Source organism: Profundibacter sp. (assembly GCF_965277155.1).
GTDB lineage: Bacteria > Pseudomonadota > Alphaproteobacteria > Rhodobacterales > Rhodobacteraceae > Profundibacter.
In genome coordinates, this window is record NZ_CBDIBV010000013.1 from 807,551 (window position 1) to 865,221 (window position 57,671).

Genomic DNA, 57,671 nt, shown 5'->3' on the forward strand with positions numbered 1-57,671 from the left:
TGCCTCTCCCCTTGAGATTGACGACCCGTTGGGTTTCCATGATGCCTTGCCAATCCTGCGCAAGCTCGGGCCTTGGCTGTCGGAGCGCGAAAAACTGAGTGGCCGGATCAAGGCCATGAAAAAAGATGCCGGCGACTTCGGCAAAGCTTTACGTGATCTGAACACGCGACTGGGTGGCGACCTGCATGACGAAGACTTTGTTCTGGCACAACAATTAATAAACAGAATGAAATCAGCCGAACAAGCCAGCCATGATTTGCAAACCCTGAAATCACAGATTCAGGAGCAAGAAGATATGCGGGTCAGCGTTAGAAAGGAAATCAATAGTATTGCGGCAGCAGTTGAGGAAATGGCAACGGCATTTCCCGAATCCTCCGAGATCAAAACCACCGAAGATTTGCGAAATGCTGTCTCAAATGCCGAAAAATCTGATGGGCTGCGCGAGGAGATTGCGGATTTGCAGGGCCGCATCGTGCTTCGCTTGGGGCAGGATAATTTCGGCGCTGCACTAGAAATCCTTGAAAGTGCGGACATTCCCACAGCCACTGCGAGCCTGCAGGCCGTAGAAGCCGACCTCGTGGAGGCGGAGAACACGCTGGAAGGTGCCATCGGAGATTTACGCGCGGCCCGCGATGAGCTTGCTGCGGTTGGTGGCGATGATGCTGTCGCCAGATTGCAGGAAAAGCGGCAGGTTCTCTTGCTGGACATGGCCGAACAAGCCAGGAAGAGTCTGCGTTTGCGACTGGGCGTTCTATTGGCCGAGCAGGCACTGTCGCGCTATCGTGACACCCATCGCAGCGGTATGCTGGCCGCCACGGAAAAGGCTTTCACCAGACTGACCGCCGGACGATATACCAAGCTGGCGACACAACCCGACGGGCAAAACGAAGTCCTGCTCGCCGTGCGGGATGAGGATAACCGTTCAATTTCTGCCGCCAAAATGTCCAAGGGCACGCGCTTTCAGCTATATTTGGCATTGCGACTTGCGGGATATGGTCAGTTCGTCGCCGATGGCACGATCCTCCCGTTCATAGCCGATGACATCCTGGAGACATTCGACAACACGCGGACGTCGGCGGCACTGGATTTGCTCGGGGAAATCTCTCAGAGCGGGCAGGCCCTGTATTTTACGCATCATGAACATGTCGTTGATCTGGCGAGAGAAAGACTGGGAGGCGGCTGCCAAATTCATGATCTATCAGTGGAATAAAACAAGGGGTTTCCGTAAATTCCATGCCCGACCAGTTGCCGCACTATCATACTGACCCCCTCATGCGGTCAGGGAAAACAGAAATGGACGTAGTGGGGCGAAAATTCGCGTATCTGAATATTCGTCGGCAGCCAAGGGTTGTGTCTCGAAAGTGGTGGAAATTGATTTCAGGCACCTCCGAGCGGGTTGAGTTATGCGCCGGTCAGGCGGCTTGGTCAAGGGTTGCGTCGGCGACGGGCTGAGCGAGCGTTTCCCAGCCATCGACCTTTCGCATGACGATCTGCCCCGAGGCCATCAGAGCCCAAAGCAGCATCGGCACGGTCTCGGCGCATGGCAGCACGGTCTGGGTCTTGATGCGGCGGCGGAATTCCTCGTTCAGGCGTTCGATCGCATTTGTCGTTCTGGCCGATTTCCACTGGCCTTGTGGCAGACGCGTGAAGGTGAAAAGCTTATCTCCTGCTTCTTCCAAGCTGTCAGCGACGGCCTTGCATTTCAGCCGCCATTTTCGCAGAAATGCCTTGCGGCGGGTGGCGATTTCCTCGGGTGTTTTGGCGTAGATCATGTCGCGGTAATCTTCTGTCAACTCATCATGCATACGCTTGGGTGCCTTGGCCAGAAGGTTGCGGTGCTTGTGCACCGTGCACCTCTGGATCGGCAGATCTTCACCCCAGAGGGCAATGAGAGCGACCTCAAGTCCCGGTGCCCCGTCCACGATGACAAATTCGGGCCGTTTCAACCCGCGCGCATCCAGATCGTTGATGAACTGACGCCAGGCGGAGGTGCTTTCGCCGCCCATGTTCATCAGTGATAACAAGACCTTCTGCCCATCCCGGCGCACGCCAATCGCGGCCAGAACCGAGATATTGGTGGCTTTCCTGTCAATCCGCGTTTTGATCACGGTGCCGTCCAGGATCAGCCGCACGATGTCTTCATCCGCAAGGCTGCGGGCGCACCACGCCTGCCAGTCCACCTTCACCTTGCGCCAGGCGCGGCTCACCACATCCTTGCTGACCGCCCCCTGAAACAGGCCGAACAGGGCGCGTTTTACCCGCCGTGTGTTGGTGCCCGAAAGGTAGACAGCAGCGATCAGCGCCTCGGCCTTCTTCGTCAGCCGCTGGTAGCGGGGCAATGCCTTCGAGCGCCATTCTCTGGCCTTGCCGGCCTCGCCTGTGATCCGCGCACGCGGCACGCGCACCGTTTCGGTTCCAAATGTTCCGACCAGTTGCCGCTCGCGATGCCCGTGGCGGTATCCGGCCTTTGCCCCGCCGCTGCGGCCATACCGGCAACGGCCCAGAAACTGCTCCAGCTCCTCTTCGAAAACCGCCTCGATCGTCGCGCGGATGTTCTGGCGCAGCCGGTCTTCAATCGGGTCATAGCCTGCTTCATTGGCCAGTAGCGCGGATGTCGATGTTGCTGTATTCTTTGTCATGGCGTGATCTCCTTGGCGGTTCCAGCCGCCGGTTGGGTGGCTTCGATGCACCCGGAGATTACGCCGTCCTCGAATTTCCACCAAACTCGCGACACTACCAATGGTCAGATCGGCTACGCATTCTTTCAGGGCCATAGATTCCGAACGCAACTCTTTGACTTCTGGTGATGTCGCCTGACGAGCAGTGTCGCCAGAAAGTCGCCGCTTGCCTGCTTCGAGGAATTCTTTGGACCAGCTATAATACAGGCTTTCCGCAATGCCCTCACGACGGCACAGCGCGGATATGCTTTCCTCTCCTCGAAGGCCCGCTAAGACAATGCGGATCTTCTCCTCGGCAGAATAGGTTTGTCTGGTTTTGCGGCGGATATTCTTTACCAGCTTATCTGCCGCTGCTTTACTCGTTCCGGATTTCTTGTTCATCTTCACTCCTTGACGGTTACGATGAACCAGAAATCCTCCGTTAGCTAAACCTTAAATCTGTCCCACGAGTGCTGACGTCAGACACCGCCGGGTGCGTTTGCGAACCCCGTCTGGCATGATTTTGGCGACAAGGCATCTGTCATTGTCATAAAGAATGGACTGCGGAACCGCCCCGAAGAATGCGAATGCATGAACATGCCCGTCCAACCAGGCCTCGGTATTGGCCGCCGGATAGGCCCTGATATAGCAGGCATCGCTATGCGGTAGGTCAAAGGCAAAGAAATAAGCCTTTTGCTCAATGCCACCGATCACAACCAGCGCTTCGCCAAAGTCAGCCTGCGCATGGCCTGCCGGATGGGACAGCGGCACAAACATCTCTTTGCTTCCACGCTTCTTGCTGCGGACATAATCCTTCACAATCGTATAGCCGCCTGTGAACCCGCATTCGCCCCGCAGCCGGTCAAATATCCGCTTGGCCGTATGGCGCTGCTTGCGCGGTCGCCCCTTGTCCTCCCCCAGCCAGATATCAATCTGGTGCGTAAAACCATCCAGCTTGGGCCGCTTGACCGGGGCATTCCGGCGATATCCGGGAGGTTCCGAATAGGCCAGCATCTTGGCCACACTATCCCGACTGATCCCGAAATCCCGCGCTATCGCCCTACCGCTCAGCCCATCATGAAAATGGGCACGGCGCACCTTCAAATACATCTCCACAGTATAAATCTCCAAGCCCTCCGGTAGTGTCGCGAGTTTGGTGGAAATTCGAGGACGGCGTAATCTCCGGGTGCATCGAAGCCACCCAACCGGCGGCTGGAACCGCCAAGGAGATCACGCCATGACAAAGAATACAGCAACATCGACATCCGCGCTACTGGCCAATGAAGCAGGCTATGACCCGATTGAAGACCGGCTGCGCCAGAACATCCGCGCGACGATCGAGGCGGTTTTCGAAGAGGAGCTGGAGCCGGCGTGGACTGTGGCAGAAGATTTTCGCGGAGTTGGTCGGACAGGCGGAAATCCCACACGAACTGAGTATCGATTCCACTGCCGTTCGGGCGCATCGCTCGGCGCATGGCGGAAAAGGGGGGCGAAGATTCACTGCATCGGGCGCTCGCGTGGCGGGCCCACGACGAAAATACACGCGTTGACAGATGGTTACGGGCGCATTGCCGCGTTCAGTCTGACCCCCGGAAACATTGCCGACATCTCGGCTGCCCCTGCTCTGCTGGCAACCATGCCCGCACCACGCCGCCTGCTCGGCGACCGGGGCTATGATGCAAACAGCCTGCGCGCAACTCTTGCGCGGGCCGGAACAGAGGCCGTCATCCCCTCCACCCGATCCCGAAAACGCCCCATCCCCCATGATGTGCAGGCTTATCGCGCTCGCAACCTGATCGAACGCGCCTTCTGCCGCCTCAAGGATTTCCGCCGCATTGCCACCCGCTATGACAAACTGGCTCAAAACTTCCTGTCAGCCGTCGCTATCGCTGCCTTTATCCTGTGGTGGACTTGATTGAGTCTCGACCCTAGTGGGGCCGGGATCGGCACCGGGCACGGGCTGGAAATTCTGGCGCTGACGGCGGCCGTGGTTGGCGGCAATTCATTGGGGGGCGGGCGCGGTTCGATTGTCAAAGGCCTGATGGGGGCGATTATTGTGCTGGTCATGACCAATGGTCTGATCCGGCTTGGCTATGGCACCGGCACGAACCAGATGGTGCTGGGCATCCTGCTGGCTGCTGCCGTAACCATCGACATCCGCTGGCTAAAGAACTGCCACAAGGTGCTGAATGAAATGTATGTGGCGCCGGTTTACCTTAAGGGAACCTCTGTAAATTCCCGTTTTCGCCTTCTTCGCGGCGGGGTGGACGGTTTTTCGCCTGTCCCGCCTGATTGCTTCGGATCATAAACCCATTTTCACCGGTTTCAAGCCGGTTTTGGGTATTTCAGGCACACCTCACCCCATGAACCCTTATCCCGGCGCCGCCAGGCCGCATTCGAACTGGACGAAGCGCTTCATGTTGTAGACCAGGTTCATCATCCCGATGCGAAATCGCGCCCGCTTCAGGCCGATGGAGCGGATCAGCTTGCCGCCCATGGAGCGCTCCTGAAAAGCGAATACATGCTCGACCCGGACCCGCACTTTCGAGCGCCTCCGGTTGGCCTTTTGCTGGCGCTCGCCAAGCGGCTTGCCGCGCCTGCCCTTGTGATGGATATGGCTGTGAAGCCCCCGCTCTTCCAGCTCGCTTTCGATCTTTTGCGAGCGATAGGCGCTGTCGGCCCACAGGTCCGATGAGGTGTTGCTCGCATCAATCAGACCGGCAAGCGCCTGGCTGTCATGCACGGCGGCATCGGTGACATCATAAGCGCGGATGAATTTGTGCCGCCGGTCGACATTGATGTGGTTCTTGTAGCCGTAATAGCTCTTGCCGTGCTTCTTCGTCCAGCGCGCATCCACGTCCTTCTGGCGCTTCTTGTGGGGTTTTTCCTCCCACTCTTCAGGCGTTTCGCCCGCCTTGATTTTCTCGTTCTCGTCCCTTTTGTTGTGCTGGCGCGGCGCCGGAACGATGCTCGCATCAACAATCTGCCCGCCCATCGCCAGATAGCCCTTTTCGCGCAGAAAGGCATCGAACTTGTCAAACAGCTCCTTCATCTTCCCGGCCCCGGCCAGCCTTTCACGGTAGGCCCAGATGGTCTTGGCGTCAGGTACGCTGTCTTCAATGCCAAGGCCGAGAAACCGCATGAACGACAGGCGGTCGCGGATCTGATACTCGATCTGATCGTCAGAGAGGTTGTAGAGCTGCTGCAAAACCATCGTCTTGAATATCAGCACCTCATCCCAAGGCGGGCGGCCAGCGTTGGATTTGCGCTGTTCGGGCGGCGTGCGCCATATGGCCTTCAGCTCGTCCCGGTAATCCTCGAACGGCACCATGTCGTTGAGCAACACCAGCGGATCACCAGATTTGTCCAGTCCCGCGTATCGGCTGGAAAGATCAAAAAATCCCATCTGACCCATGACAAAACCCCGTCGGTCGAATCATTTTCATCCTGATGACGATTCTACCCCGTCAGGCCGGATTTTGGGGGATTTTTAGAGGTTCCCTTAAAATGGTCGATGCCCCATCCGCCGAGGCCGGTTCAGGCACCAAATACGAACTAAACAGCAAACTGTCGCAGGCGCGCTCGATCGGGCTGGGCGAGGTAGAAGGCCCTGAAGATGTTATACTGGACCGCAACGACAACCTCTATTGTGGCACCCGTCACGGCGAGGTGGTGCGCTTTTTCGCGCCCAATTACACCGAATGGGAAGTCTTTGCCCATGTCGGGGGCTTTCCACTGGGGCTGGCGTTTGACAAGGACGAAAACCTGATCAGCTGTGTCGGGGCGATGGGCCTTTATTCGATTTCACCGGATCGCAAGGTCACCCGCCTGACCGCTGAAACCCGCCGGTCGCTGACCTCGATTGTCGATGATGCGGTGTTGCGGGATCCGAATGATCTGGATATTGCGCCAGATGGCAAGATCTATTTCACCGATTCAACCAAACGCTATGACGCGCATGACTGGACGCTGGATTCGATTGAAAACCGCGGCACCGGCCGGTTGCTGGTTTACAATCCCGAAGACGGCAGCACCAAAACGCTGCTGGATGGCTATCATTACACCAATGGCGTCACCATGGTAGTGTCGCGAGTTTGGTGGAAATTCGAGGACGGCGTAATCTCCGGGTGCATCGAAGCCACCCAACCGGCGGCTGGAACCGCCAAGGAGATCACGCCATGACAAAGAATACAGCAACATCGACATCCGCGCTACTGGCCAATGAAGCAGGCTATGACCCGATTGAAGACCGGCTGCGCCAGAACATCCGCGCGACGATCGAGGCGGTTTTCGAAGAGGAGCTGGAGCAGTTTCTGGGCCGTTGCCGGTATGGCCGCAGCGGCGGGGCAAAGGCCGGATACCGCCACGGGCATCGCGAGCGGCAACTGGTCGGAACATTTGGAACCGAAACGGTGCGCGTGCCGCGTGCGCGGATCACAGGCGAGGCCGGCAAGGCCAGAGAATGGCGCTCGAAGGCATTGCCCCGCTACCAGCGGCTGACGAAGAAGGCCGAGGCGCTGATCGCTGCTGTCTACCTTTCGGGCACCAACACACGGCGGGTAAAACGCGCCCTGTTCGGCCTGTTTCAGGGGGCGGTCAGCAAGGATGTGGTGAGCCGCGCCTGGCGCAAGGTGAAGGTGGACTGGCAGGCGTGGTGCGCCCGCAGCCTTGCGGATGAAGACATCGTGCGGCTGATCCTGGACGGCACCGTGATCAAAACGCGGATTGACAGGAAGGCCACCAATATCTCGGTTCTGGCCGCGATTGGCGTGCGCCGGGATGGGCAGAAGGTCTTGTTATCACTGATGAACATGGGCGGCGAAAGCACCTCCGCCTGGCGTCAGTTCATCAACGATCTGGATGCGCGCGGGTTGAAACGGCCCGAATTTGTCATCGTGGACGGGGCACCGGGACTTGAGGTCGCTCTCATTGCCCTCTGGGGTGAAGATCTGCCGATCCAGAGGTGCACGGTGCACAAGCACCGCAACCTTCTGGCCAAGGCACCCAAGCGTATGCATGATGAGTTGACAGAAGATTACCGCGACATGATCTACGCCAAAACACCCGAGGAAATCGCCACCCGCCGCAAGGCATTTCTGCGAAAATGGCGGCTGAAATGCAAGGCCGTCGCTGACAGCTTGGAAGAAGCAGGAGATAAGCTTTTCACCTTCACGCGTCTGCCACAAGGCCAGTGGAAATCGGCCAGAACGACAAATGCGATCGAACGCCTGAACGAGGAATTCCGCCGCCGCATCAAGACCCAGACCGTGCTGCCATGCGCCGAGACCGTGCCGATGCTGCTTTGGGCTCTGATGGCCTCGGGGCAGATCGTCATGCGAAAGGTCGATGGCTGGGAAACGCTCGCTCAGCCCGTCGCCGACGCAACCCTTGACCAAGCCGCCTGACCGGCGCATAACTCAACCCGCTCGGAGGTGCCTGAAATCAATTTCCACCACTTTCGAGACACAACCGTCACCATCGCCCATGACAACAAATCGCTGTTGTTTTGCGAAACATGGACCTGCCGTATCCATCGCTATTGGCTGGAAGGTCCCAAGAAAGGCAAAGCCGAGATCCTGATCGACGATCTGCCCGGCTATCCCGACAATATCAACCGCGCCTCGGATGGCACTTACTGGATGGCCTGGCTGGGCATGCGCACGCCCAGTTTCGATCTGTCCCTGCGCCACCCCGATTTTCGCAAACGCATGACCCGCCGGCTGCCGCAGGACGAATGGTTGTTTGCCAATGTCAACAATGGCGGGGTGATCAAGTTTGATGACAGCGGCAAAATCCTGATGACGCTGGGCGACATTGGAGGCACGTCACATCCTTCGGTGACATCGATGCGCGAACACAAAGGGCAATTGTTTATCGGAGGCATCCTGAACAACCGGATCGGGGTGTTCGATATTGAAGGGGCGGACAAAACCTGGACCGCACCGGTTGATTACTGGGGGGGAAAGTAATGTTCCTTGATCCGATACTGGATATTTTCCGCGGCAAGACCATCACCATCCCGCCGCTTGATGGGGCCTATCGCGCCAATACTGCTCTGGATGACGCCCCGTTGTTCAGTGATCTGGCGCAGGCCGACAATCTGGCCATTCTGGATGGCAGGGTGATTGCCAGCAGTGGCAATCAGCTTTGCACATTTGACGGGAAAGGCACACCGGAAACGCTTGCCGAATACGCAGCACCCGTCACCGCAGTTGCGGTTTCCCCGTCGGGGGAACTGGCTGTGGCACTGGATGATGGCGCGCTGATGATCGGGGATAACCCCTGCGAAAAACCTGACGAACTGATCTGCATCACGGCGCTTGCCTTTGGGCCGGATGGCACCCTGTGGCTGGCCAATGGATCGGCCACGAATCTGGCCTCGGATTGGGTGGTCGATCTGATGCAGAAAAATGCTTCGGGTTCTGTCTGGAAGCAGGAAGCGGGGAAATTCGTAAGAGTTGCAGGGGAGCTGGCCTATCCCTATGGTCTGCTGCCCGATGATAAAGGCAATGTGGTGGTCAGTGAAAGCTGGCGGCACCGGCTAATCCGGCTGGACGGGGCCAGCGGCAAAATTACTCCGGTAATCACCCATATTCCGGGGTATCCGGCCCGCCTGTCCCCGCGCGCGGATGGTGGCGCGTTGATGTCTGTCTTTGCCCCGCGCAACCGGCTGATCGAACTGGTCCTGCTGGAAAAACATTATCGCACCGACATGATGGCACAGGTGCCGCGCCGGTTCTGGATTGCGCCGGCATTGGCCACAGGGGCTAGTTTTATGGAACCGCTGCAAATCGGTGGGATGAAGATCATGGGGGTTCACAAACCCTGGTCGCCCAGCCGGTCCTGGGGCATGGTGGTCCGGTTGAATGCCGATATGCATCCGGTCGACAGCTTTCATAGCCGTGCCAATGGCAAACGCCACGGCACATGCGCCGCGATCGAGTATGAGAACCGGATTATCGTCGCTTCCAAGGGTGGCAATGCCATCCTGAAGCTGAACGTGACATAGGGGGGCAGGGGCCATGGAACCGATTATCAAGATGGAAAACGTCTCGAAGTTCTATCGCAAGGTGCCGGCGATCAGGAATGTGGATTTTGACCTGCGCAAGGGTGAAATCCATGCCCTGCTAGGGGAAAACGGGGCCGGGAAATCCACCCTGACCAAGATTATGGCCGGTGTTGTCGAGGCAACCGATGGCCAGATGCTCTACAAAGGCAAGCCCACCAGCTTTGCCACACCGAACGAAGCCCTGCACGCCGGTATTGCGATGGTTTTTCAGGAAACCAGCCTTGTGCCGTCGATGACAGTTGCGCAAAACCTGTATCTGGGGTCCGAGAATTTTCTGAACCGGCTGCGCGGTATCTACATTTCCGCCCAGCAGTTCCTGCAATCGCTGAATTTTCAGGTTGACCCGCGGGCACTGGTGGCCACCCTTGGTGCCGCCAGCCAGCAGATGATTGAAATCGCCCGCGCGGTGCATCACAACGCCGAAGTCATAATCTTTGACGAACCGACAGCCACCCTGACACCCGAGGAAAAGCGACATTTCTTTGCCCTGTTGCGAAGGCTGAAAGAAAGCGGTGTTTCCATTATTTTCATTTCACATGCGCTGGAAGAAGCGTTGGAAATTTCAGACCGGATAACCATTCTGCGGGATGGCGAGCTGGTGGAAACTGGCGACACCAAGGATTACGACCGTGACCGGATTATCGCTGCTATGGTCGGACGCACCCTGACCGAAAAAATCTATGGCGAGCATAAGGAACGTGAAACCCGCAAGGCCGGGAAACGGATTTTGGCCGTGCATGACATTTCAATGGGAACGATCGTGCGCAACACCTCTTTTTCCGTATTTAAAGGTCAGATAACCGGGGTTTTCGGCCTGATCGGCTCGGGCCGCACCGAAACCTTCAAGGTTGTTTCCGGTGTTTACAAACGCAATTTCAAACGCGGTGGCAGTATCGAGTTGGAAGACCGCCGCGTGCGCTATTTGACACCGGCCGAGGCAGTGGCCGACGGGATTATCTATGTCACCGAAGACCGCAAGGGCGAAGGGATATTCGAGACCATGGGAATAGGTGAAAACCTGTTTGGTGGATTGCTGGCATCGGGTCATAACAAGGGATGGATCATAAGCCGAAAAGATATCCGTGATCTGGCGATGCAGTGGATTGATAAATTGAACATCAAGGCAATCAATGCTGACGCGCGGGTGGTTGAATTATCTGGTGGGAACCAGCAAAAAGTTGTGATCGGCAAGGGGCTGTGTCAAAAACCACGGCTGGTCATTTTTGACGAACCAACACGCGGGGTGGATGTGGGGGCGATTGCCGAAATCCACCAGTTGATCAATGATCTGGCTGATCAGGGGATTGCTGTTGTGGTGATTTCTTCCTACCTGCCGGAAATTCTGAACCTGTCAGACAGGATACTTGTCTGTCGTCAGGGCCGGATTGTCGAGGAATTCGCACCCCAAGAAGCCAGTGAGGAAAAAGTGATGTATGCCTCGGTTCACTAGGGTTCGTCGTTCATCCTTCTTTGGTTCGACAATTCAGGTAATGAAGCGTTTATATACCGCACTAGAATCCCGAAAATAGTTCTATTCCTGTGTATGATTTAGATATCGATTAGAAGTGAAAGCGCTGTCAACCCACTTATTTCCATCCAATAGCAAATCAAAAAATTACATAATAACAAAATGATAAAAGAAAATCCCACGTCTACTAAACTTTTAGTTTGACAGAAGTGAAACGCAGTCCGACTATGATTGCAGTCGCCGCCTGACGGCGAACATATAAAGATTTGGGAGGAATTAAGATGCGAAAGTATCTGCTATCCGCCGTTGCGGTTGCTGCCGTAATTGCGGGCACACCTGCGGCATTTGCCGATCAGGCTGCCGCGATGAAATGGATTGATCAAGAGTTTCAGCCATCATCACTTAGCAAAGAAGAACAACAAGCCGAGATGGATTGGTTTATCGAGGCGGCCAAACCCTTTGCTGGAATGGAAATCAATGTATTGTCAGAAGCGATTCCGACACATTCTTACGAATCCGAGGTTCTGGCAAAGGCGTTTCAGGAAATTACCGGGATCACGGTAAATCACCAGATTCTGGGCGAAGGCGAGGTCGTTCAGGCCGTGCAGACCCAGATGCAAACTGGGCGAAATCTGTATGACGGATATATCAATGACTCGGATTTGATTGGTACCCATTCGCGCCTTCAACTGGCTTATAACCTGACTGACTGGATGGCGGGTGAAGGTAAGGATGTAACAAATCCGGGACTGGATTTGCCAGATTTTATTGGCACACAGTTCACAACCGGACCTGATGGCGACCTGTATCAGCTGCCTGACCAGCAATTTGCCAATCTGTATTGGTTCCGCAAGGACTGGTTTGACCGCGAGGATCTGAAAACTGCATTCAAGGCCAAATACGGCTATGATCTGGGTGTGCCTGTCAACTGGTCTGCCTACGAGGACATCGCCGAGTTCTTTTCGAATGATGTTAAGGAAATCGACGGTGTGCCGATCTATGGGCACATGGATTATGGTAAACGCGCACCTGACCTTGGCTGGCGGATGACCGATGCGTGGCTGTCTATGGCCGGCGAAGGCGACAAAGGCGAACCGAACGGGATTCCTGTCGACGAATGGGGTATCCGCATGGAAGCAGGCACCTGTAATCCTGTGGGCGCAAGTATTTCCCGTGGCGGTGCCGCCAACGGCCCTGCCGCCGTTTACGCCATCCGCAAATGGGATGAATGGCTGCGCAAATACGCCCCACCCGGCGCGGCTTCGTTCGACTTTTACCAGTCGCTTCCTGCCCTGTCGCAAGGCAACGTGGCGCAGCAAATCTTCTGGTATACGGCCTTTACCGCCGACATGGTAAAACCGCAGTCCGAAGGCAACAATACGGTTGATGCCGATGGCAATCCGCTATGGCGGATGGCACCCAGCCCGCATGGGCCATACTGGGAAGAAGGCCAGAAGGTTGGTTATCAGGACGTGGGATCATGGACCATTCTGAAATCCACTCCGGTTGATCGTGCCAAAGCGGCGTGGCTCTATGCGCAGTTCGTGGTGTCCAAAACCGTAGACGTCAAGAAATCCCATGTGGGTCTGACCTTTATTCGTGAAAGCACGATCAATGACGAAAGCTTTACCGAACGTGCCCCGAAACTGGGGGGTCTGATCGAATTCTATCGTTCGCCTGATCGGGTTCGCTGGTCACCAACAGGGATTAACGTGCCGGATTATCCTAAACTGGCGCAAATCTGGTGGCAGCAGATCGGTGACGTGAACTCGGGCGCTTTCACACCGCAACAGGCGATGGATCGTCTGGCTCAGGAAATGGACACGACAATGGCCCGTATGCAGGCTGCTGACGAGGCCGCGAATGTCTATAACGGCTGTGGTCCGCGTTTGAACGAAAAACGCGATCCGGAATATTGGCTGTCGCAACCGGGCGCACCCAAGCCCAAGCTGGACAATGAAAAGCCGCAAGGCATGACCGTCAACTATGACGATCTGGTTGCCCGCTGGGCCCAGAACTAGGGTCTCATCCCTGACATGAAACTCCGGGGCTGAAAACGGCCCCGGAGACGCCTGACCAACAGGCCCCTTGTCGCGAAAAGAACACCGAATATGACCCTTGAGCTACAGAACATCACCAAACGCGTTGGTGCCATCACCCACATCAAAGAAACGTCGCTGCGCCTTGAGTCGGGGCATTTCAATGTGTTGCTGGGGGAAACGGGCGCAGGCAAGACGTCATTGATCAAATTGATGGCAGGGCTGGACCGTGTCAGCAGCGGCACCATCCTGATGAATGGCGAGGACGTAACCCGCCAGTCACCGCAAAAACGCAACATTGCGCTGGTGCACCAGTTTTTCGTAAATTATCCCCACTGGACGGTATTCGACAACATTGCTTCGCCATTACGCGTGGCCGGTATGGCGAAATCCGAAATTCAGGGACGGGTCGAAGACGCGGCCGATATTTTGCAACTGCGCCCGATGTTAAAGCGCTATCCGCATGAACTGTCGGGCGGGCAACAACAGCGCACCGCACTGGCGCGCGCGATTGCCAAGGAAAGCAAAGCCATCTTTCTGGACGAACCGCTGGCCAATCTGGATTACAAACTGCGCGAAGAATTGCGCGAACAACTGCCCGAACTGTTCGCCGGACGCGGGGCCGTGGTGGTTTATGCCACGTCCGAACCCGAAGAGGCATTATTGCTGGGCGGCTGGACGGTCTTGATGCATGATGGCAAGGTCACACAATTCGGACCCACCGCCGAAATCTATCGTGCCCCCAAGGATTTGCTGTCGGCGCTGGTGTTTTCCAACCCGCCGATCAACCGCGCCGAAATTACCAAAACCGCTGATCGGGCCTATCTTGGTGATAGTGTCAACTGGCCCCTAGCAGGGGATGCCGCTGCATTGCCGGACGGGACCTATCATGTGGCAATCCGCCCCGATTATGTAACACCTACCCCGCCTGCCGAGGACTCGGTCATGCTGGCAGGGACGGTTCAGGTGACAGAACTAAGCGGTTCGAAAAGCTCGATCCAGTTTTTGATGGGGCCGGATCACTGGGTTTCGCTGGCTTATGGCATTCACCCGCGCAAGGCCGGGGAAGAACACGTTTTTTATATGGATCCGTCCAAGTGCTATTACTTCGCACCCGACGGCCAGCGCGTTGCGTGATCGGGGGCGGACATGGCAAAAATAACCCTTTCCAACCTGCGCCACAGTTACGAGGCCAACCCGAAATCGGATCAGGACTTTGCGCTAAAGCAGATTGATCTGGATTGGGACGATGGCGGCGCCTATGCGCTGCTAGGCCCCTCGGGTTGTGGCAAGACAACCCTGCTGAACATCATTTCCGGCCTGCTGACACCGACCGAGGGACAAGTGCTGTTTGACGGGCGTGATGTCACCCATCTGCCGCCGGACAAACGCGAAATCGCGCAGGTTTTCCAGTTTCCGGTGATCTATGACACGATGACAGTTTACGACAATCTGGCCTTTCCGCTGCGCAATCGCGGAATCGACGAAGCGACGGTCAAACAGCGTGTCACCGCGATTGCCGAAATGCTGGAGCTGGGTGATTCATTGAACCGGCGCACGGCGGGCCTGTCGCCGGACAACAAGCAAAAGATTTCGATGGGGCGCGGGCTTGTGCGCGAGGACGTGAATGTCATCATGTTTGATGAACCACTGACCGTGATCGACCCGCATCTGAAATGGAAGCTGCGCTCGAAATTGAAAGAGCTGCACCAGCGGGTGCGCGCGACGATGATTTATGTAACCCATGATCAGACCGAGGCCCTGACCTTTGCCGATCAGGTGGTGGTTATGGACGCAGGCGAGATCGTGCAAATAGGCACGCCGGTGGAATTGTTCGAGCGCCCCGCGCATGTCTTTGTTGGCCACTTTATCGGCTCGCCAGGAATGAATGTGCTGCCTTGCGAGGTGCAGGGTGATGTGGTGCGCTTCGAGGGTATCGAGATAGCCATAGAAGGACCGGTTAAGCGCGGTAAAGGTGATCTGAAGTTGGGTGTGCGGCCCGAGTATGTGTCGCTGGGTGCCGGCCCGCTAACAGGTGTGGTTACCCATGTGGCTGACGTCGGGCGGCACAATGTCATTGATCTGCGGATCGGGGAAACACAGGTTCGTGCCATTGCCGAAGGGAAAGTGCCGCCAATAGGGCAATCTGTAAATGTCGATTTTCGCCCTGATAAAACGATGGTCTACCGCGACGGGCATATTGTCAGCCGCGCCACAGGAGATGCCGGATGAAGAAAGAATACCAAAAGGCGTGGTTCTTTGTGCTGCCGGTTCTGCTGCTGGTGGCGTTCAATGCGCTGATCCCGATGATGACGGTGGTCAATTATTCGGTGCAGGAAACATTCGGCAATAACCTGTTCCTGTGGGAAGGGCTGGGATGGTTCGAAAAAATCCTGAATTCCGAACGCTTCCACGCTGCGCTCGGGCGGCAATTCCTGTTCACGGGTCTGATTTTGGCGATCGAAGTGCCGCTGGGTGTGATCATCGCACTGGCCATGCCGCGCAAAGGCATCTGGGTGCCGGTCTGTCTGGTCACTATGGCATTGCCCATGTTGATCCCTTGGAATGTGGTCGGGGCGATGTGGAATATCTTTACCCTGCCTGACATTGGCCTGCTGGGCTATCTGATGAACCATGTTCTGGGCATTGACTATAACATGACCCAAAGTCCGTTTGCCGCTTGGGTAACGATCATTGCGATGGATGTCTGGCACTGGACGTCGCTGGTGGTGCTGCTTGCCTATGCCGGGTTGGTGTCAATTCCCGATGCTTATTATCAGGCGGCGCGGATTGACGGCGCATCTTCATGGGCTGTGTTCCGGTATATCCAGCTGCCCAAAATGAAACAGGTTCTGACCATCGCAATCCTTTTACGGTTTATGGACAGTTTCAACATCTACACCGAACCATTTGTTTTAACCGGCGGCGGCCCCGGAAATTCCACCACGCTGTTGTCGATTGATCTGGTGAAAATCGCACTGGGGCAGTTCGACCTTGGACCGGCGGCGGCAATGTCGCTGATCTATTTTGTAATCACGCTGTTTGTGTCTTGGCTGTTCTATACGCTGATGACCAAAGACGATCAGAGCTAGGGGGCGATGATGAAAAAACGAAGCCTGATACCGCTGTTATACATCCTGTTTCTGATGCTGCCTATCTATTGGCTGGTCGCGATGAGCTTTAAAACAACCGGCGAAATCCTGTCCGGATTTTCGCTGTTCCCGCGCACATGGACCTTTGATAATTACCGCACCATTTTCACTGATCCAACGTGGTATTGGGGATATTTCAATTCGATTGCCTATGTGTCGCTAAATACGGTCATATCCCTGACCGTGGCCCTGCCCGCCGCCTATGCGTTTTCACGTTACAGGTTTCTGGGGGACAAGCAGTTGTTCTTTTGGCTGCTGACCAACCGGATGGCCCCGGCTGCGGTGTTCGCGCTGCCGTTCTTTCAGCTGTATTCAGCGGTTGGCCTGTTTGATACTTACCTTGCGGTGGCGCTGGCACATACGTTGTTCAACGTGCCGCTTGCAGTGTGGATTTTAGAAGGGTTCATGAGCGGCGTGCCAAAGGAACTGGACGAAACCGCCTATGTCGATGGCTATTCCTTCCCCCGTTTTTTCGTCAAAATCTTCCTGCCGACGATTCGATCCGGCGTGGGGGTGGCTGCGTTTTTCTGCTTTATGTTCTCGTGGGTCGAATTGCTGCTGGCCAAAACCCTGACGGCGGTTGCAGCCAAACCGATCGCCGCGACAATGACCAAAACGGCGTCAAGCGCGGGGTATGAGCTGGGCCTTCTGGCGGCGGCGGGAACCCTAACCATCATCCCCGGCGCGATCGTGATCTGGTTTGTGCGCAACAACATTGCCAAGGGCTTTGCCCTGGGGAGGGTGTGATGCTGAAATGGATGGCGTGGACTTGGCCTACGGCCTTGGTTTTCATCGGGATTTTTACCGCTATGGCAATCCTGACCGTGATCGAAATTCGCCACCCCGGCGGGGGTGAACGCAAGGGGGTTTTCCACCTGACTACTACACGGGGGGACCGGTTGTTCATATCCTTGCTGGGGTCAGCCTATATCTTTTTGGCGTGGCTTGGTTTGTTCGGAACGCCGCTTTGGGCACCGCTGGGATTGGCCATCGCATGGGGAGTGTTCTGTTTTTGGAAAGTGTGATCGGGCAGAAAATCCTTGGGAAAACTAAGACTTTCGTATTTACTCGGGAAAGGCACAAAGACCAACACTCCCGGTGGAACGAGCATGAAAAAAGATAAACGAGAATTTTTAACCGAGGTTGAACTGGAATTCATGACCCATCTTTGGCGATTGGGGCAGGGCAGCGTGCGCGACGTGTTGGGACAATTGGCACCCGAACGTGACCTTGCCTATACCTCGGCGGCAACGATCCTGCGCATTTTGGAACAAAAAGAATTCGTAACCAGCACCAAAAAGGGAAAAACCCATATTTATAAACCCGTGCTGGCCAAGGACGCCTATCAATCGCGGTCCTTGAAAGCCTTGTCAGAAAAACTGTTTGATGACACCCCGACCATGCTGATTGCACGGCTGGTGGACGATTATAACCTGACCGAAGAGGCACTAGAGGAAATTCGGGCGCTGATCGAGAAAAGGTTGAAAAATGACACAGATTAGCTCAGCTTTTACGGCATATATCAACGTGAATATCCTGCTTGTGCTGGCATTTTCCATGTGGCTTTTTATCCGGTTTCTGCTGAACAGATTTGGGATGAAACATGCATACCAGACGAAACTCAGGCTACTGAACGGTATCTTTCTGGCGATTCTGGCCAGCCCGTTCATTGCCTTGGGGTATAACCGGCTGGCGGCGGGCGGAATGCTGCCCGACGCGCTGACGTTCAATCTGTCGGATTTCATGCTGTCGCAATACCTGAACGGTCGTATCGGGTTACAGGCGGGTGAAATGCAGCAGGTGCTGGATATGCGCGAAACGATGGAAACCAACCTGCTGAACCCTACCGACTGGATCAGCCAGATCACCGTTGCCCTGCTGTTGATCGGCAGCGTGTTGTGCATCCTGCGCTGCGGGCTTGGCACATTCAGATTGCGCCGCATCATTGCCAGCAGTTATGCGTGGCGGCGTTTTGGCAATGTTTATCTGCGCCTGACCGATCAGTCTGTTGTGCCATTTTCCGCGCGTGGTTTTCGGCGACGCTATATTGTCATTCCGGCCAATATGCTGGTGCGCAGACAGGACATGCGGATCGCGCTTGCACATGAATTCCAGCACCTTCGCCAGCATGATGTTGAATGGGAGATCGGGTTCGAGCTGTTCAAATCGCTGTTCTTCTGGAATCCGGTGATCCATTTCTGGAAGCGCCAGATCGAACAGTTGCGCGAACTTAGCTGTGATCAGCAAATCCTAAAACGCCACTGGGTTGATGCCCGCGCCTATTGTGAATGCCTGTTGCGGGTGTGCGAGGATACAATGCGCCGCCAGCCTGCACAGGCCATCACCCTGCCGCGTGTCTCGCTGGTCCAGTTTGACCGCTCGTGGCTTTTCCCCCCGCGCCTGAACCTGTTGCACCGGCGCGTTGACTCGGCGCTGACGGCGACAGCCACACCGGCAAAGGCACCTTGGGCGCATCTGCTGATTGTCCCGCTGGGTTTTCTTTTGATCTGGGCAACAATCGCAATCCAGCGGCCCCAAAGCTGGACCCATGACCGGCTGATGTTGTCCTCGATCGTCAATCTGGAACGGCTCGAAGCCCTGAATGGCAATACGCATTAGAATTGCCCGTTTACTCGAAAAAGCGGCCATTTGTACGGTTTCGTATGGAACCGGATTTACCAACCGTGCATCCCATGTGATAGTTGGCAAAATTATCCAGGGAGAAGAGCATGAAACTTGTTCGGTTTGGCACGGCTGGCGCGGAAAAGCCCGGCGCGATAGATGAAAATGGCGACCTGCGCGATTTGTCCTCTGTGGTGGATGACATCGCAGGGGGTGTATTGGCCGATCTGGACAGATTGAAAGCGCTGGACCTTTCCACCCTTCCTGTTGTTGATGGCACGCTGCGGTTTGGTCCTTGTGTGGGCGGGGTTGGTAAATTCATCGGTATCGGTCTGAATTACTCGGACCACGCCGCCGAAGCCGGAATGCAGGTGCCATCGGAACCCGTCATGTTTATGAAAGCCACCAGCGCGATATGTGGCCCGAATGATCCGACCATCATTCCGCGCGGATCGCAAAAAACCGACTGGGAAGTCGAGCTGGGTGTGGTGATTGGCAAACCCGCCAAATATGTGGACGAGGGCGATGCACTGGACCATGTCGCAGGGTATTGTGTTATCAACGACGTTTCCGAGCGCGCCTTTCAGATCGAGATGGAAGGACAATGGTGCAAGGGTAAGGGCTGTGACAGCTTCGGGCCCACCGGCCCGTATCTGGTGACCGCCGATCAGGTGCCGGACCCGCAGAACCTGCATATGTGGCTGGACCTGAACGGCAAGCGGATGCAGGACGGATCAACAGCCACAATGGTTTATGGTGTGGCGCATCTGGTTAGCTATCTTAGTCGTTTTTTCACCCTGCATCCGGGCGATATTATTACAACGGGCACTCCTCCTGGTGTCGGCATGGGGCAAAAACCGCCGCGTTTCCTGAAAGCAGGGGATGTTGTGTCGCTGGGAATTGACGGGCTGGGCGAACAAAGGCAGGTCGTGGTTGATGAGGGTTGATCGGCTATTGCGGCCTGTGATTGACAGTTTCGGCGTTTTGCAATGAAACGATCCGGCCTGCCAGTACAACAACCGCAAGTGCAAGTATCGTTGCAACCACTTGCCAGAATTTAACGGGATTGCGCTGGGCCAGTGGAGTCGTTTTGTCTGTTCCGAATTCCTTGTTCGGGTGTCGGATATCCGCAATGAATTCCGACAGGGACGAATAGCGTTTGAACGGATCGGGCTGCACCATCTTTTGCAATGCGGCATCCAGCCAATCGGGGGCGGAAGTGTTGGCATAGCGCAGTTTGCGCAGCTGCGCGCGATTGCGGATTTTGGCAACCTGTGCCCCGTAAGGCAACCGCCCCGTTAGCATCTGATAGGCAATCACCCCCAGTGAAAAATAGTCCGAGGTTTTGCTGGGCGCCTCATGCAGGAAATATTCGGGGGCGGTGTATTGCATCGTGCCTTGAATATCGCTGCCCTGATCCGGCAGGCCGGTTTCGGAAACACCTGCAACCCGCACCGCGCCAAAGTCGATGATTTTCACGGTGCCATTCGTGTCGATCATAATATTTTCAGGTCGCAGATCCTGATGCAGCATTTCTTTGCGGTGCAAGGCACGCAGGCCTTTGGCGATTTGCTCGACAATCCCGCGCATGGTTTCCAGATCGCAGTTCGGATTGTCGGTCATCCATTGGGCCAGTGTTTGCCCTTCGATATATTCGGTGACGGTGTAGATATAATTATGCGGCCGGATTTGCAGTGCGGGTTTCAGCACATGGGCCGAACTGACCCGCCTTGCGATCCAGTCCTCCATCATAAAGCGCGCCAATGCCTGTTTGTCTTCGCGCAGGTCAATTGACGGGATTTTCAGCGCCGCCTTTTGCCCCGTTTCGATGTCCCGCACAAGATAGATATGGCTTCGGTGGTTGGCATGCAGCGGGCGTAGGATTTTGTAGCCTTCAAATTCCTGCCCGGCCTCCAACAGTGGCGGCGCGGGCAGGGTTTCGGAACGGGCAACAATATCGTCTGCATCCCGTGTGGGCAGTGTCTCGACACGCACGATCTGAATGGTCAGGTTATCGGCGCTGCCGTTGTCATAGGCCGCTTTGACGATCAGGTGCGCGGCCTTGTCCAGATCATCGGGATTGTCGCGGATCAGGCGGCTGACGGTTTTGGGACTGATGTGTTCATACACGCCATCGGTGGCCAGCACGAACACATCACCCAGATTCAGCGGCAGGGCGCGGTAATCCACATCCACCGTCTGCGCCATACCGATGGCGCGCGCCAGATAGCTTTGGGCGCAGGATACAACGGTGCGGTGATCCTCGGTCAACTGTTCCAGACTGTCGCCCTCCAGCCGGTAAATCCGGCTGTCCCCGATATGGAACAGATGCGCCATATGCGATTTCAGCACAAGTGCTGCAAAGGTGCAGACATAGCCGCGATCCATATCATTAGCATGGATGCTGCGTTTGGTATCGGCAAACAGCCACGAATTGGCCGCCCTGATCACCCGCAGGGCCGAGGTTTTCACCATCCAGGTATCCGAGGTGCAGTAGTAATCGGACAGAAAGCTTTTGATCACGCTTTCGGCGGCAACATGGCTGACCCTGGACGAACTGATCCCGTCGGCGATCACCACGGAAATGCCTTTCAGCGACAGGGCGGGCTGAACGGGGGTCAGGGCGCCAAAGAAATCCTGATTGACCTCTTTGCGCCCTGTTTCGGAACATTGTCCAAGGGATATGGTTAGCTCTTGCTGCAAGGTAAACGCCCCGCCGGATGTGGCGGGGCCGTCCGGTTATTCGGCAGGCACAGCGGCAGCATTGCGTTTTGCGCCAGTGCGCACATGGGTGGAATAAAGGGTAAGGCCAACAAATGTGATACCGCCAACGATATTACCCAGAACGGTCGGGATCTCATTCCAGATCAGGTAATCCATGAAGGTGAAATTGCCGCCCAGCATCAACCCGATCGGGAACAGGAACATGTTGACCACCGAATGTTCAAACCCCATGTAGAAAAACAGCATGATCGGCATCCACATGGCCAGAATTTTGCCGGTCACTTGTGTGGACATAAAAGCCGCGACCACGCCGGTTGATACCATCCAGTTGCACATCACTCCACGGATGAACAAGGTCAGCATCCCGCCTGCACCATGTTCAGCATAGCCAACCGTGCGGCCCTCGCCAATGTGGCCGATCTTCTGGCCGATTACATTGGGGTCGGTGGTGAACCCATAGGTAAAGACAATGGCCATGAACACCGCCACCGTAAAGGCACCGGCAAAGTTGCCGGTAAACACCAGCCCCCAGTTGCGCAGCATCCCGCTAACGGTCACCCCCGGGCGTTTGTCCATCGGTAGTGTCGCGAGTTTGGTGGAAATTCGAGGACGGCGTAATCTCCGGGTGCATCGAAGCCACCCAACCGGCGGCTGGAACCGCCAAGGAGATCACGCCATGACAAAGAATACAGCAACATCGACATCCGCGCTACTGGCCAATGAAGCAGGCTATGACCCGATTGAAGACCGGCTGCGCCAGAACATCCGCGCGACGATCGAGGCGGTTTTCGAAGAGGAGCTGGAGCAGTTTCTGGGCCGTTGCCGGTATGGCCGCAGCGGCGGGGCAAAGGCCGGATACCGCCACGGGCATCGCGAGCGGCAACTGGTCGGAACATTTGGAACCGAAACGGTGCGCGTGCCGCGTGCGCGGATCACAGGCGAGGCCGGCAAGGCCAGAGAATGGCGCTCGAAGGCATTGCCCCGCTACCAGCGGCTGACGAAGAAGGCCGAGGCGCTGATCGCTGCTGTCTACCTTTCGGGCACCAACACACGGCGGGTAAAACGCGCCCTGTTCGGCCTGTTTCAGGGGGCGGTCAGCAAGGATGTGGTGAGCCGCGCCTGGCGCAAGGTGAAGGTGGACTGGCAGGCGTGGTGCGCCCGCAGCCTTGCGGATGAAGACATCGTGCGGCTGATCCTGGACGGCACCGTGATCAAAACGCGGATTGACAGGAAGGCCACCAATATCTCGGTTCTGGCCGCGATTGGCGTGCGCCGGGATGGGCAGAAGGTCTTGTTATCACTGATGAACATGGGCGGCGAAAGCACCTCCGCCTGGCGTCAGTTCATCAACGATCTGGATGCGCGCGGGTTGAAACGGCCGAATTTGTCATCGTGGACGGGGCACCGGGACTTGAGGTCGCTCTCATTGCCCTCTGGGGTGAAGATCTGCCGATCCAGAGGTGCACGGTGCACAAGCACCGCAACCTTCTGGCCAAGGCACCCAAGCGTATGCATGATGAGTTGACAGAAGATTACCGCGACATGATCTACGCCAAAACACCCGAGGAAATCGCCACCCGCCGCAAGGCATTTCTGCGAAAATGGCGGCTGAAATGCAAGGCCGTCGCTGACAGCTTGGAAGAAGCAGGAGATAAGCTTTTCACCTTCACGCGTCTGCCACAAGGCCAGTGGAAATCGGCCAGAACGACAAATGCGATCGAACGCCTGAACGAGGAATTCCGCCGCCGCATCAAGACCCAGACCGTGCTGCCATGCGCCGAGACCGTGCCGATGCTGCTTTGGGCTCTGATGGCCTCGGGGCAGATCGTCATGCGAAAGGTCGATGGCTGGGAAACGCTCGCTCAGCCCGTCGCCGACGCAACCCTTGACCAAGCCGCCTGACCGGCGCATAACTCAACCCGCTCGGAGGTGCCTGAAATCAATTTCCACCACTTTCGAGACACAACCTGTCCATCATGGCCAGCGGCACAAGGGTGAACACGCCAGTTAGCAAATCGAACCCCAGCAGATATAGCAGCACAAATCCCACCGGAAACAACACAGCCCCCGCTAGCGGCTGGCCGGTGTTGACGTTTATGGTGATGGCAAAGGCTGCCGCCAGCGCCAGAATGGCCCCTGCCATAAAGGCGCGGATCAGGGTATCGCGGGTGGACATGAACACCTTGGCGGCGCCCGCATCGACCAGTTTGGTTACAAATTCGGTTGGTTGTAGATATGCCATGGTGTGGCCCCTTCGGTTAAGCAGCAAAGCGGGCCAGCAAACGCGCCCCGTCCAGCAAGATACGGCCCTGTTCGACCCTGATTTCATATGTATTGACGCGGCCCTCATCAGCGCCCTGCGCCATGCCGGTTTCCAGATCAATCACCCAGTTGTGCAGCGGGCAGGTGACGGCGTTGCCATGCACGATGCCCTCGGACAGCGGCCCCTTTTTGTGCGGACAGGCGTCATCAATTGCGAATACCTTGTCATCACCGGTGCGAAACACCGCCACACATCCATGGCGGGTCTTCACCACCCGCGCCCCGCGCTGCGGGATGTCCTCAAGTGCTGCAATATCAATCCAGTTGCTCATTCTGCTGCCTCCAGTGTCAGATCGGCCAGTGCCGCCCATTTGCGCGGCCGGTATTCGGGTTTGGCCTGTTCGGCCCACGGATCCTTGCGGTAAACCGATTGGGAAATTTCAAACCGTTCGCACAGGACGGCGCGGTTGTCGGCGTCTTCGACCACCTGGTTGATCACCCAGTCCATCCCCACCTTGGCAACCCATTTATAGGGCCGGTCCAGATAGTTCGCGCTTTCGCGGTAAAGCTGGATGAACGCCACGGCCAGATCGATCACCTCTTGTTCGCTCGCAACCGTCGCCAGCGCCTCGGTTTCCTTCAGTTCCATCCCCGCAGCACCCGCGACCGACACCTGATAGCCGCTGTCCACACAGATCACGCCCAAGTCCTTGCAGGTTGCCTCGGCGCAGTTGCGCGGGCAGCCGGACACGGCCAGCTTGACCTTGTGCGGTGTCCATGACCCCCATGTATGGATGGCCCCTGCTGGGCAAGTACAAAATTGGTACTGCAACTGGCGTTTCGCGGCCATGTATTCGGCGTCTGTTTGCAGATGTATTTCTGCGCGCCTTGATGAAGTCCGCATGTATCAGGTCCAATCAGTGGAACGCGATCGTATCGCTTGGGGCCACACGGGGTGTCCTGATACGTTTATTGCCTTTTGCCATCACCTCACTTTGCGCCTTGCCGTCTCGGAAGCCGGGCGGGCCCGGCTATTGTGTTTTGGTCAATTTATGCGGGCCGGTAGCTTTGGCCGGATTTCAACAACGCCCAGATCGTTCGGGCCATTTTGTTCGCAATGGCAATCGCCACCACCTTCACCGGCTTTCTCTTCAGCAATTGCCAGATCCAATCATCGCCTTCCCCACGCCGGCGTCGTGTGCGGATACGCGCCAGAGCGCCAAGATAAAGTAACCGTCGAATATACCGGTCACCCATTTTCGATATGCCACCCATCCGTTCCCGACCGCCGCTTGAATTCTGTTTGGGGGTAAGGCCGATCCATGCCGCATAGTCGCGTGCTGAGCGGAACTGCGACACATCCGGCGTTGTCGCGGTAATCGCGCTGGAAGTCAGCACCCCGACACCGGGGATCGTGGTCAGGCGACGTGCAGTTGGGTCTTGCCGTTGGGAAATCTCAATTTGGCGGGTGATTTCGGCAACCCGATCACGGGTCTCATGGAACTGCCGGGAAAGGAGATCGAATGCAACGCCAGCTTGTTCTGGAAGCTCTGCGGCTGCCTCAAGCAGACGGTCGACATTTTGTACGCCAACAGGCGCAACAATTCCGAATTCAGCCAGATGCGAGCGGATGGCATTGACGATCTGCGTGACCTGCCGGACCAGAATATCGCGGGTGCGGTGTTGCATCAAGATGGCTTGGTGTTCTTCGGTCTTGGCTGGCACAAAGCGCATGGTCGGCCGGGTTACAGCCTCGCATATTGCTTCCGCATCTGCGGCATCCGTCTTTTGACGCTTGATGTAGGGCTTGACATAAGAAGGTGGCATCAGACGCACATTATGGCCCAGACGTGTCAGCTCACGCGCCCAGAAGTGGGCTCCGGCGCAGGCCTCAATGCCAATCAGACAGGAATTCAGCAGCCTAAAGAATGAAAGAACCTGGCTGCGGCGCAACTGGCGTCGGACAATCACTTGCCCTTGTATATCAATGCCGTGCACCTGAAAAACATTCTTGGCAATGTCGAGGCCGACGGTGACGATAGCCTCTGCTTGTAGTTTCTTGTTCATGATCCTCTCCTTGTGAAGCACTTCTACGGCCCTCACTTTGCCATAGTGAGTTGACGGAAGCAGGGGCCATCCACGCCATCAGAGGATTTTTTCCAGCTTGATGCCAAGGCCGGTGCTGTCCTGCGTGCCAAAGCGGCAGTGATCGGACCCGACACAGGTTTTCACTGTGCGCAACCCCTTGGAATAAGCGTGGCCCGAAACAAGGCCGGCGCTGTTCAAATCGGCCCAGACTGCCGGCAAATCCTCGCGCTGGATGCCCAGCAGATCAATCCGCTGACCACCGGTAACATGGATGGTCGGCACGTTGTATTTTTCCGCCGCATCGGCAATCGCGCGCAATTCCTGCGGCGTTGTCATGCCGCCCCACATGCGGGGCACCACGGAATAGGTGCCGTCCTTTTGGATGTTGGCGTGGTTGCGTTCGTTCACGAAACGGCTTTGCAGATCGTCGGCATAGTCCAGCGGCCATTCGGCAATCATGTAGTAATTCAGCGCAGGACGGCAGATGTGGCAACCACAGGATGTTTTCCAGCCCATTTCCTGCATCACCGCCGGAATGGATTTCAGACCTTGCGATTTGATCACGCGGCGAATGTCCTCGTGACTGTGGTCGGTGCAGCCGCAAATCCCCGCAGGGGCGGGCGCCTGAAATTCATCGCCCAATGTAGTGGCCAGAACCTGTTCCACCAGCCCCGTGCAATTGCCGCAGGATGCTGACGCCTTGGTCACGGCCTTGATCATTCCCAGATCGGTCGCGCCGTCATGGATGGCCTGCACGATGGTGCCTTTGCAGACCCCGTTACAGCCGCAAATCTCGGCGCTGTCGGGCATCGCGGCGACCACCGCCAGCGGGTCCAGCGCTTGCCCCCCCTGAAAGGCGGGGCCATAGATCAGCGTGTCGCGGATGGCGGAAATATCCTCGCCGGATTTCAGCATCTCGAAAAACCAGCCCGCATCCGTGGTGTCACCATACATCACCACGCCGATGATCCTGTTATCCTGCAATATCAACCGCTTGTATATGCCGCGTCCGGGATCGCGGAACACGATCTCCTCGCGGTCATCACCATCGGAGAAATCCCCGACCGAAAACAGATCAACGCCGGTGACTTTCAACTGGCAGGACACCACCGGCGCCCTGAATTCCGCCGTCGTGCAGGTCAGGGTTTTCGCCAGAACTCTGGCCATATCAAACAGCGGCGCGACAAGGCCGTAAACCACCTCGTCATGCTCCACACATTCGCCAAGGGCGTAGATATCGCCATCACTGGTCTGCATCGTGTCATCCACCCAGATGCCACGTTCAACCCGCAGGCCCGCATCCACCGCCAGCCATGATTCAGGACGGATACCGGCGGCCATCACCACCAGATCGGCGCCGATCACCTGTCCGTCCTCCAGCAGCACGGCCTCGGCATGATCCTTGCCCAGAATGGCCTGCGTGTGGGCCTTGCAGACAATATTGATGCCGCGCCCTTCCAGCTCCTTTTGCAGCAGGTATCCGGCGGCAGGGTCCAGTTGACGCTCCATCAGGTGGCCCATCAGGTGCAGCACGGTTACATCCATGCCCTGTTCCTTGAGCGCCGCTGCGGCCTCAAGCCCCAGCAAACCGCCGCCGATCACCACGGCCTGCCCGTCCGGTTTGCCCGCGACCTTCAGCATCGCCCCGACATCGTCCAGATCACGGAAACCCACAACACCGGGCAGGTCATTGCCCTGCACCGGAATGAAAAACGAAGCCGAGCCGGTGGCGATCACCAGCTTGTCATATGGCGTCACCCCGCCGGGGCTGACCACCTGTTTTGCATTGCGATCAATTTTCACCACCGGCTCGCCAAACCGGCAATTCACCCCGTTCTTGCGATACCAATCGGCGTCATGAGTGATGATTTCGCCGTATTCCTTTTCACCGGCCAGCACGGGCGACAGCATGATCCGGTTGTAATTGCCACGCGGCTCGGCCCCAAAAAGGGTGACGTCAAAGGCGTCTGCATCCTGCGCGAACAGCTCTTCCAGCATCCGTCCCGATGCCATTCCCGCCCCGATCACAACCAGCTTTTGCGCCATGTCACAACATTCCTTTTCATGAATATGAATCACTTGAAACAGTCATACGGCTTGAATGTGTTGCTGTCTGTTGCTAAGAAATCAGGAACCCGTTGCAAAAATCGCAACACCTTAGGCGGGCACCCCATGCGTCACCAGCAAGTGCTGAAATACATCGAAAAAATTGCTCGCACCGGCAGTTTGCGCAGTGCAGCCGAGGAGCTGGGCATCACCCCGTCGGCCCTGAACCGCCGGATTCTGGGGATCGAGGAAGAACTGGGCGTCGAGATTTTCGAACGCCACCCCGCCGGGCTGCGCCCCAACATCGCCGGTGAAATCCTGCTGAAACACATCCGCGACCAGCTGGCCGATATGGAGCGGGTGAAATCGCGTATCGCCGATCTGTCGGGCATGCGGGCAGGGCACATCAACATCGCCACCACCCGCGAAGTGGTCGCCTATTTCCTGCCCGACCTGATCAAACAGCACCTGACCGAATTTCCCGCCGTGACCTTTGGCGTCAACCTGCATGAACGCGGCGAGGCCGAGAATTCATTGCAGGACAACAGCAACGATATCGCTATCGTGTTTGAACCGATGCACATGCAGGATATGCAAACCGTTTATGCCGGACCGCAGGAAATGTTCGTGGTGATGTCACAGGATCATCCGCTGGCGGGGCGTGAAAACCTGCATATCTATGACTGCACCGATTTCCCGCTGCTGCTGCCCAAACAGCCCGAAGGCATCCGGCAGGTGCTGGACGAAGTCGCGGCCAAGGTTGGGGTTCCGCTGGAACCCGCCGTGGAATCCAACAGTCTGGACCTGTTGCGACTGATGTCGCAGGACAGCCTTGCGCTCAGCTTTTGTCTGGCGATCAATCTGCGCCCCGATCTGGACAAGGCGCGGCTGGTATCGGTGCCGCTGCACCTTGGCGGGGTTCCGGCGGGGGTTCTGGCGGCGGGATATCTGAAGGGCCGCACCTTGCCCGTTGCGGCCGCACGGTTTCTGGAAACAGTGAACAAACAGCTGTCAATGCGGTTCGCGTAACCTGTCACGCCGGAATATCAAGGCCACCGATATCGGCCAGCAGCCGGATGATTTCAATAACCCCCTGCCGGTCCCGCAGGCAGGCAAACACAAACGGACGCGCGCCCCGCATACGTTTTGCGTCCCGCTCCATCACTTCAAGCGATGCGCCGACATGGGGCGCCAGATCGGTCTTGTTGATCACCAGAATATCCGATTTGGTAATGGCAGGCCCCCCTTTGCGCGGAATTTCCTCACCCGCTGCCACGTCGATGACATAGAGCGTGATATCGGCCAGTTCGGGGCTGAAGGTGGCCGACAGGTTATCGCCACCGCTTTCGATCAGCACGATTTCAACATCGGGGTGGCGGTTAACCATCTCGGCAATGGCCGCCAGATTGATCGAGGCATCCTCGCGGATCGCCGTATGAGGGCAGCCGCCGGTTTCAACGCCGATGATCCGGTCCTGCGGCAGGGCCTGCAGGCGCATCAGGGCTTCGGCATCTTCCTGTGTGTAGATGTCGTTGGTGATCACCCCGATGGAATGGCTGTCGCGCAGGGCTTCGCACAGGGCGGCGGTCAGGGTGGTTTTGCCCGCGCCGACAGGGCCACCGATACCGATACGAAGGGGGCCGTTGTTCATGTGCGGAATATCCTTGAATACTGTGTTTCGTGTTTCATGCTGGCGATGTCGGCCAGAAAGGCGGTGCCGGACAGATCGTCCAGACTGCCGTTCAGCGCCTGATCGGTGATTTCGGACACCAGCCGGGCCAGCCCGTGTATCAGGCGCTGGCCTTCGGTCTGGCCGATCGGCAGCAGGCGTTGCGCGGCGGCAACCAGATTGCTGGCAAAGGCTTGCAGATACAGGCGCGTGGTCAGGGCAGGTGGCAGGCCCTCAAGCGATGCGGCACGACCCACGGCCACCGGATAGGTCAGGCCCGCGATCTGTTGTGCCCAGACCGCCGCTGTCACCACGCAAAACGCCGCGCCCTGCAAATCGGTTTCCTGCAGACGTTCCTTGGACGGGGCAAAGGCGCGGCACAGGGCATCAACCCCGCCAACATCCTGCGCATCCGCGTGATAGGCCGCCAGCAGAAACAGCGCATCCGACAACCCCGCGCCATAACGCAACACATCGATTAGCCAGTCTTGCAGGCTGTCTGCATCCGTTACCGCACCGGTTTCGACCAGCGCCTCCAGCCCGTGGGAATAGGCGAATGCCCCGACAGGATAGCCGGGCGAGAGCCATTGGCTCAGGGTTATGACCTGCGCGTCAGTGTGCATGGCCATGCGTGCGCCCGTGGCCATAGGCGCCGCCCTCGGGGGTGAAGGGTTCGGATACATCCCGCAGGGTCGCGTCCAGTTTTTCCAGCATATCGCGGATCACGTGATCGCGCTGGATCAGCAGGCGGTCTGGTTCGATCTGGCAAGGGGTGTGGCGGTTGCCGATGTGCCAGGCTAGGCGGGTCAGGTTTTCGCCGGTGATTTCGATCAAGGGTTCCTCGGCGGCGATCACCTCGATCAGGCGGCCATCGGTCAGTTCGAACGCATCGCCGTGGTTCATACTGGTGGTTTGCAGCAGGTCCACAAGGAAGCGCTCGCCACGGGCCGTGGTCAGAACCTTGCGGCGCAGGAAGCGGTCGTCGTAGGTGAGGGTGACGTGGGATTCGGCACCGGACCAACTGCCTGCGCGGTGGAGGTTTTGGGCGGGGAGTAATCCCGCTGCATCCCCAGTTGAGGGCATTTTGCGCTTGGGTGGAATATCGCGCTTTCCTCCCCCTGCTTGCGGGGGGAGGTCAGGAGGGGGGAGATCGGCAGCGGAAAAAGATTGTCGTAGCATATCTTCAATTGTTACCAGCACCCCTTCCATGTTTTCCAGTATCTCGTTGTTCCAGAACCGCAGCACCCTGTATCCATGTTCCTCGATGAAGGCCGTGCGTCTGGCGTCATAATCTTTTGCCGCCTCATGCTGCCCGCCATCCACCTCGATCACCAGTTTGGCATCATGGCTCAGGAAATCGGCGATATAGGGGCCGATTGGTGCCTGTCTGCGGAATTTCACCCCAATCTGTTTGCCCCGGATTTCCTGCCACAGGGAACGTTCAGCCTCCGTCAGGTTTTTACGCAAGGCCCGGGCTCGGTCACGTTGGCGTTTGTCAGGGCGGATCATGGCTGATGCCCCCACCCAACCCTCCCCCGCGCACGGGGGAGGGCTTTGGAGTTGCGCCAGGTGTTGCCGTCCATTTTCATCCCCCCCCCTCAAAACATAAAGTACCGCTGAGCCATCGGGAGCACGTCCGCAGGCTCGCAGGTCAACAATTCACCATCCGCCCGCACCTCGTAGGTTTCGGGGTTCACCTCCATCACCGGTGTGGCATCGTTCAGCACCATGTTCCGTTTGCCGATCCCGCGGGTGTTTTTCACTGCCACCGTCCGCTTCGCCAGCCCCAGCCGATCACCAATCCCGTCGGCCTGTGCCGCTGCCGAAACAAACGTCACCGCCGATTGTTCCACCGAGCGCCCGAAGGCCCCGAACATCGGGCGCGAGTAAACCGGTTGCGGCGTGGGGATCGAGGCATTCGGGTCCCCCATCTGTGCCATCGCGATCGTGCCGCCCAGCAGCACCATGTCGGGTTTCACCCCGAAAAATGCCGGGGACCACAGCACCAGATCGGCGCGCTTGCCCTCGGACACCGAGCCGATCTCATCGGCAATCCCGTGCGCAATCGCCGGATTGATGGTGTATTTGGCGATATAGCGGCGCACCCGCAGGTTGTCGTTGTCGCCAACTTCCTCGGCCAGCCGCCCGCGCTGCTTCTTCATCTTGTCAGCGGTCTGCCATGTGCGGATCAGCACCTCGCCCACGCGCCCCATCGCCTGACTGTCGGAGGCAATGATCGAAAACGCGCCCAGATCGTGCAGGATGTCCTCGGCGGCGATGGTCTCGCGGCGGATACGGCTTTCGGCAAAGGCCACGTCCTCGGGGATGGATTTGTCCAGATGGTGACAGACCATCAGCATGTCCAGATGTTCCTCGAGCGTGTTGACGGTGAAGGGCCGCGTCGGGTTGGTCGAGGCGGGCAGAACATGGTCCTCGCCACAAATCTTGATGATGTCGGGGGCATGGCCGCCGCCCGCCCCTTCGGTGTGAAAGGCGTGGATGGTGCGTCCCTTCATGGCCTTCAGCGTATGTTCGACAAAGCCGGATTCGTTCAGCGTGTCGGTGTGGATCATCACCTGCACATCCATCGCATCAGCCACTGTCAGGCAGCAGTCAATCGCGGCAGGGGTGGTGCCCCAATCCTCGTGCAGTTTCAGCGCACAGGCTCCGCCCAGCACCTGTTCCTCGAGCGCGGCAGGCTGGCTGGCGTTGCCCTTGCCTGCAAAGGCTAGGTTCATCGGAAAGGCATCTGCGGCCTGCAACATCCGCCCGATGTGCCACGGGCCGGGCGTGCAGGTGGTGGCCAGCGTGCCATGCGCAGGGCCGGTGCCGCCGCCCAGCATGGTGGTCAGGCCGGAATGCAGCGCGTCCTCGATCTGTTGCGGGCAGATGAAGTGGATGTGGGAATCGAACCCTCCAGCGGTCAGGATCTTGCCCTCGCCCGCGATAACCTCGGTACCCGGTCCGATGATGATATCGACGTTGGGCTGGGTGTCGGGGTTGCCCGCCTTGCCGATCTTGTGGATACGGCCGTCTTTCAGGCCAACGTCGGCCTTGAAGATGCCCGCGTGATCAACGATCAGCGCATTGGTGATCACCGTGTCCACGGCCCCGCCCGCGCGGGTGATCTGGCTCTGGCCCATGCCGTCGCGGATCACCTTGCCGCCGCCGAATTTCACCTCGTCACCATAGGAGGTCAGATCGCGCTCGACCTCGATAATCAGATCGGTATCGGCAAGGCGCACACGGTCGCCGGTGGTGGGGCCAAACATGGCAGCATATTCGGAGCGGGGGATTTGGGTGGGCATGGTTGATCTAATCTCCTGAAATCATTTGCGAATCCAAACCTGGATTCTCTTGACGTTCCATTGGAAACTTCGAGTGCATTGGTTGGCGGCTTGACCTGTTCCAACATAGCTCAAAGAAGCCGCGAAATAATTCGAGGCAGATTGAACTAAAGGTAACCAGATGGACCCAATCGAGATTATCATTCGAATTACCCTTGAGGTTTTCAAGGTGCTGTTGAGTAAATTCATCACCTGGCTTTTTAACAAATGGCCGCGTGTAAAATGACATCACAATCCCCCCATCACTTCCCCATTAAACCCATAAACCTTGCGCCCCCCGCCCATCGGCACCAACGCCACCTCGCGCCGCTGCCCAGGTTCAAACCGCACCGCCGTTCCCGCCGCGATGTCCAGCCGCATCCCGCGCGCCGTACTCCGGTCAAACTCCAGCGCTGGATTGGCCTCGGCGAAATGGTAGTGACTGCCCACCTGCACCGGCCTGTCCCCCGTGTTGGCGACCATCAGCACCGCGGACTCGGCCCCCTCGTTCAAGGTTATCATGCCATCAGCGGGTAATATCTCTCCGGGTATCATTGTGCTTGTCCTTCCAAATGGTCCAAATATCCGCGCCGCAGGCATCCTACCGTATCGGTCTGTGCACCGTCACCAGTTTGGTGCCATCGGGAAAGGTGGCCTCGACCTGCACATCGGGTATCATCTCGGCGATGCCCTCCATGCACTGCTCGCGCGTCACCACATGTCCGCCGGCCTCCATCAGGTCGGCCACGCTGCGCCCGTCGCGTGCACCCTCGACCACAAAGTCTGTGATCAGGGCAATTGCCTCGGGGTGGTTCAGTTTCACGCCGCGTTCCAGCCGGTTTCGCGCCACCATTGCGGCCATGCTGATCAGCAGTTTGTCTTTTTCACGCGGGGTCAGGTTCATATCAGGTCATCCAGCATCTGGGTAGGGTGTCATGGGTCAGTCGGTTCAGGATCGGGATCAGGGTTTGTCGCATAAGATAGCTGTCAGGCGCCAACAGACGCAAGACCAGAAGGTCGTCCCCTATCAGGCTGGCGCCCGCCGTATCGGGCAGCATGGCCCGCAAGGGGGTCAGATGTGCGCCAGCATCGGCGGCGACATAGATCAGGTTGGCCATTGCGACGGCACCATTACCGATGTTCGGGCGGGCCATTTGCGCGGCGATGTTGCCTTGCAGGGTGACCCTGTCAACGTAGGACAACTGCCCCTCGCGCTGAATTTCAATGCTGTCACTGAAAGAGGCATCGGTCAGGGCTTCACCCATCGCGGCGCGCCCGAAAACCAAAGGCTCGACCATCAGAAAGGTGGCATCCGCTTGCATTTCGACACGCAAGGACCGGCGAAGGGCGCAGCCCTGAAAAAGGATCGTTTCCTGTGGTAGCCAGTTCACCCGTGCGCCCGCTTCAACATCTAGCCGGGTTTGCAGATGGCCGGTCTGATCGGGCTGTGCGCGATAGGCGCGCTCGGCGGCCTGTGTGGTCAGGGTCAGGTGCGAACCTGAATTTGCACGGGCGTTGATTTTAACGGTATCGCCGCCGGTGATGCCGCCCGCAGTGTTGACCAGAACCGCTTGAAAATCAGGGCCGGTTGCGCGCGGGAAAAGTGCCTTTAGGGAACCGGATTGCCGCAAATCCTTTAGGCTGGTCTCGCGTCCGTTGGATTTGACGGCAAGGGTGACAGCCCCGTGTGCCCGGGGTTGCCTGCTGGTCGTATGTGTTGAAACACTCGCCGTTGAAATGGCACCCTCCTGATGTGGCCTAGACTCTAGCTGTTTTCCCGCAGCAGGCGTGCCTTTTGACGGCCCCAGTCGCGCTTGGCCTCGGTGGCGCGTTTGTCGTGGTTCTTTTTACCCTTGGCGATGCCCAGTTTGATCTTCACCAGACCCTTGTGATTGAAATACATCACCAGCGGCACCAGCGTCAGCCCCTTGCGCTGGGTGGCCTGCCACAGCTTGGCCAGCTCCTTTTTCGAGACCAGCAGCTTGCGCTTGCGCCGTTCCTCGTGGCCCCAAGTTTTGGCCTGTTTGTAGGGGGCGACATAGGCGTTGACCAACCACAGTTCGCCATCCTCGACGGCAGCATAGCTTTCGGCGATGTTGGTCTGGCCTTCGCGCATGGATTTGACTTCGGACCCCAACAACATGATGCCGCACTCGATGTCGTCCTCGATCGCGTAATCATACCGCGCGCGGCGGTTTTCGGCGATTACCTTATAGTTGGGGTCCGATTTTTTCTTGGCCATGACCTAGTTCAACAACCCTGCATGGCGCATTGCGTCATCCATCATGGCCTTGGTGCCATCGGTCAGCGTCACCAGAGGCGAGCGCACTTCTTCGGAACACAGACCCAGTTTGGACAGCCCGTATTTCGCCCCCACAAGACCGGGTTCGGTGAATATCGCCTTGTGCAGCGGCATCAGGCGATCCTGAATTTCCAGCGCCTTGGCAAAATCACCGGCCAGCGTGGCCGCTTGCAGTTTGGAACACAGCGCAGGGGCGACATTGGCGGTGACGGAAATGCAACCAACCCCGCCCTGAGCGTTGAAACCATGCGCGGTGGCGTCTTCGCCGGAAATCTGGATGAAGTCCGGCCCGCAGGTCATTCTCTGCATACAGACCCGCGCCAGATCGCCGGTTGCGTCCTTGACTCCGATGATGCGGGGCAGTCTGGCCAGTTCGCCCATGGTTTCAGGCGTCATGTCCACGGCGGAACGGCCAGGAATATTGTAGATGACGATCGGCAGGTTGCTGTTGTCATGCAGCGTGGTGAAATGGGCAATCATGCCCGCTTGGGTCGGCTTGTTGTAATAGGGCGTCACCACCAGTGCGGCATCGGCCCCCACCTTTTTGGCGAATGCGATATAGCGGGCGGATTCAGCCGTATTGTTCGATCCGGCACCGGCAATGACGGGGATGCGTCCCGCAGCGGCCTTGACCACGATTTCGATGGTTTCTTCGTGTTCCTCGTGGGTCACGGTCGGGCTTTCGCCGGTTGTGCCCATCGGCACCAGACCGTTGGACCCTTGTTCGATATGCCACTCGACCAGATGTTTGAGCGCATCAACATCCAGCGCACCGTTCTTGAACGGCGTGACCAGAGCGGGAAAAGACCCTTTGAACATGACACGTCTCCTTATTTTGGTTGAATATAGTGCGACCCGACCATCGAGTCACCCAAGGCATGTGCGGCGGAAACTAGCTGCACTTTAACGGATTGCCAAGATTGTGTATTGAAGGCGGGGGACCAAAGACACATCTTTGTATCAATACCGCCCGAAATTGAAAGGATTCCCGCCTGTTATGCGCCTGATTCCGTCTGTAACGATTGCCCTTCTGGCGTTTGCACCGCTTTCCCACGCACAGGAACAGGCTGCACCTTCGGCTTTGAGCGCCGCGTTAAAGGCGGTTTCAGAGGCAGATTGGGAATTGGCATCGGCACAAGTGCAGCCTGTTGGGCAGATCGGGGCGGATCTGGTTACATGGTACCGGTTACGGGCAGGGCAGGGCACGCTGGCGGATTACAATGCGTTCTTAGCGCGGAACGCGGATTGGCCGGGCCTGCCCCTGATGCACAAGAAAGGCGAAGCGGCGATAACAGCGGCAACACCTGCACAGGATGTGATTGCTTATTTCAAGGATTACGAGCCGCGCACCGGTCATGGGGTGTTGCAATTGGCCCGCGCACAAGAAGCGGTCGGTCAGAAAGGCGAGGCCGCTGCCGAAGTCGTTTTGGCATGGCGCACCTTTGCCCTGACCAAGCTGGAGCACGAGGCCTTTCTGGCCAGCTATAAGAACCTGCTGGCCCCGCATCATATTGCGCGGCTGGATATGCTGCTGTGGCGCGGGCGATATACCGATGCGCAGCGTTTGTTCCCGTTGGTGGGCGAGGGATGGCAAGCACTGGCGCAAGCGCGGATCGGGTTGCGGCGGCGGGTCGAAAATGTGGATGCGTTGATCAAGGCCGTGCCAAAGGATTTGCAGGACGACCCCGGCCTTGCCTACGAGCGGTTCGTCTGGCGGGCCCGCAAAGGGCGCACACTGGATGCGGTGGCGTTGTTGCTGGAGCGCAGCATATCGGCCGAGGCATTGGGCGAGCCATCCTACTGGGCAAACCGCCGCCGGTCGCTGGCGCGGCAAATGATGCGCGAAGGGGATGGGGTGACGGCCTATCGTCTGGCATCGTCCCATCATTTGGTGGAAGGGTCCGATTATGCCGATCTGGAATGGTTGTCGGGCTATCTGGCCTTGCGCTATCTGAATGATCCCAAAACAGCTCTGGCGCATTTTCAAAGCTTTCGTGTGGCGGTGAAAAGCCCGATCAGTCTGGGCCGTGCCGGATATTGGGAAGGGCGCGCCTACGAGGCCATGAAAGACAGCGGCTCGGCGCAGGCTTCTTATGCTTTCGGAGCCGAGTATCAGACCAGTTTTTACGGGTTGTTGGCGGCAGAACGGGGCGGGTTTAGTATGGATGCAGCCTTGACCGGAGCCGAGGCTTTTCCTGACTGGCGGCAGGCGCCATTCATGTCGTCATCCGTGCTTAAGGCGGCTTTGATGCTGTATCAGGCGGGGAACACAGCCCTTGCCAAACGGTTCTTTTTGCAGGTGGCCGAGAGGTTGAATCGCACCGAACTGGGGCAGTTGGCTGATCTGGCGCTGGCATTGCAGGATCCGCATATCGCACTGATGATTGCCAAACAGGGCGCGCGACGCGGAATTGTTTTACCGCGTGCCTATTACCCGCTGCATGATCTGGTAAAGCAGGACTTGCCGGTCGCACCCGAACTGGCGCTGGCGATTGCCAGACGGGAAAGCGAGTTTAATCCGGTGGTGGAAAGCGGCGTGGGAGCCAAAGGATTGATGCAGCTGATGCCCAAAACCGCCAAGGCGGTGGCAGATTCGCTGGAACTGGAATTTGAAACGGGGCTGTTGTTGACAGACTGGCAATATAATGCGCGGTTGGGCGCGGCCTATCTGGTCAAACTGCAAGAGGAATTCGGCAGGTCGCCAGTGTTGGTTTCTGTTGGTTATAACGCAGGACCACACCGGGCACGGGCATGGATCGCCGCCTTTGGCGATCCGCGGTCAGCAGGCGTGGATGTGGTGGACTGGATCGAACACATCCCGTTTCGGGAAACGCGCAATTACGTTATGCGAGTGGCGGAATCCCTGCCGGTATATCGGGCACGTTTAACGGGGCGAACCCCGCCTGTGACATTGTCAAAAGAGCTGCGTAACGGGGGGTAGCCGAAAGTTGGCTACCCTGCGGTTTTAAGATCTTTAATCAGCTGATCAATATTGCCCCTGCGCTTGTCCAGCATCGCACCGATTTCCCTTTGCTCGTTCAATAGCATATTGATGCCTTCAATATACATATTATAGAACAGCGGTTTGCCGTGTTTTTCATGGACAAAAAAGGTCACATCGAACGGTGATTGCCCTTTCAGATAAGCCATTGTTTTTACTTCGACATGACTTTTGACTGTTTTTGTCGACAGAACTTGCAGCTTGCCGCCAATAAATTCGCGAAACCGTTTGCCGTATTTGCGAGCAATGTAGCCCTGAAACGCCTTGGTGAATGCTTTTTTCTGACTGGAACTGGCACGACGCCCCTCAACCCCCAAAGCATAGCCGGCCAGATGTTTGACGTCCGAGTATTTGACGAAAATCTTTTCAAATTCCTTGATCATTTGTGATTCGGACTTACCCGAAGCGATGACTTTGTTGATCGCCGCCACAAGTTTTTCCACATGCGCGGTGGCCTGTGTCTCTGACAACGCCAGTGCCGGACCTGCCAGCGGCAGAACCGCAGCTGCAGATGCTATTCCTATCATGACTGCACGGCGGCTCGGATTGATTTGCCTAAAAATCTTCATAGTCATTTCCGTCATCTCCTTGTTCATCAACAGGTTCTTCCTGCCCCAGTTTGAATCTGCGATGTTGCAAATATATCATGCGGGCCTGTGAATAGCTGTCGGCACTATCATACAAAATTGAATCTACCGTGTCGGAAAAATCGTACCGATCACCAAGTCTTGAAAGCCCTTTAGCAACGGGTGCCATATATTTTTCCGGTGAGGGTGCCCCGAATGTCAGCGGGTTGGTGAATACATCGACCACCATACCCAATGTATCGCGCTGGTTGGACGGGCCAAGCAGCGGAAGTTCCACATATTGGCCTTCACCCACACCCCAGACATGCAGGGTTTGGCCGAAATCGCCCATTTCTTCATCAAGGCCAATGTCGGTTGCCGGATCGAAAATACCACCCACACCCAGCGTTGAGTTGATCACAAAGCGCCATGAGTTCTTGACTGCGCCGTTGATATTCAACTGCAACAGATTGTTCACAATGTTGCCGGGCAGCCCAAGGTTCGAAGCAAAATTCCCGACTCCCTGACGCACAGGTTTGGGCAGGGCATGGCCATATGCCCCCGATGCTGGCCTGATCAACGCGCGATCCAGCCGCCGGTTCGCTTCGTGGGTGCGGCGGTTACCTTCTTCATTCGGATCATTGAATGATTTAGGCGCAGGCGCTGTACAAGCCGTCACAATCAGCAGGGTCAGAGTTGCCAGCAACAGCCCCGGTTTTGTTTTCAATCTGGTTTTCATAACTAACAATGGTATTCTCGACTGGTTGTTTGTAGTTTTCCACTACATAGGTTCTGGCAGGGAAATGCCCAGTAATATATTAGGCATGGTTTAGTTTTGTGACAGTTTGGATACAAGTCATTAATGGTCAATGTCTATATCGGTTAAGGGTAAATCCCGGCGCCAGTGAATGAAAGAGGCAAGATGCGGCAAGCAGATCGTAGCAATGGTTTGGCAGAGCTGAAGGATGCGAGACGAAAGAGCAGAGCCTTGTTCTGGGCGGTTGGTCTGTTCAGCGTTTTTGTGAATTTGCTGATGCTGACAGGCCCTCTTTATATGTTGCAAGTTTATGACCGTGTATTAGGGAGCCGGTCCGAGGAAACCCTGCTGGCATTGTCCATCCTCGTGGCTTTTCTGTTTATAATCATGGGATTACTTGACTACGCCCGTGGGCGTGTTTTGGCCCGGATCGGGGCGCGGTTTCAATCGGAACTGGACGGGCGGGTTTTTTCCGCTGTGCTGCGGGCCAGCGCGCGCGGGTTTGGGGCCAACCTGACCAACAGCGCCCTGCGCGATCTTGAGGCGGTGCAGCGGTTACTGTCCTCCCCTGTATTAAGCGCAATTTTCGATATTCCGTGGACGCCGTTTTTCATTGCCGGGATATTCATGTTCCACCCATGGCTGGGGTTTCTGGCGGTTTTCGGCGGGGCATTTCTGGTGCTGATCACGATTCTGAACCAGATAATGACCCGCAAACCTGTGCTTGAGTCCACAACAGCCGCCCTATTTGCCGACCGGATGGCCGATCAGTTGCGCAGCGAATCCGAACTTGTGCAAAGTCTGGGGATGCGGGGTGCTGTATTCCAACGCTGGGAATTGGCACGCGAAAAGGCGCTGGCGGCCAATATTCATGCCTCGGACAGTGGCGGTGGTTTTGCCGTACTGACCAAGACGTTCCGCATGTTCCTGCAGTCTGCAATGCTGGGGTTGGGGGCCTATCTGGTGCTGCAGAACCAGTTGACAGCAGGGTCGATGATTGCAGGCTCTATTCTGATGGGGCGGGCCTTGGCGCCGATTGAACAGGCAATCGGGCAGTGGGCGTTGGTGCAACGCGCTTCCAAGGGGTGGGAAAACCTGACCGCTCTTTTGTCCGAAGTCCCAGTTGAGCAACCTCGCACCGCGCTGCCCAAACCAAGGGCGATTTTATTGGCAGAACAAGTGACGGTGGTCCCGCCGGGGCAACAGCAGGCCTCGTTGCGGATGGTCAGTTTTGCGTTGAACCCGGGGCAGGCGATGGGAGTGATCGGGCCTTCGGGGGCCGGTAAATCGACACTTGCCCGCGCCATTACCGGCGTTTGGCGGGCGGCTGGCGGCAAGATCAGGCTGGATGGGGCTTCGCTGGATCAATATGATCCGGATGTCCTGGGCCAGCACATTGGATACCTGCCCCAGCGGGTGCAATTGTTTGACGGCACGATCGCCGAAAACATTGCCCGCTTGTCATTGCAACCTGATGATGCAGCCGTGGTAAAGGCCGCACAAAAAGCGGCCGCGCATGAAATGATACTGGCTTTTCCCGACGGGTATGACACACGGGTTTCTGCCAATGGCGGGCGATTGTCCGGCGGTCAATTACAGCGGATCGGGTTGGCGCGGGCGATGTATGGCGATCCGGTGATCCTTGTTCTGGACGAACCGAATTCGAACCTTGATAATGAAGGCTCGCTAGCCTTGAACGCGGCCATCAAACAGATGAAAGCCGACGGTGGCGCGGTTCTGATTATGGCGCATCGCCCCGCTGCGATTCAGGAATGTGATTTGCTGATGGTGCTGGAAGGCGGCGCACGCAAGGCATTCGGGCCAAAGGATGACATCCTGCGCGAGATGGTTAAAAACCACGAACAAATTCGCAGTAATGCGGGCAAAGGGGGTGTGACATGAGCACTGCGAAGAACAAGGGCTGGTCGCCGCGAAACCCCCTTATAATCGGGTTCTTGGCCATATTATTGCTGGTTGGCGGCTTTGGTACATGGTCGGTGATGGCCAATATTTCCGGTGCCGTCGTGGCCAGTGGCCAGATCGAAGTGGATCAGAACCGGCAAGTGGTGCAACACCCTGATGGGGGTGTGATCGCCAAGATCAATGTGCAAGAAGGGGATCTGGTGGACGAGGGCGATATCCTGATCCGGCTGGATCCGACCAATCTGACTTCTGAACTGGTGGTGGTCGAGGGGCAGTTGTTCGAATTGATGGCGCGTCGTGGCCGGCTTGAGGCCGAGCGGGACGGGGCCGAGGTGATCACGTTTGACCCCGAGTTGATCAAGGCTGCCGAAGGCTCCAAAGATGCCAGAACCCTGATGGAGGGCCAACAAAGGCTGTTCAAGGCAAGACAGGATTCAATGGCGCAAGAGATTGCGCAGATGCAAAAGCAGCGCAATCAGATATCTGATCAGATAAACGGAATAACGGCCCAGCAAACCGCGCTGGAAACCCAGCTGGAACTGATCAATGAAGAACTGAAAAACCAGCAAACCTTGTTGGACCGTGGTTTGGCGCAGGCATCAAGGGTGTTAAGCCTGCAGCGGGAAGATGCACGGTTGCGCGGCACTATGGGTGAACTGGCCGCGACCAAAGCGCAAGCTGAAAGCCGGATTACGGAAATTGACATCGAGGTTTTGAAATATGGCACCAAACGGCGGGAAGAGGCCATTACCCGCCTGCGTGATCTGCAATTTCGCGAATTGGAACTGACGGAAAAACGAAGTGCTTTGAAAGAGCGCTTGTCGCGTCTGGATATCCGCGCCCCGCTGGCTGGAGTGGTATACGGGATGCAGTTTTTCGCACCTCGGTCAGTGATCCGTCCTGCCGATCCGGTTTTGTATCTGGTTCCCCAGGACCGTCCGCTGGTGATTGCGGCCAAGATTCAAACCATAAACATTGACCAGATTTTCGTCGGACAAGAGGTTATTTTGCGCTTTCCGGCCTTTGATTCCCGCACCACACCGGAATTGCGGGGCAGGGTGGTAAAGGTTTCGGCGGATGCTTTCACGGACGAACGGACCGGGATCAGTTATTACCGCTCGGAAATTGTGTTGCTCGAAGGTGAAACGGAAAAACTGCCACAAGGTGCAACCTTGATACCGGGAATGCCGGTTCAGGCGTTTATCCGCACCAATGATCGCACACCAATGGCCTATTTGATCAAGCCATTTGCCGATTATTTTGCCAAAGCTTTTCGTGAAGGGTGATTTTGCGGTTTTCCTGCGGGGCAATCACGGTTAGCGTCTGATCAAATTCTGATCCAACGGAGATGCCAGATGAGCCATGATTACGAAGCCCGCCTGAAAGAGCTGGGCGTTACCCTGCCTGACGCCCCTGCACCCGCCGCAAATTATGTGCCTTATGTGATTGTCGGGGATCTGGTGTTTGTGTCTGGGCAAATTTCGAACGGGCCGGATGGGCTGATATTGGGTAAACTGGGCGATGACATGGATATTGAGGCCGGTGCTGCCGCTGCGAAAACCTGTGCGCTGGGCCTTGTGGCGCAACTGAATGCCGCCTGTGGTGGTGATCTGTCACGGCTGGTGCGGGTGGTGAAGCTGGGCGGGTTTGTGAATTCGACCCCCGATTTTACCCAGCAGCCGCAAGTGGTGAATGGCGCCTCGGATTTTCTGGTCGAACTATTTGGTGATGCAGGGCGTCACGCACGCGCAGCCGTAAGTGCACCAGCCTTGCCGCTGGGTGTTGCGGTTGAAATCGAAGGCATTTTCCAGATCAGATGACAATGCTTTCCGACAGATTTTTCCAGCGCCCGCTGGCCCACCGCGGATATCATGATGCCACTGCCGGAATTCTGGAAAATTCCCGAAAGGCATTTGATGCGGCGATTGAGGCCGGTTATGGCATTGAAATGGACGTGCAATTGTCCAAAGACGGGCATGCGATGGTGTTCCATGATTACGAATTGTCCCGTTTGACAAATGAACGCGGGGCAATCCGTACCCGCACCCGCGATGAATTGGTGGATATACCGCTGAAAGGCATGGATGAAACGATTCCGACTTTGCCTGATATCCTGGCTCTGGTTGAGGGGCGCACACCGCTTCTGATTGAATTAAAGGATCAGGACGGGGCGATGGGGCCGGATATCGGACCGTTGGAAAATTCGGTGGCCAAGGCTTTGTTGGAATATAACGGGCCCGTCGCTGTGATGAGTTTCAATTCCTATTCGGTTGCCGAACTGGCCAAAGCATCCCCTCAAACCCCGCGCGGGCTTGTCAGTTGCTCATACCCTGCGGAACATTGGCCATTGCTGAACGAGAAGACCCGCGCCCGGCTGCGTGCCATTCCCGATTATGATAAGGTCGGCGCTTGTTTTATCAGCCATCGTTATGATGATTTACAAAACCCGCGGGTGGCTGAACTGAAGGCCAAAGGGGCACATATCAATTGCTGGACAATCCGAAGTGTCGAGGCAGAGGCCGAAGCCAGGATGATCGCTGATATGATTACATTCGAAGGATTTAAAGCAAAAACCCCCGTTGATTAACTGTTTGAAAAGAATCGGAAAGAATCACCGAACAAGGGTGGCCAACTTTTACCGTTGAATAGATTGGGGGATGCCATTCAAGGCAGTGAACTGGCGATTGTGGTAATCGCGGCACATGTTGAAATGGGCACAGTCGCGGTAAGCTGCGAAGCCTGTTTAAGCTGGTATCTTGATGGTTGATAGATGTATAAGTGCATGAAAATAATAGAAAAACATTGTGGTCGGTTTTGTGTTAATACCTGAGGCCTTATAGGTATTCGGAATATTTTGATCACCTTCCAGAATTTTTGAATCCATCACCGCGACGCTGTTTCGCCATGTTTTTAACAAACTTATGGGAACCTCTGTAAATTCCCGTTTTCGCCTTCTTCGCGGCGGGGTGGACGGTTTTTCGCCTGTCCCGCCTGATTGCTTCGGATCATAAACCCATTTTCACCGGTTTCAAGCCGGTTTTGGGTATTTCAGGCACACCTCACCCCATGAACCCTTATCCCGGCGCCGCCAGGCCGCATTCGAACTGGACGAAGCGCTTCATGTTGTAGACCAGGTTCATCATCCCGATGCGAAATCGCGCCCGCTTCAGGCCGATGGAGCGGATCAGCTTGCCGCCCATGGAGCGCTCCTGAAAAGCGAATACATGCTCGACCCGGACCCGCACTTTCGAGCGCCTCCGGTTGGCCTTTTGCTGGCGCTCGCCAAGCGGCTTGCCGCGCCTGCCCTTGTGATGGATATGGCTGTGAAGCCCCCGCTCTTCCAGCTCGCTTTCGATCTTTTGCGAGCGATAGGCGCTGTCGGCCCACAGGTCCGATGAGGTGTTGCTCGCATCAATCAGACCGGCAAGCGCCTGGCTGTCATGCACGGCGGCATCGGTGACATCATAAGCGCGGATGAATTTGTGCCGCCGGTCGACATTGATGTGGTTCTTGTAGCCGTAATAGCTCTTGCCGTGCTTCTTCGTCCAGCGCGCATCCACGTCCTTCTGGCGCTTCTTGTGGGGTTTTTCCTCCCACTCTTCAGGCGTTTCGCCCGCCTTGATTTTCTCGTTCTCGTCCCTTTTGTTGTGCTGGCGCGGCGCCGGAACGATGCTCGCATCAACAATCTGCCCGCCCATCGCCAGATAGCCCTTTTCGCGCAGAAAGGCATCGAACTTGTCAAACAGCTCCTTCATCTTCCCGGCCCCGGCCAGCCTTTCACGGTAGGCCCAGATGGTCTTGGCGTCAGGTACGCTGTCTTCAATGCCAAGGCCGAGAAACCGCATGAACGACAGGCGGTCGCGGATCTGATACTCGATCTGATCGTCAGAGAGGTTGTAGAGCTGCTGCAAAACCATCGTCTTGAATATCAGCACCTCATCCCAAGGCGGGCGGCCAGCGTTGGATTTGCGCTGTTCGGGCGGCGTGCGCCATATGGCCTTCAGCTCGTCCCGGTAATCCTCGAACGGCACCATGTCGTTGAGCAACACCAGCGGATCACCAGATTTGTCCAGTCCCGCGTATCGGCTGGAAAGATCAAAAAATCCCATCTGACCCATGACAAAACCCCGTCGGTCGAATCATTTTCATCCTGATGACGATTCTACCCCGTCAGGCCGGATTTTGGGGGATTTTTAGAGGTTCCCTTATAATAGACATTGTTTCTGGTTCGGGCACATTCGTCTGAATAGCGAAGGATTTAAATTGGTGGGAAAAGTAATGGATTCTCAAGCAGGCGTAAAAAACAATCATCTTCTAAAGATGAGAGCAGAAGTATTATCCGGGTAGTGTCGCGAGTTTGGTGGAAATTCGAGGACGGCGTAATCTCCGGGTGCATCGAAGCCACCCAACCGGCGGCTGGAACCGCCAAGGAGATCACGCCATGACAAAGAATACAGCAACATCGACATCCGCGCTACTGGCCAATGAAGCAGGCTATGACCCGATTGAAGACCGGCTGCGCCAGAACATCCGCGCGACGATCGAGGCGGTTTTCGAAGAGGAGCTGGAGCAGTTTCTGGGCCGTTGCCGGTATGGCCGCAGCGGCGGGGCAAAGGCCGGATACCGCCACGGGCATCGCGAGCGGCAACTGGTCGGAACATTTGGAACCGAAACGGTGCGCGTGCCGCGTGCGCGGATCACAGGCGAGGCCGGCAAGGCCAGAGAATGGCGCTCGAAGGCATTGCCCCGCTACCAGCGGCTGACGAAGAAGGCCGAGGCGCTGATCGCTGCTGTCTACCTTTCGGGCACCAACACACGGCGGGTAAAACGCGCCCTGTTCGGCCTGTTTCAGGGGGCGGTCAGCAAGGATGTGGTGAGCCGCGCCTGGCGCAAGGTGAAGGTGGACTGGCAGGCGTGGTGCGCCCGCAGCCTTGCGGATGAAGACATCGTGCGGCTGATCCTGGACGGCACCGTGATCAAAACGCGGATTGACAGGAAGGCCACCAATATCTCGGTTCTGGCCGCGATTGGCGTGCGCCGGGATGGGCAGAAGGTCTTGTTATCACTGATGAACATGGGCGGCGAAAGCACCTCCGCCTGGCGTCAGTTCATCAACGATCTGGATGCGCGCGGGTTGAAACGGCCCGAATTTGTCATCGTGGACGGGGCACCGGGACTTGAGGTCGCTCTCATTGCCCTCTGGGGTGAAGATCTGCCGATCCAGAGGTGCACGGTGCACAAGCACCGCAACCTTCTGGCCAAGGCACCCAAGCGTATGCATGATGAGTTGACAGAAGATTACCGCGACATGATCTACGCCAAAACACCCGAGGAAATCGCCACCCGCCGCAAGGCATTTCTGCGAAAATGGCGGCTGAAATGCAAGGCCGTCGCTGACAGCTTGGAAGAAGCAGGAGATAAGCTTTTCACCTTCACGCGTCTGCCACAAGGCCAGTGGAAATCGGCCAGAACGACAAATGCGATCGAACGCCTGAACGAGGAATTCCGCCGCCGCATCAAGACCCAGACCGTGCTGCCATGCGCCGAGACCGTGCCGATGCTGCTTTGGGCTCTGATGGCCTCGGGGCAGATCGTCATGCGAAAGGTCGATGGCTGGGAAACGCTCGCTCAGCCCGTCGCCGACGCAACCCTTGACCAAGCCGCCTGACCGGCGCATAACTCAACCCGCTCGGAGGTGCCTGAAATCAATTTCCACCACTTTCGAGACACAACCATTATCCGGGTTCATCAATGCACTTGATGAGGTGCGGGTTGCTGCAAAGTGTCTGGCTGATGACTCTGACGAGCGCATATCCAAACGCGGGGCAGGCCTTATACGCAAGATTGACAGCTTTGCCCCCAGCATCACACTGATTGGTCAGGTAAAGGCGGGTAAGACTGCATTGGTCAATGCCATGGTGGGCATCCCAGGACTGCTGCCATCGGATGTAAATCCCTGGACATCGGTTGTTACTGAATTGCAGGTTAACCGGAAATCGGTCGATGGAAACCACAAGGCGCGGTTTACGTTCTTCAACCGCAGTGAATGGGATAATCTGGTATCAACCGGCGGGCGACTGGGCGAGATGGCTGGACGCGCCGGTGCCACCGAAGAATCTGAAAAAGTACTGCAACAAATCGTAGAAATGCGCGACAAAACCGAGGCCCGTCTGGGCAGCAGTTTTGAGTTGTTGTTGGGGAAATCCCATAAGTATGGATATTACGACAACGAATTGATCCAGCGTTATGTTTGCGTTGGCGATCCTGACGACGAAGATCTGGATCCAGGCAACAAGCGGGGGCGGTTTGCGGATATTACCAAGTCGGCCGAACTGGCGGTGGAAATCCCGCAGTTTCCAATTTCGATGCGGTTCCGCGACACACCCGGTGTGAATGATACATTTATGGTGCGGGAACAGGCCACATTGAGAAGCCTGCGTGGGTCGGAAATCTGTCTGGTCGTTTTATCGGCACACCAAGCCCTGAACACGACGGATATGGCTTTGATCCGGATGATGTCGAACTTTGAAAAACGGCAGGTTATCCTGTTTGTGAACCGGATCGACGAATTGGAGAATCCGAGCGAGCAAATTGCCGAAATCCGCGAAAATATTCGTGAAACACTAAAAACATTCTCGGTGTCGGAAGACAGCGAAATTGTTTTTGGTAGCGCCAAGTGGGCAGAAGCAGCCCTGTCCGGTGATCTGGATGCGCTGAGCGAAGACAGCCAGAATGCCCTGTTGAATTACGCATCTGCCCGACCAGAAGTGGATGCAGAGGATTCTAATGATCACACATGGATCCTGTCGGGGATTCCTGCGTTGATGGAAGCTGTTTACAAGCGTGTCCTTGAAGGATCAGGCAAGCGTCTGGTGGACAGCATGGGATCGCAACTCTCGAATATCTATAGGGAACCTCTAAAAATCCCCCAAAATCCGGCCTGACGGGGTAGAATCGTCATCAGGATGAAAATGATTCGACCGACGGGGTTTTGTCATGGGTCAGATGGGATTTTTTGATCTTTCCAGCCGATACGCGGGACTGGACAAATCTGGTGATCCGCTGGTGTTGCTCAACGACATGGTGCCGTTCGAGGATTACCGGGACGAGCTGAAGGCCATATGGCGCACGCCGCCCGAACAGCGCAAATCCAACGCTGGCCGCCCGCCTTGGGATGAGGTGCTGATATTCAAGACGATGGTTTTGCAGCAGCTCTACAACCTCTCTGACGATCAGATCGAGTATCAGATCCGCGACCGCCTGTCGTTCATGCGGTTTCTCGGCCTTGGCATTGAAGACAGCGTACCTGACGCCAAGACCATCTGGGCCTACCGTGAAAGGCTGGCCGGGGCCGGGAAGATGAAGGAGCTGTTTGACAAGTTCGATGCCTTTCTGCGCGAAAAGGGCTATCTGGCGATGGGCGGGCAGATTGTTGATGCGAGCATCGTTCCGGCGCCGCGCCAGCACAACAAAAGGGACGAGAACGAGAAAATCAAGGCGGGCGAAACGCCTGAAGAGTGGGAGGAAAAACCCCACAAGAAGCGCCAGAAGGACGTGGATGCGCGCTGGACGAAGAAGCACGGCAAGAGCTATTACGGCTACAAGAACCACATCAATGTCGACCGGCGGCACAAATTCATCCGCGCTTATGATGTCACCGATGCCGCCGTGCATGACAGCCAGGCGCTTGCCGGTCTGATTGATGCGAGCAACACCTCATCGGACCTGTGGGCCGACAGCGCCTATCGCTCGCAAAAGATCGAAAGCGAGCTGGAAGAGCGGGGGCTTCACAGCCATATCCATCACAAGGGCAGGCGCGGCAAGCCGCTTGGCGAGCGCCAGCAAAAGGCCAACCGGAGGCGCTCGAAAGTGCGGGTCCGGGTCGAGCATGTATTCGCTTTTCAGGAGCGCTCCATGGGCGGCAAGCTGATCCGCTCCATCGGCCTGAAGCGGGCGCGATTTCGCATCGGGATGATGAACCTGGTCTACAACATGAAGCGCTTCGTCCAGTTCGAATGCGGCCTGGCGGCGCCGGGATAAGGGTTCATGGGGTGAGGTGTGCCTGAAATACCCAAAACCGGCTTGAAACCGGTGAAAATGGGTTTATGATCCGAAGCAATCAGGCGGGACAGGCGAAAAACCGTCCACCCCGCCGCGAAGAAGGCGAAAACGGGAATTTACAGAGGTTCCCTATAATGAGATTAAAGCCGAGAAAAGCGCCGTACATCAACTGCATGACAGTGGCGAAGTTGTTCTGTTGGAAACCGATGAGGTTAAGCAGGCGCTGGAAGAACTGTCAAAGGACAGTGCGGCCAATCTGCAGAAAATAGTGGATACATTGCGTAATAACTTGCATGCACGTCTGGATCGTGCCCAGAGCAGTTTTGTTCGCCGGGCCACAGATGCGCTGATTGCGCATCTGGACCGGTTCGGGGAGCAGGATACCTGGCAGTATGATGCGACGGGCCTGCGCCTGTTGTTCCGGTCGGCCTATGTCCAGTTCGCCGCGACATTGAAGAAACAGGCGGCAACCCTCTATGCCGATACTGCAACATCAATCGAGGATATCTATTACCGCGCTGTCGGTGTTGAAATTGACGGGTTCAAAATCGAAGCACCTGCCGTTCCGACAGCCCCGCCGCCGGTTGTTCTGGCCCGCACCATTGCGCTGGACCTGAACAGCAACTGGTGGCGCCGCTGGTGGCAAAAGCGCAAAGGATTTGAGGCATTTGCAAAGGATTATTCTTCGCTGATACAGGCCGAAGTTGCGTCTTTGGTGCAAGAACTGGAAGGATCCCAGATTACGGAAGTGTTGGACGAGGTGCAGCGCAGGTTACACGATTTCGTTCAGGAACAGCGTGATACCTTGGTTATTATTTCGGAAAACCGGGGTAAAGAGCCGTTACTTCTGGTGAACAAGACAAGCGACAAATCAGTCCAGATCGCATTGGAAGATGCGCTTGCCGCAATCGAGAAATTCGCAGCGTAATCAATCGCGCTGGTGATATGGAGAGCATAAAAGATGAACGTACCTAGTCGAGATGAAGCCATTCGTTCCGTGACCGCGAGAGAAATGGACCGGCTTTCACGCTGGGCCAGCCGCAAGCCGGTCATTGCTCTGATGGGGGAATTCAGTTCGGGTAAGTCAACTTTGTTGAACATGCTGGTTGGTCAGTCAATATTACCAACGCAGGTTACCGCCACCCGGCTGCCGCCCGTATGGTTGCGGTATGGGGACAAGTCACCTTTCTGGGTCGATCGCAATGGCGACCACCACGATGTGGCGATCGATGATCTGTCATCGGTTCCCGTCAAGGAAGCGCGATATATCCGCATTTACGCGATCTCCGAACAGCTGGAAAAATGCGATCTGATCGATACTCCCGGTATTTCTGATCCGAATATTCCAACCGATAGCTGGATCAACACCATTGGTTATGCCAACTCGGTTCTGTGGTGCACCCACGCCGGTCAAGCATGGCGCGAAAGCGAACGTAGCCAGTGGGAAGCCCTGCCAGAACGGTTGCGCGAAAACAGCCTGCTATTGGTGACCCGTGCGGACAAGATCGTTTCACGCGAGGATCTGGATAAAATCAATCGCCGTCTGCAGCGTGAAACCAGTGATTTATTTGGCTCGCATTGTTTCATTTCATTGACCCTGGCCCTGCGTGCCCGCCAAGGAGATGATCAAAACAACCTGTGGGTCAGAAGTGGCGGCGATGCTTTTATGAAAAGCCTTGATGGTATAATCGCGAAGATAAACCAAAAACGCGAGAAAGAATTGGAGCGTTACCGGTCTACTGGAGGGCCTGTTGGTACGGGTCGCGACAATGTTTCGATTCTTCGGCCGACCCGTATCCGGCCGAACGATCCAGAACGGCACAAGGCGCGTCTGGATGCAAAGGATGCTGCAAATCTGCGGAGCAGTGCCTTGGGCCCGGTTGTTGAGGTTGAGGACGAAACTGCAGTTGATCGGGAAGCGGATGACATTCCGGCCGAGGCCGACAAGCCGATGGTGCTGGAAAAAATCGATGAAGTTTCATCTGTAGAAGAAGTGGAATCGCCGGCGTCCGATGAACCGGAAGCCGGAGCTATTGAAGAGCCGCTTGAGGTCGAGGAAGATCTGCAAAATATCGAGGATGTCAATCCTGAAGAGAATTCTGCGGATAATGCCGAAGAACAAGCAAACGCAATAGTTGAAACGGGCACACCTATCAATGAATTGCAAGAAACCGGTGACCAACATGATGAACCGGAAGACCATGTTGATGATACCGAAAACCAAGCGAAAACAGATGATCACCCAGAAGATCAGGCCGACAATGTAGAAGAAGACGCGCGTTTGTTTCTGGACCAGATGAGCAAAATGGGTGATGACCTTCAGAGTGATGATACAATTCTGGAACCTGAAGCCGACGAGGAAATTCAGGAAAAAGAGGCAGGGGCCGAAGATATTTTGAATGTTGTTTCGAAAATTGCTGCTGTATCCGATGAGGGACCCGAGGCGACTGTTTCGGATAATGTAACGGTCGACAAAGCGGAAGGCGAATATGAGCGCACACAGTCCCCCAGCGAAGTCTGGAAGGAAATTCTAGCGTCGCAGGATATTGAAACTATGCCGCAGGTTGTGTCTCGAAAGTGGTGGAAATTGATTTCAGGCACCTCCGAGCGGGTTGAGTTATGCGCCGGTCAGGCGGCTTGGTCAAGGGTTGCGTCGGCGACGGGCTGAGCGAGCGTTTCCCAGCCATCGACCTTTCGCATGACGATCTGCCCCGAGGCCATCAGAGCCCAAAGCAGCATCGGCACGGTCTCGGCGCATGGCAGCACGGTCTGGGTCTTGATGCGGCGGCGGAATTCCTCGTTCAGGCGTTCGATCGCATTTGTCGTTCTGGCCGATTTCCACTGGCCTTGTGGCAGACGCGTGAAGGTGAAAAGCTTATCTCCTGCTTCTTCCAAGCTGTCAGCGACGGCCTTGCATTTCAGCCGCCATTTTCGCAGAAATGCCTTGCGGCGGGTGGCGATTTCCTCGGGTGTTTTGGCGTAGATCATGTCGCGGTAATCTTCTGTCAACTCATCATGCATACGCTTGGGTGCCTTGGCCAGAAGGTTGCGGTGCTTGTGCACCGTGCACCTCTGGATCGGCAGATCTTCACCCCAGAGGGCAATGAGAGCGACCTCAAGTCCCGGTGCCCCGTCCACGATGACAAATTCGGGCCGTTTCAACCCGCGCGCATCCAGATCGTTGATGAACTGACGCCAGGCGGAGGTGCTTTCGCCGCCCATGTTCATCAGTGATAACAAGACCTTCTGCCCATCCCGGCGCACGCCAATCGCGGCCAGAACCGAGATATTGGTGGCCTTCCTGTCAATCCGCGTTTTGATCACGGTGCCGTCCAGGATCAGCCGCACGATGTCTTCATCCGCAAGGCTGCGGGCGCACCACGCCTGCCAGTCCACCTTCACCTTGCGCCAGGCGCGGCTCACCACATCCTTGCTGACCGCCCCCTGAAACAGGCCGAACAGGGCGCGTTTTACCCGCCGTGTGTTGGTGCCCGAAAGGTAGACAGCAGCGATCAGCGCCTCGGCCTTCTTCGTCAGCCGCTGGTAGCGGGGCAATGCCTTCGAGCGCCATTCTCTGGCCTTGCCGGCCTCGCCTGTGATCCGCGCACGCGGCACGCGCACCGTTTCGGTTCCAAATGTTCCGACCAGTTGCCGCTCGCGATGCCCGTGGCGGTATCCGGCCTTTGCCCCGCCGCTGCGGCCATACCGGCAACGGCCCAGAAACTGCTCCAGCTCCTCTTCGAAAACCGCCTCGATCGTCGCGCGGATGTTCTGGCGCAGCCGGTCTTCAATCGGGTCATAGCCTGCTTCATTGGCCAGTAGCGCGGATGTCGATGTTGCTGTATTCTTTGTCATGGCGTGATCTCCTTGGCGGTTCCAGCCGCCGGTTGGGTGGCTTCGATGCACCCGGAGATTACGCCGTCCTCGAATTTCCACCAAACTCGCGACACTACCACACCATAAAGCCAACAGTTTTCTTTAATCGGGTGAATTTCAGCAATTTCAAACTGGCCTTAAAGCGATTTTAAATCTGGCCCTATTCCCTGTCTGCATGACCTCCTATGCCTGCTATAACGGCATGGGAACGTCCTGCCTTCTTTCACAAAATATAGGGATCAAGCCGATGAAAATGACCACAGAAGAAGCCTTTGTAAAAACGCTGCAAATGCACGGAATCGACACCGCTTTCGGCATTATCGGCTCGGCATTCATGCCGATTTCCGATCTGTTCCCCAAGGCGGGAATCACATTCTGGGACTGCGCCCACGAATATACCGCCGGCATGATGGCCGACGGCTTTGCCCGCGCCTCTGGCAAAATGGCTATTGCAATTGCCCAGAACGGCCCCGGCATTGCCAACCTCGTCACCCCTGTGAAAACCGCCTACTGGAACCACACACCGATGCTGCTGATCACCCCGCAGGCGGCCAATAAAACCATGGGTCAGGGCGGTTTTCAGGAAGTCGAGCAAATGCGAATGTTTTCCGATTGCGTCGCCTATCAGGAAGAGGTCCGCGATCCGTCCCGCATGGCCGAAGTGTTGAACCGCGTGATCACCAAGGCCAAGCGCCTGTCTGCGCCGTGCCAGATCAACATCCCGCGTGATTACTGGACACAGGTGATCGACATCACCCTGCCGCAGATCGTCGAATTTGAACGCCCCGCCGGTGGCGCAGACGCCATCGCGCAGGCGGCTGACCTGCTGTCAAACGCCAAATTCCCCGTGATCCTGAACGGCGCGGGCGTAGTGATCGGCGGCGCCATTCCCGCCAGCCAGGCGCTGGCCGAAAAGCTGGATGCACCGGTTTGCTGCGGCTACCAGCACAACGATGCCTTCCCCGGATCCCACCCGCTGTTTGCTGGCCCGCTGGGCTATAACGGTTCCCGCGCGGCGATGGAGCTGATCGCCAAGGCCGACGTGGTGCTGGCCCTTGGCACCCGCCTGAACCCGTTCTCCACCCTGCCCGGTTACGGCATCGACTATTGGCCGACTGATGCGAAAATCATTCAGGTCGATATGAACCCTGATCGCATCGGCCTGACCAAACCCGTGACTGTGGGCATTGCCGGTGACGCCAAACAGGTGGCCGAACAAATCCTTGCGCAATTGGCCGATACCGCCGGTGACATCGGCCGCAAGGAACGCGTTGACCTGATCGCGCAAACCAAATCCGCATGGGCCCAAAGCCTGACCTCGATGGATCACGAAGACGACAGCGACGAAGGTATCGACTGGAATGAACGCGCCCGCGCCGCCAAACCCGATGCCATGTCGCCCCGTCAGGCATGGCGCGCCATTCAAGCGTCCTTGCCCAAAGAGGCGATCATTTCGTCTGACATCGGCAATGTCTGCGCCATCGGCAATGCCTACCCGACGTTTGAAAACGGGCGCAAATACCTTGCCCCCGGCCTGTTCGGCCCTTGCGGCTATTCTCTGCCCGCAATCCTAGGCGCCAAAATCGGACGCCCCGACACACCGGTTGTCGGCTTTGCCGGTGATGGTGCGTTCGGCATCTCGATGAACGAAATGACGGCTTGCGGGCGCGATGAATGGCCTGCCATCACCATGGTGATTTTCCGCAACTACCAATGGGGCGCCGAAAAGCGCAACACGACCCTGTGGTATCACGACAATTTCGTCGGCACTGAACTTGACTACAACGTCTCTTACGCCGGCATCGCGCAGGCGTGTGGTGTAAACGGTGTGGCCGTGACCACCATGCAGGAATTGACCGATGCATTGGCCAAAGCCGTCAAGGATCAGGCAAACGGTAAAACCACCTTTATCGAGGTGATGCTGAATCAGGAAATGGGCGAACCGTTCCGCCGTGACGCGATGACAACCCCAGTCGAAGTCGCTGGCATCTCGGCCGCGGACATGCGCCCGCAAAAACCGGCGTAACCATGCCGGAGGAACCTCGCGATATCCTCGTTCTGAACGCCGGGTCCTCCTCGATCAAATTTGCCCTGTTTGACGGGCAATTGAACGAAAAACTATCCGGCATGGCCGCTGAAATCGGCGGCCATGCCAGCCTGACAATCGACGGGCAACCCTTAACTCCTGCAATGCCGGACCACCACACAGCCCTTGCCAAAATTCTGGCAGCGCTGGAAAAACGCGGCATCACCCCCGACACGCTGCGCGCCGCAGCCCACCGCGTGGTGCATGGCGGCGCAAAGCTGACCACGCCACAGCGTATCACCCCCGATACATTGCGCGAAATTTCCAGTTGCACCCCGCTGGCGCCCCTGCATAACCCGCATAATCTGGCCGCCATCATCGCCTTGCAGGACATCGCGCCAAACCTGCCACAATACGTCAGTTTCGACACCGCTTTTCATGCCACCAACCCGCCGGTTGCCACCCGCTATGCCATCCCCAAAACGCTAGAAACACAAGGCATCCGCCGCTACGGCTTTCACGGGCTTTCCTACGCCAGCCTTGTGCAGAACCTGCCCCCCCTCACCAACAGCAAACTGCCCTCGCGCCTGCTGGCCTTTCATCTGGGCAACGGGGCCAGCCTGTGCGCCATCAAGAACGGCCAGTCCATCGCCACCACCATGGGCTATTCCCCGCTGGACGGGCTGACCATGGGCACCCGCGCGGGCGGCATCGACGCCAACGCGGTGCTGAAACTGGTCGAGGACCACGGCGTGACCCGCGTCAAATCCATCCTGAATAACGAAAGTGGCTTGCTGGGCCTGTCTGGCGGCAAATCCGATATGCGCAACCTGATGCTTGACGCCTCGGCCGACAGCGATTTCGCGGTTGAACATTTCTGCTACTGGAGCCTGCGCCACGCCGGATCCCTGATCGCCGCAATGGAAGGACTGGACGCCATCGCCTTTACCGGTGGCATCGGTGAAAACGCCATCGGCGTGCGCGCCCGCATCCTGCGCGGTCTGGAATGGATCGGCATCAAAACCAACCCCGACGCCAACCACCGCAACGCTTGCCAGCTTCACGCCGACACCTCGAAAATCCCCGTCTGGATCATCCCCGCCCAAGAGGAACGCATGATCGCCAAAGACGCCTTAACCCTGATCGGAACATAACATCATTACCGTTCCAAAAATATCCGCGCCGCAGGCATCCCGAGGGCCCACAGGGGCCCGAGATATAAAGCGGCCCCGCAAGGGGCCTCCGTTTCACAAGGCCGCCGTCACCGCTGTGGCCGCAACAATATCCTCCACGCTCGCCCCGCGCGACAGATCGCAAACGGGTTTGGCAAACCCCTGCAAAAACGGCCCAACCGCCTGCGCACCTGCCAGTTCCTGCGCCAGTTTATACGCAATGTTCCCCGCATCCAGCGACGGAAAAATCAGTACATTGGCATCCCCGCCTTCCACCCCCTTGGCCGCAGCAATCACCGCATTCAGCGCGGCGTCTGCCTGCACGGGGCCGATCACCCCCGCCAGTTTAGCCGCCTCGCGCACCATATCCACCGATGCACCACTTCCCGATGTGCCGGAGGAAAACGACAACATCGCCACCCGCGCCTTGCCCAGCAACGCCGCCCCCGACATCGCCGAAGCCCGCGCAATATCGGCCAGCGCCGCCGCATCCGGCGCCACATTCACCGCGCAATCGGCAAACACCAACTCGCGCCCGTCGGGAAACGCCATCAGGAAAAACGACGAGGGCACCTTCACCCCTTCGGCCATGCCAATCGCGATGCTTGCCGCTTCGATCACCCGCCGCGTCGGGCTGATGGCACCCGCAATCATCACATCGGCCTGCCCCGCCGCCACCATCGCCGCCGCGCGGATCAGCGGCTTTTGCAACATCCGCCTCGCCAATGCCTCTTTCATCGGACGCGTGGCCAGCAGGGCCGCCAGTTGCGCCGCGTCCGGTTCCGCCAGGGCCACCGGCACGGCCAACCCTTCGGCCTGCAACCGCACCGCCGCCTCGTCAATCCGCACATCTTTCCCCGCCTCG

52 protein-coding genes and 6 pseudogenes (2 of these 58 running past the window's edge) are annotated in these 57,671 nt (G+C 57.0%); 32 read left to right on the plus strand and 26 right to left on the minus strand.

What is annotated here, in order from left to right; translation table 11 throughout:
• Positions 1–1,210, plus strand: the end of a protein-coding gene (locus tag ACQY4M_RS19295; protein ID WP_428547553.1) for an AAA family ATPase. Its footprint begins 2,228 nt before the window's first position; 1,210 of the gene's 3,438 nt are visible here — the last part of the coding sequence; its start codon lies beyond the left edge, outside the window; the stop codon is at positions 1,208–1,210.
• A gap of 202 nt (positions 1,211–1,412) precedes the next feature.
• On the opposite strand, the gene ACQY4M_RS19300 is transcribed toward ACQY4M_RS19295, so the two are convergent.
• The 3 genes and pseudogenes from ACQY4M_RS19300 to istA form a co-directional block, all read right to left on the minus strand.
• Positions 1,413–2,639 (minus strand): IS256 family transposase, encoded by a 1,227-nt coding sequence (locus ACQY4M_RS19300; protein WP_428539582.1) that lies wholly within the window; start codon positions 2,637–2,639, stop codon positions 1,413–1,415.
• 99 nt (positions 2,640–2,738) lie between these two features.
• A pseudogene (locus ACQY4M_RS19305) lies at positions 2,739–3,059 on the minus strand (transposase); the annotation flags it as partial.
• Between the two features lie 93 nt (positions 3,060–3,152).
• Positions 3,153–3,773, minus strand: a pseudogene (istA, locus tag ACQY4M_RS19310) (IS21 family transposase); the annotation flags it as partial.
• A gap of 121 nt (positions 3,774–3,894) precedes the next feature.
• Between istA and ACQY4M_RS19315 the strand changes: the two are divergent.
• The 3 genes and pseudogenes from ACQY4M_RS19315 to ACQY4M_RS19325 all read left to right on the plus strand — a co-directional run.
• Positions 3,895–4,020: pseudogene (locus ACQY4M_RS19315) on the plus strand (IS256 family transposase); the annotation flags it as partial.
• A gap of 15 nt (positions 4,021–4,035) precedes the next feature.
• Positions 4,036–4,572, plus strand: a complete 537-nt coding sequence (locus ACQY4M_RS19320) for an IS5 family transposase (protein WP_428548311.1) — start codon at positions 4,036–4,038, stop codon at positions 4,570–4,572.
• Positions 4,573–4,965, plus strand: a complete 393-nt coding sequence (locus ACQY4M_RS19325; RefSeq protein ID WP_428547556.1) for a hypothetical protein — start codon at positions 4,573–4,575, stop codon at positions 4,963–4,965. It abuts the gene before it with no gap.
• 63 nt (positions 4,966–5,028) lie between these two features.
• On the opposite strand, the gene ACQY4M_RS19330 is transcribed toward ACQY4M_RS19325, so the two are convergent.
• Positions 5,029–6,072, minus strand: coding sequence for an IS5 family transposase (locus ACQY4M_RS19330; RefSeq protein ID WP_428539227.1), 1,044 nt, complete (start codon positions 6,070–6,072; stop codon positions 5,029–5,031).
• Between the two features lie 35 nt (positions 6,073–6,107).
• On the opposite strand from ACQY4M_RS19330, the gene ACQY4M_RS19335 reads away from it, so the two are divergent.
• The 14 genes from ACQY4M_RS19335 (at position 6,108) to ACQY4M_RS19400 (ending at position 19,954) form a co-directional block, all read left to right on the plus strand.
• Positions 6,108–6,839, plus strand: coding sequence for an SMP-30/gluconolactonase/LRE family protein (locus ACQY4M_RS19335; RefSeq protein ID WP_428547559.1), 732 nt, complete (start codon positions 6,108–6,110; stop codon positions 6,837–6,839).
• A complete protein-coding gene (locus ACQY4M_RS19340; RefSeq protein WP_428539582.1) occupies positions 6,836–8,062 on the plus strand; it encodes an IS256 family transposase in 1,227 nt (408 codons plus the stop codon). The genes ACQY4M_RS19335 and ACQY4M_RS19340 overlap by 4 nt, the downstream gene beginning before the upstream one ends.
• 27 nt (positions 8,063–8,089) lie before the next feature.
• Positions 8,090–8,626, plus strand: coding sequence for a hypothetical protein (locus ACQY4M_RS19345; RefSeq protein ID WP_428547562.1), 537 nt, complete (start codon positions 8,090–8,092; stop codon positions 8,624–8,626).
• Positions 8,626–9,666 carry a hypothetical protein gene (locus ACQY4M_RS19350; RefSeq protein WP_428547564.1) on the plus strand — a complete coding sequence of 347 codons (1,041 nt, stop codon included), beginning with the start codon at positions 8,626–8,628 and terminating at the stop codon, positions 9,664–9,666. The genes ACQY4M_RS19345 and ACQY4M_RS19350 overlap by 1 nt, the downstream gene beginning before the upstream one ends.
• A 13-nt stretch (positions 9,667–9,679) precedes the next feature.
• The gene (locus ACQY4M_RS19355) at positions 9,680–11,176 is read left to right on the plus strand and encodes a sugar ABC transporter ATP-binding protein (protein WP_428547567.1); all 1,497 of its coding nucleotides are present in this window, start codon (positions 9,680–9,682) and stop codon (positions 11,174–11,176) included.
• 299 nt (positions 11,177–11,475) lie between these two features.
• Positions 11,476–13,215: an ABC transporter substrate-binding protein gene (locus ACQY4M_RS19360; protein ID WP_428547570.1), complete on the plus strand. Its 1,740-nt coding sequence runs from the start codon at positions 11,476–11,478 to the stop codon at positions 13,213–13,215.
• A 90-nt stretch (positions 13,216–13,305) separates the two neighbouring features.
• Entirely contained in the window at positions 13,306–14,370 is a 1,065-nt protein-coding gene (locus tag ACQY4M_RS19365) for an ABC transporter ATP-binding protein (RefSeq protein ID WP_428547573.1), read from the plus strand.
• Positions 14,371–14,382: 12 nt separating this feature from the next.
• Positions 14,383–15,465 carry an ABC transporter ATP-binding protein gene (locus ACQY4M_RS19370; RefSeq protein ID WP_428547576.1) on the plus strand — a complete coding sequence of 361 codons (1,083 nt, stop codon included), beginning with the start codon at positions 14,383–14,385 and terminating at the stop codon, positions 15,463–15,465.
• Positions 15,462–16,325, plus strand: coding sequence for a carbohydrate ABC transporter permease (locus tag ACQY4M_RS19375; RefSeq protein WP_428547579.1), 864 nt, complete (start codon positions 15,462–15,464; stop codon positions 16,323–16,325). The genes ACQY4M_RS19370 and ACQY4M_RS19375 overlap by 4 nt, the downstream gene beginning before the upstream one ends.
• 9 nt (positions 16,326–16,334) lie before the next feature.
• The gene (locus ACQY4M_RS19380; protein WP_428547582.1) at positions 16,335–17,132 is read left to right on the plus strand and encodes a carbohydrate ABC transporter permease; all 798 of its coding nucleotides are present in this window, start codon (positions 16,335–16,337) and stop codon (positions 17,130–17,132) included.
• The gene (locus ACQY4M_RS19385; protein WP_428547585.1) at positions 17,132–17,410 is read left to right on the plus strand and encodes a DUF2160 domain-containing protein; all 279 of its coding nucleotides are present in this window, start codon (positions 17,132–17,134) and stop codon (positions 17,408–17,410) included. The genes ACQY4M_RS19380 and ACQY4M_RS19385 overlap by 1 nt, the downstream gene beginning before the upstream one ends.
• Positions 17,411–17,494: 84 nt before the next feature.
• Complete coding sequence (locus tag ACQY4M_RS19390) at positions 17,495–17,887, plus strand: BlaI/MecI/CopY family transcriptional regulator (protein WP_118941361.1); 393 nt, start codon at positions 17,495–17,497, stop codon at positions 17,885–17,887.
• A gap of 94 nt (positions 17,888–17,981) precedes the next feature.
• Complete coding sequence (locus tag ACQY4M_RS19395) at positions 17,982–19,004, plus strand: M56 family metallopeptidase (RefSeq protein ID WP_428547589.1); 1,023 nt, start codon at positions 17,982–17,984, stop codon at positions 19,002–19,004.
• A gap of 110 nt (positions 19,005–19,114) precedes the next feature.
• Positions 19,115–19,954, plus strand: a complete 840-nt coding sequence (locus ACQY4M_RS19400; protein ID WP_428547592.1) for a fumarylacetoacetate hydrolase family protein — start codon at positions 19,115–19,117, stop codon at positions 19,952–19,954.
• A 4-nt stretch (positions 19,955–19,958) separates the two neighbouring features.
• Here ACQY4M_RS19400 and ACQY4M_RS19405 read toward each other — a convergent pair whose 3' ends face one another.
• Together ACQY4M_RS19405 and ACQY4M_RS19410 are read right to left on the minus strand one after the other, a co-directional pair.
• Positions 19,959–21,710 carry a protein kinase domain-containing protein gene (locus ACQY4M_RS19405; protein ID WP_428547595.1) on the minus strand — a complete coding sequence of 584 codons (1,752 nt, stop codon included), beginning with the start codon at positions 21,708–21,710 and terminating at the stop codon, positions 19,959–19,961.
• 36 nt (positions 21,711–21,746) lie between these two features.
• A complete protein-coding gene (locus tag ACQY4M_RS19410; protein WP_428547598.1) occupies positions 21,747–22,307 on the minus strand; it encodes a formate/nitrite transporter family protein in 561 nt (186 codons plus the stop codon).
• Positions 22,308–22,407: 100 nt separating this feature from the next.
• On the opposite strand from ACQY4M_RS19410, the pseudogene ACQY4M_RS19415 reads away from it, so the two are divergent.
• Positions 22,408–23,633 (plus strand): annotated as a pseudogene (locus ACQY4M_RS19415) (IS256 family transposase).
• A 37-nt stretch (positions 23,634–23,670) separates the two neighbouring features.
• Here ACQY4M_RS19415 and ACQY4M_RS19420 read toward each other — a convergent pair.
• From ACQY4M_RS19420 to nirB, 5 genes and pseudogenes are all read right to left on the minus strand, one after another.
• On the minus strand, positions 23,671–23,973 hold the full coding sequence (locus tag ACQY4M_RS19420) for a formate/nitrite transporter family protein (RefSeq protein WP_428547601.1): 303 nt from the start codon (positions 23,971–23,973) through the stop codon (positions 23,671–23,673).
• Positions 23,974–23,989: 16 nt separating this feature from the next.
• Positions 23,990–24,325, minus strand: a complete 336-nt coding sequence (gene nirD, locus ACQY4M_RS19425; RefSeq protein WP_428547604.1) for a nitrite reductase small subunit NirD — start codon at positions 24,323–24,325, stop codon at positions 23,990–23,992.
• A pseudogene (locus ACQY4M_RS19430) lies at positions 24,322–24,780 on the minus strand (nitrite reductase large subunit); the annotation flags it as partial. The gene nirD and the pseudogene ACQY4M_RS19430, both read right to left, overlap by 4 nt.
• 263 nt (positions 24,781–25,043) lie before the next feature.
• On the minus strand, positions 25,044–26,060 hold the full coding sequence (locus ACQY4M_RS19435) for an IS110 family transposase (RefSeq protein ID WP_428542502.1): 1,017 nt from the start codon (positions 26,058–26,060) through the stop codon (positions 25,044–25,046).
• Positions 26,061–26,138: 78 nt separating this feature from the next.
• The gene (gene nirB / locus ACQY4M_RS19440; protein WP_428547607.1) at positions 26,139–28,127 is read right to left on the minus strand and encodes a nitrite reductase large subunit NirB; all 1,989 of its coding nucleotides are present in this window, start codon (positions 28,125–28,127) and stop codon (positions 26,139–26,141) included.
• Between the two features lie 126 nt (positions 28,128–28,253).
• Between nirB and ACQY4M_RS19445 the strand changes: the two genes are divergently transcribed.
• A complete protein-coding gene (locus ACQY4M_RS19445) occupies positions 28,254–29,156 on the plus strand; it encodes a LysR family transcriptional regulator (RefSeq protein WP_428547610.1) in 903 nt (300 codons plus the stop codon).
• A gap of 4 nt (positions 29,157–29,160) precedes the next feature.
• Here ACQY4M_RS19445 and ureG read toward each other — a convergent pair whose 3' ends face one another.
• From ureG to dapA, 10 genes and pseudogenes are all read right to left on the minus strand, one after another.
• On the minus strand, positions 29,161–29,778 hold the full coding sequence (gene ureG, locus ACQY4M_RS19450) for an urease accessory protein UreG (protein ID WP_428547613.1): 618 nt from the start codon (positions 29,776–29,778) through the stop codon (positions 29,161–29,163).
• Positions 29,775–30,419 (minus strand): urease accessory protein UreF, encoded by a 645-nt coding sequence (locus ACQY4M_RS19455; RefSeq protein WP_428548314.1) that lies wholly within the window; start codon positions 30,417–30,419, stop codon positions 29,775–29,777. Before ACQY4M_RS19455 ends, ureG begins: the two co-directional genes overlap by 4 nt.
• The gene (gene ureE, locus ACQY4M_RS19460) at positions 30,409–30,879 is read right to left on the minus strand and encodes an urease accessory protein UreE (protein ID WP_428548317.1); all 471 of its coding nucleotides are present in this window, start codon (positions 30,877–30,879) and stop codon (positions 30,409–30,411) included. The genes ACQY4M_RS19455 and ureE overlap by 11 nt, the downstream gene beginning before the upstream one ends.
• 102 nt (positions 30,880–30,981) lie before the next feature.
• A pseudogene (locus tag ACQY4M_RS19465) lies at positions 30,982–31,305 on the minus strand (endonuclease domain-containing protein); the annotation flags it as partial.
• Between the two features lie 89 nt (positions 31,306–31,394).
• Positions 31,395–33,104: an urease subunit alpha gene (gene ureC / locus ACQY4M_RS19470; RefSeq protein ID WP_428547616.1), complete on the minus strand. Its 1,710-nt coding sequence runs from the start codon at positions 33,102–33,104 to the stop codon at positions 31,395–31,397.
• Between the two features lie 267 nt (positions 33,105–33,371).
• Positions 33,372–33,677: an urease subunit beta gene (locus ACQY4M_RS19475; protein ID WP_428547619.1), complete on the minus strand. Its 306-nt coding sequence runs from the start codon at positions 33,675–33,677 to the stop codon at positions 33,372–33,374.
• Between the two features lie 46 nt (positions 33,678–33,723).
• Positions 33,724–34,026 (minus strand): urease subunit gamma, encoded by a 303-nt coding sequence (locus tag ACQY4M_RS19480; protein WP_428547622.1) that lies wholly within the window; start codon positions 34,024–34,026, stop codon positions 33,724–33,726.
• A gap of 1 nt (position 34,027) precedes the next feature.
• On the minus strand, positions 34,028–34,753 hold the full coding sequence (locus ACQY4M_RS19485) for an urease accessory protein UreD (protein WP_428547625.1): 726 nt from the start codon (positions 34,751–34,753) through the stop codon (positions 34,028–34,030).
• Between the two features lie 134 nt (positions 34,754–34,887).
• On the minus strand, positions 34,888–35,364 hold the full coding sequence (smpB, locus tag ACQY4M_RS19490) for an SsrA-binding protein SmpB (RefSeq protein ID WP_428547628.1): 477 nt from the start codon (positions 35,362–35,364) through the stop codon (positions 34,888–34,890).
• A gap of 3 nt (positions 35,365–35,367) precedes the next feature.
• Positions 35,368–36,243, minus strand: coding sequence for a 4-hydroxy-tetrahydrodipicolinate synthase (gene dapA / locus ACQY4M_RS19495; protein ID WP_428547631.1), 876 nt, complete (start codon positions 36,241–36,243; stop codon positions 35,368–35,370).
• A 178-nt stretch (positions 36,244–36,421) separates the two neighbouring features.
• On the opposite strand from dapA, the gene ACQY4M_RS19500 reads away from it, so the two are divergent.
• Positions 36,422–38,365, plus strand: coding sequence for a lytic transglycosylase domain-containing protein (locus ACQY4M_RS19500; protein ID WP_428547634.1), 1,944 nt, complete (start codon positions 36,422–36,424; stop codon positions 38,363–38,365).
• Between the two features lie 11 nt (positions 38,366–38,376).
• Here ACQY4M_RS19500 and ACQY4M_RS19505 read toward each other — a convergent pair whose 3' ends face one another.
• Both ACQY4M_RS19505 and ACQY4M_RS19510 read right to left on the minus strand, forming a co-directional pair.
• The gene (locus ACQY4M_RS19505) at positions 38,377–39,021 is read right to left on the minus strand and encodes an MlaC/ttg2D family ABC transporter substrate-binding protein (RefSeq protein WP_428547637.1); all 645 of its coding nucleotides are present in this window, start codon (positions 39,019–39,021) and stop codon (positions 38,377–38,379) included.
• Positions 38,981–39,718, minus strand: coding sequence for an MlaA family lipoprotein (locus ACQY4M_RS19510; RefSeq protein WP_428547640.1), 738 nt, complete (start codon positions 39,716–39,718; stop codon positions 38,981–38,983). The genes ACQY4M_RS19505 and ACQY4M_RS19510 overlap by 41 nt, the downstream gene beginning before the upstream one ends.
• 195 nt (positions 39,719–39,913) lie before the next feature.
• Between ACQY4M_RS19510 and ACQY4M_RS19515 the strand changes: the two genes are divergently transcribed.
• From ACQY4M_RS19515 to ACQY4M_RS19530, 4 genes are all read left to right on the plus strand, one after another.
• The gene (locus ACQY4M_RS19515) at positions 39,914–41,650 is read left to right on the plus strand and encodes a type I secretion system permease/ATPase (protein ID WP_428547643.1); all 1,737 of its coding nucleotides are present in this window, start codon (positions 39,914–39,916) and stop codon (positions 41,648–41,650) included.
• A complete protein-coding gene (locus ACQY4M_RS19520) occupies positions 41,647–42,957 on the plus strand; it encodes an HlyD family type I secretion periplasmic adaptor subunit (RefSeq protein ID WP_428547646.1) in 1,311 nt (436 codons plus the stop codon). The genes ACQY4M_RS19515 and ACQY4M_RS19520 overlap by 4 nt, the downstream gene beginning before the upstream one ends.
• A 69-nt stretch (positions 42,958–43,026) precedes the next feature.
• Positions 43,027–43,491 carry a RidA family protein gene (locus ACQY4M_RS19525; RefSeq protein ID WP_428547649.1) on the plus strand — a complete coding sequence of 155 codons (465 nt, stop codon included), beginning with the start codon at positions 43,027–43,029 and terminating at the stop codon, positions 43,489–43,491.
• Entirely contained in the window at positions 43,488–44,258 is a 771-nt protein-coding gene (locus ACQY4M_RS19530; protein WP_428547652.1) for a glycerophosphodiester phosphodiesterase family protein, read from the plus strand. The genes ACQY4M_RS19525 and ACQY4M_RS19530 overlap by 4 nt, the downstream gene beginning before the upstream one ends.
• Before the next feature lie 487 nt (positions 44,259–44,745).
• On the opposite strand, the gene ACQY4M_RS19535 is transcribed toward ACQY4M_RS19530, so the two are convergent.
• Positions 44,746–45,789 carry an IS5 family transposase gene (locus ACQY4M_RS19535; protein ID WP_428539227.1) on the minus strand — a complete coding sequence of 348 codons (1,044 nt, stop codon included), beginning with the start codon at positions 45,787–45,789 and terminating at the stop codon, positions 44,746–44,748.
• A gap of 323 nt (positions 45,790–46,112) precedes the next feature.
• Between ACQY4M_RS19535 and ACQY4M_RS19540 the strand changes: the two genes are divergently transcribed.
• The 5 genes from ACQY4M_RS19540 (at position 46,113) to ACQY4M_RS19560 (ending at position 52,400) form a co-directional block, all read left to right on the plus strand.
• Positions 46,113–47,339, plus strand: coding sequence for an IS256 family transposase (locus ACQY4M_RS19540; protein WP_428539582.1), 1,227 nt, complete (start codon positions 46,113–46,115; stop codon positions 47,337–47,339).
• Positions 47,281–48,615 carry a dynamin family protein gene (locus ACQY4M_RS19545; RefSeq protein WP_428547655.1) on the plus strand — a complete coding sequence of 445 codons (1,335 nt, stop codon included), beginning with the start codon at positions 47,281–47,283 and terminating at the stop codon, positions 48,613–48,615. The genes ACQY4M_RS19540 and ACQY4M_RS19545 overlap by 59 nt, the downstream gene beginning before the upstream one ends.
• Before the next feature lie 52 nt (positions 48,616–48,667).
• Positions 48,668–49,711, plus strand: coding sequence for an IS5 family transposase (locus ACQY4M_RS19550; RefSeq protein ID WP_428539227.1), 1,044 nt, complete (start codon positions 48,668–48,670; stop codon positions 49,709–49,711).
• A gap of 217 nt (positions 49,712–49,928) precedes the next feature.
• Positions 49,929–50,660 carry a hypothetical protein gene (locus tag ACQY4M_RS19555; protein WP_428547658.1) on the plus strand — a complete coding sequence of 244 codons (732 nt, stop codon included), beginning with the start codon at positions 49,929–49,931 and terminating at the stop codon, positions 50,658–50,660.
• 33 nt (positions 50,661–50,693) lie between these two features.
• Complete coding sequence (locus ACQY4M_RS19560) at positions 50,694–52,400, plus strand: dynamin family protein (protein ID WP_428547661.1); 1,707 nt, start codon at positions 50,694–50,696, stop codon at positions 52,398–52,400.
• On the opposite strand, the gene ACQY4M_RS19565 is transcribed toward ACQY4M_RS19560, so the two are convergent.
• Entirely contained in the window at positions 52,361–53,587 is a 1,227-nt protein-coding gene (locus tag ACQY4M_RS19565; RefSeq protein ID WP_428539582.1) for an IS256 family transposase, read from the minus strand. The genes ACQY4M_RS19560 and ACQY4M_RS19565 overlap by 40 nt on opposite strands.
• A gap of 268 nt (positions 53,588–53,855) precedes the next feature.
• Here ACQY4M_RS19565 and xsc point away from each other — a divergent pair, with 268 nt between their 5' ends.
• The gene (gene xsc, locus ACQY4M_RS19570) at positions 53,856–55,634 is read left to right on the plus strand and encodes a sulfoacetaldehyde acetyltransferase (protein ID WP_428547664.1); all 1,779 of its coding nucleotides are present in this window, start codon (positions 53,856–53,858) and stop codon (positions 55,632–55,634) included.
• 2 nt (positions 55,635–55,636) lie between these two features.
• Positions 55,637–56,788, plus strand: a complete 1,152-nt coding sequence (locus ACQY4M_RS19575) for an acetate/propionate family kinase (RefSeq protein WP_428547667.1) — start codon at positions 55,637–55,639, stop codon at positions 56,786–56,788.
• A 93-nt stretch (positions 56,789–56,881) separates the two neighbouring features.
• On the opposite strand, the gene ACQY4M_RS19580 is transcribed toward ACQY4M_RS19575, so the two are convergent.
• On the minus strand, positions 56,882–57,671 hold the 3' portion of the coding sequence (locus ACQY4M_RS19580; RefSeq protein WP_428547670.1) for a phosphate acyltransferase. The gene runs 62 nt beyond the window's last position; only the last 790 of its 852 coding nucleotides appear in the window; the start codon falls outside the window, past its right edge; the stop codon is at positions 56,882–56,884.

Coding starts and splice junctions, on each gene's coding strand:
- ACQY4M_RS19545 (WP_428547655.1), top strand. CDS start 47,281: ATGGCTGGGAAACGCTCGCTCAGCCCGTCGCCGACGCAACCCTTGACC.
- ACQY4M_RS19540 (WP_428539582.1), top strand. CDS start 46,113: ATGACAAAGAATACAGCAACATCGACATCCGCGCTACTGGCCAATGAA.
- ACQY4M_RS19530 (WP_428547652.1), top strand. CDS start 43,488: ATGACAATGCTTTCCGACAGATTTTTCCAGCGCCCGCTGGCCCACCGC.
- nirB (WP_428547607.1), bottom strand. CDS start 28,127: ATGGCGCAAAAGCTGGTTGTGATCGGGGCGGGAATGGCATCGGGACGG.
- ACQY4M_RS19550 (WP_428539227.1), top strand. CDS start 48,668: ATGGGTCAGATGGGATTTTTTGATCTTTCCAGCCGATACGCGGGACTG.
- ACQY4M_RS19390 (WP_118941361.1), top strand. CDS start 17,495: ATGAAAAAAGATAAACGAGAATTTTTAACCGAGGTTGAACTGGAATTC.
- ureC (WP_428547616.1), bottom strand. CDS start 33,104: ATGCCCACCCAAATCCCCCGCTCCGAATATGCTGCCATGTTTGGCCCC.
- ACQY4M_RS19435 (WP_428542502.1), bottom strand. CDS start 26,060: ATGAACAAGAAACTACAAGCAGAGGCTATCGTCACCGTCGGCCTCGAC.
- ureG (WP_428547613.1), bottom strand. CDS start 29,778: ATGAACAACGGCCCCCTTCGTATCGGTATCGGTGGCCCTGTCGGCGCG.
- ACQY4M_RS19355 (WP_428547567.1), top strand. CDS start 9,680: ATGGAACCGATTATCAAGATGGAAAACGTCTCGAAGTTCTATCGCAAG.
- ureE (WP_428548317.1), bottom strand. CDS start 30,879: ATGCCCTCAACTGGGGATGCAGCGGGATTACTCCCCGCCCAAAACCTC.
- ACQY4M_RS19370 (WP_428547576.1), top strand. CDS start 14,383: ATGGCAAAAATAACCCTTTCCAACCTGCGCCACAGTTACGAGGCCAAC.
- ACQY4M_RS19480 (WP_428547622.1), bottom strand. CDS start 34,026: ATGAACCTGACCCCGCGTGAAAAAGACAAACTGCTGATCAGCATGGCC.
- nirD (WP_428547604.1), bottom strand. CDS start 24,325: ATGAGCAACTGGATTGATATTGCAGCACTTGAGGACATCCCGCAGCGC.
- ACQY4M_RS19330 (WP_428539227.1), bottom strand. CDS start 6,072: ATGGGTCAGATGGGATTTTTTGATCTTTCCAGCCGATACGCGGGACTG.
- ACQY4M_RS19505 (WP_428547637.1), bottom strand. CDS start 39,021: ATGAACAAGGAGATGACGGAAATGACTATGAAGATTTTTAGGCAAATC.
- ACQY4M_RS19515 (WP_428547643.1), top strand. CDS start 39,914: ATGCGGCAAGCAGATCGTAGCAATGGTTTGGCAGAGCTGAAGGATGCG.
- ACQY4M_RS19300 (WP_428539582.1), bottom strand. CDS start 2,639: ATGACAAAGAATACAGCAACATCGACATCCGCGCTACTGGCCAATGAA.
- ACQY4M_RS19445 (WP_428547610.1), top strand. CDS start 28,254: ATGCGTCACCAGCAAGTGCTGAAATACATCGAAAAAATTGCTCGCACC.
- ACQY4M_RS19365 (WP_428547573.1), top strand. CDS start 13,306: ATGACCCTTGAGCTACAGAACATCACCAAACGCGTTGGTGCCATCACC.
- ACQY4M_RS19525 (WP_428547649.1), top strand. CDS start 43,027: ATGAGCCATGATTACGAAGCCCGCCTGAAAGAGCTGGGCGTTACCCTG.
- ACQY4M_RS19375 (WP_428547579.1), top strand. CDS start 15,462: ATGAAGAAAGAATACCAAAAGGCGTGGTTCTTTGTGCTGCCGGTTCTG.
- smpB (WP_428547628.1), bottom strand. CDS start 35,364: ATGGCCAAGAAAAAATCGGACCCCAACTATAAGGTAATCGCCGAAAAC.
- ACQY4M_RS19535 (WP_428539227.1), bottom strand. CDS start 45,789: ATGGGTCAGATGGGATTTTTTGATCTTTCCAGCCGATACGCGGGACTG.
- ACQY4M_RS19400 (WP_428547592.1), top strand. CDS start 19,115: ATGAAACTTGTTCGGTTTGGCACGGCTGGCGCGGAAAAGCCCGGCGCG.
- xsc (WP_428547664.1), top strand. CDS start 53,856: ATGAAAATGACCACAGAAGAAGCCTTTGTAAAAACGCTGCAAATGCAC.
- ACQY4M_RS19335 (WP_428547559.1), top strand. CDS start 6,108: ATGACGATTCTACCCCGTCAGGCCGGATTTTGGGGGATTTTTAGAGGT.
- ACQY4M_RS19340 (WP_428539582.1), top strand. CDS start 6,836: ATGACAAAGAATACAGCAACATCGACATCCGCGCTACTGGCCAATGAA.
- ACQY4M_RS19500 (WP_428547634.1), top strand. CDS start 36,422: ATGCGCCTGATTCCGTCTGTAACGATTGCCCTTCTGGCGTTTGCACCG.
- ACQY4M_RS19455 (WP_428548314.1), bottom strand. CDS start 30,419: ATGCACACTGACGCGCAGGTCATAACCCTGAGCCAATGGCTCTCGCCC.
- ACQY4M_RS19475 (WP_428547619.1), bottom strand. CDS start 33,677: ATGATACCCGGAGAGATATTACCCGCTGATGGCATGATAACCTTGAAC.
- ACQY4M_RS19410 (WP_428547598.1), bottom strand. CDS start 22,307: ATGGACAAACGCCCGGGGGTGACCGTTAGCGGGATGCTGCGCAACTGG.
- ACQY4M_RS19385 (WP_428547585.1), top strand. CDS start 17,132: ATGCTGAAATGGATGGCGTGGACTTGGCCTACGGCCTTGGTTTTCATC.
- ACQY4M_RS19560 (WP_428547661.1), top strand. CDS start 50,694: ATGAACGTACCTAGTCGAGATGAAGCCATTCGTTCCGTGACCGCGAGA.
- dapA (WP_428547631.1), bottom strand. CDS start 36,243: ATGTTCAAAGGGTCTTTTCCCGCTCTGGTCACGCCGTTCAAGAACGGT.
- ACQY4M_RS19380 (WP_428547582.1), top strand. CDS start 16,335: ATGAAAAAACGAAGCCTGATACCGCTGTTATACATCCTGTTTCTGATG.
- ACQY4M_RS19350 (WP_428547564.1), top strand. CDS start 8,626: ATGTTCCTTGATCCGATACTGGATATTTTCCGCGGCAAGACCATCACC.
- ACQY4M_RS19360 (WP_428547570.1), top strand. CDS start 11,476: ATGCGAAAGTATCTGCTATCCGCCGTTGCGGTTGCTGCCGTAATTGCG.
- ACQY4M_RS19395 (WP_428547589.1), top strand. CDS start 17,982: ATGAAACATGCATACCAGACGAAACTCAGGCTACTGAACGGTATCTTT.
- ACQY4M_RS19575 (WP_428547667.1), top strand. CDS start 55,637: ATGCCGGAGGAACCTCGCGATATCCTCGTTCTGAACGCCGGGTCCTCC.
- ACQY4M_RS19420 (WP_428547601.1), bottom strand. CDS start 23,973: ATGGCATATCTACAACCAACCGAATTTGTAACCAAACTGGTCGATGCG.
- ACQY4M_RS19565 (WP_428539582.1), bottom strand. CDS start 53,587: ATGACAAAGAATACAGCAACATCGACATCCGCGCTACTGGCCAATGAA.
- ACQY4M_RS19520 (WP_428547646.1), top strand. CDS start 41,647: ATGAGCACTGCGAAGAACAAGGGCTGGTCGCCGCGAAACCCCCTTATA.